Raw genomic sequence first — 44,627 nt, forward strand, 5'->3', positions numbered from 1 at the left:
GGGCGGGGGAGCGGTGCCCGGCGGGCGCGGCGGCCGACGCGGCGGTCGCGGTGCCGAGGAGGGCCAGCAGGAGGAGGCAGAGGAAGGAGTGCCGCCCCGTGCGTCGCAGGAGTGCTGCGGGGGTCGCCCGGCGACGCCCGTGCGCTCGTGGAGGGGGTGCCGGTGTTGGTGACATGCCCATGCCAATCATGCGGGGAGGGTAGCGTGCGGGCCGCGCCCCGGCTACGGCCCGGCAGGGGCCGGTAACGCCTCGGCTGTCGGGGCTTCGGTCGGCGGTCCGGGCTCGGGCATGGCCGCCCGGGCTACGCCATGGCCGCCCGGGCTACGCCATGGTCGCCCGGGCTACGCCATGGTCGCCCCGGCCACGCCGCGGCCGTCCCCGTCACGGCCCGGTCGCCGGGGTCAGCGGCCGTCCGCCCCAGAAGCGTTCGTGTCACCACACATCGCCCGCTCGAACAGGGTCTCCAACGCGGCGTCGATCGGGTGGGGCCGCGGCCGCCCCGAGGCGTCCAGCGCGTTCCACCGCTGCAGGTTCAACGCGACCGACACCTGCCGGCGGCCGTCGGACCGGGTCATGGACCGGGTCCCCGCCCCCCAGGCCGTGCCGTCCTGGCCCCAGTAGGTGCCGCAGCCGGGGACCTCGAGCCTGGTCAGCCCAAGGCCGTACTGGATCGTCGTCCCGTCGAGGGCGATCACCGGGCCCGTGCGCTGCATCTGCGCCAGCGAGGCCCGGCTGACGACGCGGCCGGCCAGCAGCCTGCCGTAGAAGCGGTCGAGGTCTTCGACGGTGGACACCAGGGCTGCCCCCGGGCCCACCCACGACATGTCGTAGACGCTGTACTCGTGCGGTTCGGCGACCACGCCGAACAGCGCCTCGTACATCCGCGAGTGCGGCCCCTCGATGCGCGGCCCGGTCGGGAACCCCGTGTGCCGCAGCCCGGCCCGCGCGATGACGTGGCGCGCGACGTACGTCTCGTAGGGCATCCCCGTCACCCGCTCCAACAGCTGGCCCAGGATCAGGTAGTTGGTGTTGGAGTAGACCCCCACCGGACCGCCGGGCTCGCCGGCCGGCGGCGCCGCCAGGCCGAGCTCGATCAGCTCGGCCGGGCGGAACCGCCGGAAGCGGTTCTCGTCCAGGCTGGTGATCGCCGTCGGGGAGGGGAGCTCCTGGAGGGACGGGAAGGCGTAGCGGATGTGGTCGGGGATGCCGCTGGTGTGGTTGAGCAGCATCCGGACCGTGACCCGCCGCCCGCGCTCGCCCGGCACCAGCTCCGGCAGGTAGTCACCGATCGGGGCGTCGAGCCGGATGCGGCCCTGTTCCACCTGCTGCATCACCGCGGCGGCGGTGAAGGTCTTGGTGATGCTGCCGACGCGGTGGCGCATGTCGGCCCGGACCGGACGCCCGGTCGCCAGGTCCGCGACGCCGGAGGCGCCGCGCCACGTCCGGCCGTCCGCGCGGACCTCGGCGAACACCCCCGGCATCCCGGCGCGGTGGACACCGTCCAGCGCGGCCTGCAGCCGGGCGGCACCGGGGCCTTCCGGTGCGGTCGTGCCGGTGGCGGTCGTGCCGGTGGTGGTCATGCCAGTGGTGGTCATGCCGGCTGCGCGTGCACCGGTGGCGGTCGCGCCGGCCGCGGTCGCGCCGGCGGAGACGGGCGCGCCGGCGGAGACGGGCGCGCGGGGTATCCGGGCGGGCCCGGCCCCGGCCCCGGCCCCGAGGGGCGGCGCCGCGGCCGCCCCCACCGTTCCCGCGCACACACCCAGCGCGGCCGCACCCGCGCACACCGCCAGTCGGATCTTCATGGGGTCCGTCCTCTCGCGTTCGACGATCGAGGTGTTCGGCGCGAGCCGCCCGGTCGACGGGACCGGCGCGGCTCGACGACGTCCATCCTCGTGACCGGCACCCCGCCGGGTCCGCCGCCATCCGTCGCGCATCCCGCCCCGATCCCCCGCCGAACGGCGCGGCCGCATGGGACGCGATCACCGCGGGCAGACCTTCCTCCCTGTACGAAGAGCGGACCGCCGCACGCCCACCGAGGAGCCGTCCATGAACAGCCCGCCGCCGTCCTTCGAGGTCCTGACGGGCGCCGCGTCGTCGCCGGTGATCCTGCACGTGCCGCACTCCTCGCGCGCCGTCCCGGACTCCGTGCGCGCCGGCATCCTGCTGGACGACGGCGCACTGGCGACCGAGCTCGACCACATCACCGACGCCCACACCGCCGAGATCGCCGAAGCGGCCGCCGACCGGGCCGCCGTCCGGCCCTGGCGGTTCGTCAACCGGCTGTCCCGCCTCGTCGTCGACCCCGAGCGGTTCCCCGACGAGCGCGAGGAGATGCTGGCCGTCGGCATGGGCGCGGTGTACACGCACACCACCCACCGCGAGCGGCTGCGCCCGGCCGGCTTCGACGCCCGGCCGCTGGTCGACCGGTACTTCCACCCGTACGCCGGGGCGATGACGCGGGCCGTGCGGGAAAGACTGGCTGCCGTCGGCCGTGCCGTGGTCGTCGACGTGCACTCGTACCCGACCGAGCGCCTGCCCTACGAGCTCCACGGTGCGGGCCCCCGGCCGCCGGTCTGCCTCGGCACGGACCCCTTCCACACGCCGCCGGACCTGCTCGCCGCGGCCGAGAAGGCGTTCGCGCGCTTCGGGGGCACCGGGCTCGACAGCCCCTTCGCCGGCACCTACGTCCCGCTGGAGCACTACGGGACCGACGACCGCGTCACGGCGCTGATGATCGAGATCCGCCGGGACGCCTACATGTCCGAGCCCGGCGGTCCGGCCGGCCCCGGCCTACACGCCCTGGCGGCCGCGCTGGCGGAGCTGGTGGACGCCCTCACCGGTCCGTAGGGCCCGGTCACGGGGCGACGGTGAGTCCGGTGAGTCCGGTGAGCTGATCCACGTGGCGCCGGCCGGGCGCGGCGAGCGCGGCGAGTGCGGGGAGCGCGGCGTGGAGCTGCTGGAAGACCCGGCGGGCCGGCGCCGCGTCCCAGGCGGCCGGCCGTACGGGGTGGCGGGGCTTGAGGGGGAGCATGGCGGGCTGCGGGGGGCGGTGCGGGGCGGCGGTTGCCCGTGTAAGGAGCGGGGGGCTGCTCAGGCTCATGCCCTTGTGGTCGGGGGAGATGGCTGTCTAGAGTCCGTTGTTACACGTGTAACAGCGTAGCCTCCGTACGGTGGCCCGCCCGTGCAAGGAAAATCGGACAGACGTCGCGAACCCTTGCCGGCCCCGGCACCGTCCCCGTGAAAGGGCCGCACCAGCGATGACGCACACTCCTCCGGCCGAGCACGACATGACCTGGCCGCCCCCTCCCTTCCTGCCGCCCGTGCCGCCGGTCCTGGGCGCGGACGGCGTACGCCGCTTCGACGGCGTCACCTACGCGACCCGGCCGGGCTACCGTCCGCGGCTGCTGGACGTCCAGGTGCCCGCCGCGGACGGGCCGCTCCCCGCCGTGGTCTGGATCCACGGCGGCGGCTGGCTGGAGGGCGACCGGCGCTACCCGCCGCCGACCGTCCCGGCCGAGCTGCTGCACGGGTCCGTCCTGGCGGCCGGCCTCGCCCTGGTCCCCATCGACTACCGGCACAGCCTCGAAGCCCCGTTCCCGGCGCAGCTGCACGACGTGAAGGCCGCGATCCGCTACGTCCGCAGGTACGCCGACGTGCTGGGCATCGACCCGCACCGGATCGCCGTCTGGGGCGAGTCCGCCGGCGGCCACCTGGCCGCGCTGGCCGGCCTGACCGGTCCCCACAGCCCCCGCGCCGAGGCCCTGGAGGGCACCGAGGGCGTGGGCGAGGGGGACACCTCGGTACGGGCCGTCGTCGACTGGTACGGGGTCTCCGACCTGCCCGCCATCCGGCTGCACCCGTTGCCGCCGATGCCGCCGGGCACCGAGTTCCCCGACCCGTACGACGCCCTGCTCGGCGGCACCGAGGAGGAGCGGCCGGCGCTGGCGCGGGCCGCGAGCCCGGTGACGTACGCCGCCGGGGGTGCCGTACCCCCGCCGTTCCTGCTGGTCCACGGCACCGGGGACGGGCTCGTGCCGTACGGCCAGAGCGAGGCGCTGCACGCGGCGCTGCGTGCGGCCGGCGGCGACTCCACCCTGCGTCCGGTGCACGACGCGGACCACATCTTCCTCGGCGCCGACGACATCCCCGGGATCGTCGCTGCGAGCGTCGCGTTCCTCGCCCGTCACCTGGCGTGCGTGTGAGGCGTGGGGGAGGGGGTCTCGGCCTTCGGCCCGCCATGGGTGGCCCGCTCGTCGTCGCGTCGTCGTCGGGTCGCGTCGTCGGCGGGTCGCGTCGCCGTCGCCGTCCCGTCGCCGGCGCCGTCGCCCGCCCGGGGGCCGGCTGCGCGCGGCGCGCGGCCTCAGGAGGACTGGCGGTGGACCAGGACCGGTTCGATGCCGCGCAGCGGTGAGGGAGTGCCCGTCGATATCAGGGCGTGCAGGGCGTCGGCGACCTCGGCCGCGGTGGGGCGGTCCAGGGCGACGCTGGTGAGCGGGGGCTGCTGGAAGGCCGACAGCACGAGGTCGTCACAGCCGACGACGGCCACGTCGTCCGGTACGGAGATGCCCTCGGCCAGCAGCGCGTGCATCAGGAGGGCCGCGTACTCGTCGTTGTAGGCGAACACCGCGTCCAGGCCGAGCTCCCGCCAGCGCCGCGCCAGCGCCGTGGCCGACTCCCGGGTGTACGCCAGCTCCACCGCGGTCACCGTGGCCGGATGCCGCGCGGCGACCTGCTCGGCGCCGGCCAACCGCAGCCGGGCCAGCGCGTCCAGGCCGCGCTCCCGGGGGATGATCACGCCGATCCTGCTCCGGCCCCGGGCGATCAGGTGCTCGGTGGCGGTCGCACCCACCGCGGCGTGGTCGAAGGGGATGGTCTGGACCCCGGGCATGGTGCGGGAGGCGAAGGCCAGCACCCCGCGTACGCCCGCGCGTGCGAGCACCTCGGCCGCCTGACCGGTGAGCCGGTCCCCGTCCAGGGCCAGGACCGCCGCCGGCCGCAGCTCGGCCCAGGCGCGGGCGGCTTCCAGCGGGTCGGCGAACCGTCCGGCGTGCATGACGGCGGTGTAGCCGTGCGGCTCCAACTCGCTGACCAGCTCGTCCACCCACCCGCTCACCAGGCGGCCGACGGCCGCGATCGACGAGGGCAGCAGGACGAGGTTGCTGCGCCCGGCGCGCAGGGAGCGGGCGGCAGCGTTCGGTACGTAGCCCAGCTGGTCCGCGGCGGCGAGCACCTTGGCCCGGGTGCCGTCGCTGACCCGGTGGTTCTGGGTGCCGTTGAGCACGAAGGACACCGTGGCACGTGACACCCCGGCGAGCCGCGCCACATCCGTGCTGGTGACCGATGAGGGGGCCGGTGTCTCGTTGGCCATGGCGTGCTTCGTCGCTCTCTGTAGCCCGGTGTGCTCTTGTGCGCTCTTTCGGTTTACGTTACACGAGTTAAGTCTTGGTGTGGCGGGGGCTGGGGGGCTTGGGGGCGGGGGCTGGAGGCTTGGGTGCCTAGGTGCCTAGGTGCCTAGGTGCCTGGGTGCTGCGGGGCTTGGGCGCTGCGGGGCTTGGGCGCTCGGGCTCCTGGGACGCCCTGGGTGCTGCGGGGGTGCCAGGTCTTCCGGTGTCGGGGTGGGCTCGCTTCGGGGGCCGCCCCGTGGTGTGTGGGTCCCCTCGGCGCTTGACAGGGGCGGCCTGCAGGCCTCCCCCAGCTACCGCTGGGAGGTACCCCCAGCGGCAGGCCCACCCCAGGCCTTGCGGCGGCGGAACAGCCGCAGCAGGGCGAACACGATCACCGCGAGGAGCACCACGCCCAGTACGCCGACGACGAGGGCGGCGATGCCGAGCTTCTTGAAGAAGCCGCCCTTCTTGTGCTTCTTCTTGCCCTTCTTCTTGCCCTTGCGGTCCTTCAGGGCCTTGAGGTTCTTCGTGACCTTGTTCGGCTTGCGCTTGTCGGCGAGCATCGTGCCGGCCGTCGCCTGGCCGGCGGCGGGAGGGGAGGTCGCGGCGGCCGTCCCGGCCACGGATATGGCCCCGGCCGCAGCGGCGGAGCCCGGGGCCACGGCTGCGGTCGCGGCGCGGGCGGTCGTGGGCGCCGCCTCGGCGAGCGCCGCCGGGCCCGCGAGCAGCCCCGCGAGTGCGAGGGCGGCCGCGGCCCGTACGGTCGTGCGTCTGTTCACTGCGTCTCCTCGATCGGGCGGTCCCCGGGCGTGCGCCGCCCGGTGGCTTCTGAGCCGGTCCCGGGGGTCGGCCGGGTCAGTACCAGCAGGGCGTCCACGAGGTCCTCCGCCGGGGCGCCGGTGGCCAGCCGCCGCAGCTGCTGGCCGAAGACCAGCGCGACCGCGGCCCCGGCCAGCCGCTCGGGGTCCGGTACGCCGAGGTGGGCCAGGATGCGCGCCGCCAGCAGGTCGTAAGCCGCGAAGCAGTCGGCCGCCGCGGCGCGCAGCCGCTCGTCGCGGCCGGCCTGGACGTACAGCTCGAACGGGGCGATGTGCCGGCTGTCGAAGCCGTCGACCCCCGCGACCTGGGCCACGACCTCGGCCGCCTGCCGGATGTCGAAGCGGTCGTCGGAGCACTCGTCGGCCAGGGCCGTGAAGTGGCGGGTCTCCTCGGCCACGAAGTGCAGCAGGCTCTCGCGCAGAAGTTCGTGCTGGGTGGCGAAGTGGTAGGTGACGGAGCCCAGCGAGACCCCGGCCTCCTTGGCGATGCGCCGGTTGGTCAAAGCGGCGATCCCGTCCTGCCCGATGATCCGCAGTACGGCGTCGATGATGTTCTGGCGGGTGTCGGCGGCAGGGGACATGGCGGCATTCTGCCCGATCACGCCCGGGACCTGTGCCGCCCGTACCCCGGCCACCTGCCGGCCCGCCGGCCGCGCGTCCCGACCTCCTTGCGGGACCTGGACAGGGCCCGCTCCCCTCCCTACTGTTCGTTCGAACGAACAGCGCATCGGCAGTCGGGAGTCGGGAATCGCCATGGACGTATCCGGATCGAACGTTCTGCTCACCGGGGCCACCGGGGGCATCGGTGCGGCCCTGGCCGCGGGCCTGGCCTCGAACGGGGCCCGCCTCACGGTCACCGGCCGTCGCGCGGACGCGCTGAAGGCCGCCGCCGACGCCCACGGCGCCCGGGCGGTGGTCGCCGACCTCGCCGTCCGCGCGGACGTCGCCCGCCTCGCCGAGACCTGCGCCGACACGGACGTCCTGGTCGCGAACGCCGCCCTGCCGGCCAGCGGCGACCTGCTCGACTACACCGAGGACCAGCTCGACCGCGCCCTCGACGTCAACCTGCGCGCCCCCGTCCTGCTGACCCGGCTGCTCCTCCCGCACATGGTGGCGCGCGGCCGGGGCCACGTCGTGCTGGTCGGCTCGATCTCCGGCAAGGCGGCGAGCCGGTCCACGTCCCTGTACAACGCGACCAAGTTCGGGCTGCGCGGCTTCGCCCTCGCTCTCCGCCAGGACCTCATGGGTACCGGGGTGGGGGTGTCCCTCGTCCAGCCGGGATTCGTCCGCGACGCCGGGATGTTCGCCGACACCGGCGCGGCGACCCCGAACGGCATCCGGACCGTCGCCCCCGGCCAGGTCGCCGCAGCCGTCGTGCGGGCCGTCCGGCGCGACCTGTGCGAGGTCAACGTGGCCCCGCTGGAACTCCGGCTGCTCAGTGCGGTGGCCGGCCAGTTCCCCCGGTTCGCGGAGCGGGTCCAGGCCCGGTCGGGCGGCGTCGACGGCCTCGTCCGCCAGATCGTCGACGCCCAGCGGTCCCGGCGTTAGGGGGAGCCGGCGGCGGCCCTCACCGGTGTTCCGTCGGCCCCGGGCGTCCGGATGCTAATTTTCGGCGGGTGGCCAGAAACCCGCCGGGGGCCCGCGCCCCGGCCGGTCGGTGGACGGTCAGCGGACGGTGCCCGCCGAGCCGGTCAGCAGGTGCAGCGCCCGGTGCTCCGCACCGGCCTGTGCCGCTCCGGCGCCGAGCAGCCCCCGGTCGGCCGCCTCGCGCAGGGTCGTGCTCAGCTCGTCGCAGCGGGCACAGCCCTCCACCCACCCCGGGACCAGGTCGAGGTGACGGTTGGCCAGGTGGCGCGCCAGCCGTGTGAGGGGGTGGGACAGCGCGCCCGGCCGGGGCGCGACCTCCGGGGTCGTTGCGGGCTGACGGGCGGTCTGGCGCAGTCGGTTGCATTCCGGACAGGCGGCCGGCACGGCTACGGGGTCGGCACTCATGCCTGCCACGGTAACCCGCCACGGCTCCGGTACCGGCCCCGGCTCGGCGGCGGCCCGCCGCATTGTCGCGCCATTGTCCCCCTACGACGGCTGCCCTACTGTTCGTTCGAACGACTTGGGGCGGATGTCACGTCGCCTGCCCGCCCCGCACCCGTACGCCTCCCATGACACGCCACGTGAACGGAGAGCCCGGCTGTGCTGAGCGACCACCCCCCGACCCCCCTGTCCGCCGACCTCGGCGGCCTGCGCGCCCGCTCCGGCGTCGACCGCCGCGCCCTGCTCCGCATGAGCGCGCTGCTGGCCGCGGGCGGCGCGGCCGCCCTGGTCCCCGCGCCGATCGCCCGTGCCGCGACCAGCGGCCAGGGCACCGGCACGGTGACCACCACCTACCAGGGCCGCTCGCCCTACGGGATCGACCAGTGGGCGTCCGTCCCCTTCGACGTCCCCCCGGGCGTCCAGCGGATCACGGTCGCCTCCTCGTTCGAGGCGGCCGCCGGGATCCTGGACACCGGCATCTTCGGGCCGTCGGGATTCCGCGGCTGGTCCGGCAGCGCCCGGTCCGAGTTCACCCTCTCCGGGGCGGACGCCACCCCGGGGTACGTGCCCGGGCCCGTCGAGCCGGGCGGCTGGTCCGTCGCGCTGGGGCCGATGGTCAGCGGCGCCGGCGGCATGGCCTGGACGGTCACCGTCACCCTCCACTTCGGCGAGCCGCTGACCCGTGCCCCGTACGACGTCCTGCCCACCGCGCTGCCCGGGCGCGGCCCGGGCTGGTACCGGGGCGACCTGCACCTGCACAGCGTGCACTCCGACGGGCAGCGCACGGTGGACGAGATCGTCGTGGCCGCCCGGCAGGAAGGCCTGCACTTCCTCGCCACCTCCGACCACAACACCAGCTCGACGGGCGTGTCGTGGAGCGGCAACGTCCCGGGCGACCTGCTGGTCATCAACGCCGAGGAGGTCACCACCCGGCACGGCCACTGGCTGGCCGTGGGGATCCCGCAGGGCGAGTGGGTGGACTGGCACTACGGCCCCCGCGACGCCGGGGCGTTCGACGGCCACGTCCGGCGCGTCCACGGTCTCGGCGGGCTGGCGATCGCCGCCCACCCGCTCACCCCGGCCGCGGGCTCGTTCTGGGAGTTCGGCCTCGACCGCGTCGACGCGCTGGAGGTGTGGAACGGGCCGTGGACGCTGGACGACGCGGCCAACATCGCCGCCTGGCACGCCATGCTCTGCGTCGGCAAGCGCGTCGCCGCCGTCGGCAACAGCGACGCGCACAGCCCCTCGGACGCCGTCGGCCGCCCGCACAACGTGGTGTACGCCAGCAGCCTGTCCACCCCCGCCGTCCTGGATGCCCTGCGCACGGGGCGCTCGTACGCCGTCGAGTCCTCGGCCGTCACCCTGGACTTCACCGCCCGGGGCGGCGGCGGGGTCGCCGGGCCGGGCCAGGAGCTCCCGCTCGGGTTCTTCGACGGCGTGGACATCGAGCTCGACGTCCGGGGCGCCCCGGACACCGTCGCCACCCTCTACACCGAGTGGGGCATCATGGCCGCCACGTGGATCGACGGCAGCGGCCGGGGCCGGCTGCGCTGGCGGGGCTGGGGCAGGGCCTCCCTGTTCGCCCGCGCCGAGGTGCGCCGGCTGAAGCCCGCTTCCACCACGCTGGACCAGCTGGTGGCGATCACCAACCCGATCTGGTTCTCCTCCCCGCAGCTGCCGCCGTACGACGTCGAGCGGCGCGCCCTGTTCCACACCGAGCGGCGGCCGGACGGGTCGTGGAGCAGCATGCGGCCGCTGCCGGGGGCCGCCGGCGCGGCCGCGTTCTCCGGGGTGCAGACGGCGGCTGCCGGCCAGGCCGACGGCTCGGTGGTGCTCCTCGGCATCGCGCCGGACAACAGCCTGTGGCTGACGGTCGTCCGGGGCGCGGGCGTACTTCAGCCCTGGCAGCGGGTCGCGGGGCCGGACGGCAAGGAGGCGTTGACGGTCCGCGAGGCGGACGTCGCGGCCTTCCCCGACGGCACCTGCCAGATCGTGGCCACGGCGATGGACGGCACGGCGTACCACCAGCTGCGCCGGGCCGACGGCGGGCTCACGGGCTTCCGGGCGGTGCCCGGCGCCACGGCGTCGAGCCGGTGGGGTGCCACGAAGGTGGCGATCGCGGCGATGCCCGACGGGTCCGCGCAGTTGCTCAGTTACGGCACGGACGGGCTCATGTACCACTGCGTGCGCGGCCGGGACGGCTCGTGGAGCGGGTGGGGGCGGATGGGCGGCGCGAACGGGGCCGCGACGTTCTCCGGTCCCGCGCTGGCGATCACCGGGCTGCCCGACGGTTCGTCCCAGGTCCTCGCGATCGGGCTCGACGGCATGGTGTACCACCAGGTGCGCCGCCCCGACGGCTCGTGGACCGGCTTCCGGGCGCCGCGCGGGGTCACCACGCCCACCATGGGCGCCAGTGCCGTCGGCATCGCCGGGATGCCCGACGGTTCCGCCCAGGTCGTGGCGGTGGGGCTCGACGGGCGGGTCTGGCACGACATCCGGCGGGCGGACGGCTCCTGGACGCCGTTCGCGCAGGTGCCCGGCCCGAGCGGCCGGGACGCGTTCCCCGCGGGCCAGGTCCGCATCACGGCCCTGCGGGACGGCACCGCGCACGTGTCCGCCATCAGCGCCGGCTAGCCGGCGGGGGGACACGTGCGCGGTGGGGGCGACCGGCGTGGTGCGGGCACCACGCCGGTCGCGCGGGCTCAGCGGGCCGTCGCGAAGTCCTGGGTCCAGTAGTGGCTGGCCCCGGAGACGCCGACGCCGATCTCCTTGAAGGAGCAGTTGAGGATGTTCGCCTTGTGGCCGGGGCTGTGCATCCAGGCGTTCATGACCTTGGCGGGGGTGCTGTAGCCGTAGGCGACGTTCTCGCCGTACGCGCGCCAGCGGTAGCCGACGCGGGTGATGCGCTGGCCGGGGTTGGAGCCGTCGGAGCCGGTGTGCGACATCCGGTGGTGGACGGCCTGGTCCTTGCTGTGGTTCTGGGCGGCCTTGGTCAGCTTCGCGTTGACCTTCAGCGCGCGGCAGCCGACCTTGGCGCGCTCCTTGTTGACCAGCGCCACGACCTTGGCCGTCGGGCTGGTCGAGGACGTCGCCGCGGTGACGTCCTGCGGGGTCTCCTGGGACGCCATGGCGGCCGTGGGTATGCCCACGAGGCCCAGGGTGGCGACGGCGATGGCCGCCTTGCGGTAGTGCGTCTTCCTGCGGTGCTTCTGCATGCGTGACCTCATTCGGTGTCGCGAAGCCGGCGGCGCCGGGGTCTCCGGCGCCGAGCGGGCCGCCATTCTTAGAAAGCTGGCGAGGGCATGGCAAGTCGCTCCGCTTGGGTGCGCGCCAACTCGACTGCACCGGGCTTGAAATGGGCGGGCGGTCGTGCAGGTGGACCCGCTCGTGCCGGGAGTGAGATGTCTGATGGACAATCAGAAATGCTCCTGAGCAGGGGGTTTGGTGGTCGGCCTCCCGGGTGTCGAGAGGGGCGTTCCGCCGGAGGGGGGTATGTCGATTCCCGTCACACATGTCCGGACATGTCGGCGCGGAGCGGTCGCCCGTGACCCTTCCGTTATCCCGTCACCGTCCGTGATCCATGTCACGGTCCGATCAGTAGCAAGATCACGCATGCCGGAAAGGGCGGTGACGGAACGTGAGGCGTGTGCGGGGGACCCGAGGTGCTCCGGCGGACTCCGACCCCTCGCGTGTTACTCGGCGGTACGTAATGATGGCGGCGACCATCCCACACGGCCGGGGGCTGAGGTAGCGGTGACGACTTTCGACGAACGGACCACGGTGCACGCCTTCCGTGACGACGCCCTGGGGGAGCACGACGCCGTCGGTCTCGCCGCGGCGATCCGGCGGGGCGAGGTCGGCGCCGCCGAGGCCGCCCGGGACGCCGCCGCCCGCGTACGGGAGGTCGAGTCGCGGCTCCGCGCGGTCCAGGTGTACGCCCGGGACCCGGAGCGGACCGGACTCCCCGCGCACGGGACGGGCGAGGTCGGCGCCTTCGCCGGGGTGCCGACGTTCGTGAAGGACAACACCGACTACCGCGGACTGCCCACGGGCCACGGCAGCGCGGCCTTCACCCCGCGGGCCGCCCGCCGGCACGCACCCTTCGTCCGGCAGTTCCTGAGCACCGGGGTCACCGTCCTCGGCAAGACCCGGCTGCCCGAGTTCGGGTTCAGCCCGAGCACCGAGTACGAGGGTGCCGAGCCGGTCCGCAACCCCTGGCACACCGGCTACTCGGCGGGCGGGTCCTCCGGCGGCAGCGCCGCGCTCGTCGCCGCCGGCGCCGTACCCCTCGCACACGCCAACGACGGCGGCGGCTCGATCCGGATACCGGCGGCCTGCTGCGGACTCGTCGGCCTCAAGCCCACCCGCGGCAGGGTCGTGCCCAACGCCCAGAGCCGCCAACTCCCGCTCGACATCGTCTCCGACGGCGTCGTCAGCCGCTCCGTCCGGGACTCGGCGGCCTTCCTCGCCGCCGCCGAGACGTACTGGCGCAACCCCAAGCTGCCGCCGGTCGGCCTGGCGGAGGGTCCCACCGGGCAGCGGCTGCGCATCGGGTTCCTGGTGGACTCGCCCAACGGCGTCCGCTCCGACACCGCCACCCGGGAGGCGGTCACCGGGACCGCGGCGACGCTGGAGCGGCTCGGCCACACGGTGGAGCCGGTGGAGCTGGCCGTCGACCCCAGTTTCACCGACGACTTCCTCACCTACTGGGGCCTGCTCTCCTTCCTCCTCGGCGTCACGGGCCGCACCCTCGGCGCGGACTTCGACCGGCGCCGCATGGACGCCCTCAGCCGGGGCCTGCGCCAGACGTACCTCGACGACTGGCGGCGGACCCCCGGGGTGCTGCGGAGGCTGAAGCGCACGCGGGAGGCGTACGCGGCGTCGTTCCGCGGACTCGACCTCGTGCTCTCGCCCGTGCTCGCCCACACCACGCCGCCGATCGGCCACCTCAGCCCGACCGTTCCCTACCGGGCCCTGATCGAGCGGATCCTCGCGTACGTGGCGTTCACGCCGGTCAACAACGTCGTCGGCACGCCGTCGATCTCGGTGCCCGCGGCGCACGCGACGACCGACGGCCTCCCCGTCGGCGTGATGTTCTCCGGCCGCCCGGGCGGGGAGCGGAAGCTGCTGGAGGTGGCGTTCCAGCTGGAGGCCGACCGCCCCTTCCGCCGCATCCAGGACGCCTGAACGGGACTCGGGGCTGCCGTCAGGCGGCCGGCTTGCCCGGCTGGTCGTGGGTGGAGCAGTGGATGCCTCCGCCACCGGAGGCGATGGTGTCGATCTGCACCTGGACGACGTCCCGCTTCGGGAAGTGCTCCTGGAGGATGGCCTTGGCCCGCGCGTCCGCCTTCCGGTCGCCGAACTCGGGCATGAAGACGGAGTCGTTGGCCACGTAGAAGTTCGCGTAGGTGGAGACGAAGTCGTCGCCCTCGCCGGTGATCCGGTCGAGGTCCGGCTGGGGCAGGTCGACGATCTCGAAGCGCCGGCCCCGCGCGTCGGTCGCCTTGCTCAGCACCGCGCGGGCCTGGTCGGCCGAGCGGGACCAGGAGTCCGGGGGAGTGCTCGGGTGCGCCTGGTCGAGGAGGACGACGCCGGGGGCGGTGAAGCGCACGAGGCTGTCCACGTGCGCGTCGGTGATGTCCTCGCCGCGGACGCCGGCCAGCCACACCACCTTCTCCACGCCGAGGGTCTCGACGAGCTCGTCCTCGATCCGGTCCCGGCTCTTCCCGGGGTTGCGGTTGGCGTTGACGATCGAGCTCTCGGTGATCAGCAGGGTGCCCTGTCCGTCGGACTCGAAGGAGCCGCCCTCGGCGACGAGCGGGGCCGCCTCGCGGGGGACGGCGTACCGGGCGAGCAGCTTGCGCCCCACCTGGGCGTCGTTCGTGTGCTCCTGCTTGTTGCCCCAGCCGTTGAAGCTGAAGTCGATGCCGGTGACCTTCCCGGCGTCCTCGACGAACACGGGGACGGTGTCGCGGGCCCACAGGTCGTCGACGGCCATGGGGACGACCTCGACCTGCGAGCCGCAGGCCCGCTGGGCCGCGGCGAGCTGGTCGGGGCGGGCCGCCATCACGACCGCCTCGTACTCGCCGACCGCGCGGGCGATCCGGGCGATGTCCTCCCGGACGTACGGCAGGTCCTCCCCCCACACCGAGGCGAGGGCCGGCCACGACATGAACGTGCGCGCGTGGCTCTCCCACTCGGCACCGAGCCGGCGCGCGGCCTCCTCGGACGGGGTGCGCCCGGGGGCGGTGCTGCGGCCGGCGCCGACGGACTCCTCGGGGCTGCAGGCCGCGGCGCCGAGCCCGAGCGCGCCGCCGATGGCGGCGAAGCCCCGCAGGGCGGTGCGGCGGGAGAGGGGGAGGTGGGACACGCTGTGCTCCGATCGTGGGCTGGCGAGACCATCCGGCCGCGGCGGGTGTATCCCGGGGGCGCGGGGGCGGATCGCCGGGCGCGCGGGGCGGCGGACGTCGCGGGCCGGGGGCCCACGCGGGGCAGGCCGTCGGGACGGCTGCGCAGCGTGCGTGGGGTGGCCCCGCACACCTACTCTGACACTGACTGAATTTTCAGTCAAACTCCTTTCCGGGCCGGTGACCGGGTCGGTGACCGGGTCGGTAGGGTTCGTGACATGGCGTCTCGCAGTACTCAGATCCTGGAAGCGGCCGCCCGGGTGATCGCCCGGCGCGGGGTCCGCGGCCTGCGTGTGGAGGAGCTGGCGGAGGAGGCCGGGGTGTCGACCGGCCTGATCTACTACCACTTCAAGGACCGCACCGGAGTCCTGCGCAGCACGCTGGAGTTCATCAACGACCGCGCCGAGCGGTACACCACGGCCCAGGACCCCGACGCGGAGCCGCTGAGCCCCCGCGAGGAGCTCGACCAGGTCCTGCTCCTGGAGCTCCAGGACGACCCCGAGGTGCGCGAGAACAGCACGGCCTGGGGCGAGTTGCGGGCCAGCGCCGTCTTCGACCCCGTCCTGCGCGAGGACCTCGCCCGGGCCACCCTCGTCTGGGTCCAGGAGGTGGCTGCCCTGCTGGGCCGGGTGCAGCCGCTCGCGCCGGCGGCCACGCTCGCCGCGGCGGCCGAACGCCTCACCGCCCTGCTCGAAGGCCTGAGCATGCGCTGGCTCAGCGGCGGCCTCTCCCACGAGCACGCGCGCACCCTCATGGCGGAGGCCGTCGAGGTGGAACTGGCCCGGCTGCGCCGCCAGTAGCCCGCGCAACGCCGGCCGCGGCGGCGACCGCCGTCCGGCGACGCACCGGCTTCGTCGGCCTGCCGGCGCCCTTCCTCCGGGGGCTTTCCTGAGTTCTCCTGTCTTGACTGAAAATTCAGTCAGTGCGGAGGAGGCCGTCGCCGGCTCCTCCGCCGGCTCGCCCCGAGGTGGAGCCGTGATGCCGTCCACGGGTCGGCCGGTCACGCCGTGCTTTCACCCGAACGCATTAAGATCGCGGCGATATCAGCATTTGTGTTCGAAGGGGAAACATCACATGGCTCAGGTCACGCTGAAGGGCAACCCGGTGCAGGTCAACGGCACCCTCCCGGCTCCCGGCACCCAGGCCCCCGCGTTCGCGCTGGTGGGCGCCGGTCTGGCGGACGCCGCGCTCGCGGACTTCGCTGGCAAGCGCAAGCTGCTCAACATCTTCCCGAGCGTCGACACCCCCACCTGCGCGGCCTCCGTCCGTGCGTTCAACGAGAGCGCCGCCAAGCTCGACAACACGGTCGTCCTGTGCATCTCCGCCGACCTGCCCTTCGCCCAGGCCCGCTTCTGCGGCGCCGAGGGCCTGGAGGACGTCAAGAACCTGTCGACGCTGCGCGGCCGTGAGTTCCACGAGACCTACGGCGTGGCCATCGCCGACGGTCCGCTGGCCGGCCTGACCGCCCGCGCCGTGGTCGTCCTCGACGAGAACGACCAGGTCCTGCACTCCGAGCTGGTCGGCGAGATCGCCGACGAGCCGAACTACGAGGCCGCCCTCGCGGTCCTGAAGTAGGCCCCGGGCCCGCGTCACCCGGGCCGCCCCGCCGCGCCGGCGTCGCCGTCGGCGCGGCGGGGCGGCCGGGGGTGCGGGCGGGCCGCGACCGTCGGCCTGTCGACGACGGCAATGCGCCGGTTCCGCCGATGGCACCCCTAGGCTTCCCGAACCGGTCCATTGCTCCTGAAAGGGGTACGACGTGGCATCTCGTCTCAACCCATACATCAGCTTCTCCGGCGACGCGCGGCCGGCCATGGAGTTCTACCAGAGCGTCCTGGGCGGGGACCTGCGCGTGAGCGGCTACGGCGAATTCGGCTCCGAGGCCCCGCCCGGGTACGAGGACAAGGTCATGCACGGCATGCTCGAGACCCCGGACGGCTTCACGCTGATGGGGGCCGACGTGCCGCCGGGCATGGAGCACACGCCCGGGAACAACTTCGCGGTCAGCCTCAGCGGCGACGACGCGGACCGGCTGCGCGGCTACTGGGAGGGGCTGTCGGCGGGCGGGACGGTCTCCGTCCCCCTGGAGAAGCAGATGTGGGGGGACGTGTTCGGCATGTGCACGGACAAGTTCGGCATCACGTGGATGGTCAACATCGGCACCCAGGGCTGATCCCCGCGCCACCGCGGGGGCGGGCGGCAGGGCGGGTCGCCCCGCCGCACCCCTCAGCGGTGGAGCCGGGTCGCCCAGTCGCTCGGGACCCGGCCTGCCGGGCCGGGGGCCGGCTGGTCGGCCGGGTGTCCGCTCGGCGGGGCCAGGGCCGGCCCGGACTCGAACAGGTCGTCGGTGCCGTAGTCCCAGAACCAGTCCTCGCCCGGCTCGAAGCTCTGCACCAGCGGATGCCCGGTGGCCTTCCAGTGGGCGGTGGCGTGCTGCGCCGGCGAGGAGTCGCAGCAGCCGACGTGGCCGCACTGGGCGCACCGTCGCAGGTGGAACCACCAGCCGCCCACCTCGTCGCAGTCGGCGCAGCCGGTGCCGCTGGGCGGGACGCCCGGGTCGATCCCGTCGATCTCGGTCATGCGGGTTCCTCCGCGCTCTCGGTCTCGGTGCCGGTGCCGGCGCCGCTGTGGGTGTCGGCGTCGGTCTCGGGGGCGGTCAGCGGCAGCAGCACCTGGAAGCGGGTGTCGCCCGGAACGGACTCGACCTGCAGGCTTCCGTGGTGCTTGTTGACGACGATCCGCCAGCAGATGTCGAGGCCCAGGCCGGTGCCCTCACCGACCGGCTTGGTGGTGAAGAAGGGGTCGAAGATCCGGCCGCGGATGTCCTCGGGGACGCCCGGGCCGGTGTCGCGGAACTCCACGAGCAGCCGGTCGCCCTCGCGGGCGGTGCGGACCGTCAGGGTGCCGTCCCCGTCGCCGCCGCCGGTGATGGCGGCCACCGCGTTGTCGATGAGGTTGGTCCACACCTGGTTCAGCTCGGCCGGGTAGGCGGGCACGTCGGGCAGCGAGCGGTCGTAGTCCTTCACCACCCGCACCCGGCTGCCGATCTTGCCGGACAGCATCAGGAGCGTGCTGTCGAGGAGTTCGTGGACGTCGACGTCGCGGTGCGGGGCCCGGTCGAGCTGCGCGTACTGCTTGGCCGCGTCCACCAGGTTCGAGATGCGGGTGGTGGAGTCGTCGATCTCGTCCATCAGGAGCTCGGTCTCGACGGTGTAGTTGAGCCAGCCGATCGCCCCCGGCAGGATGTCCTCCGCCACGGTCGCCGCGACCTGCTCCAGCCAGTCCGTGTCCAGTCCGGCCTGGACGAAGGCGGGCGCGACCCGCCACCCCTCCGGGATGCCGTGGTCCTCCAGCCAGTCCGCGAGCTCGTCCTCCCGGTCGGAGGCCTCCAGCGGGGTCAACACCGGTGCCTTGGCGACGCGCTCGGCGGTGCGCTCCTGGATCTCGATGAGGTCGGCGAGGGCCTCCCGGGAGTACGGGCCCCGGGCGATGTGCGCCAGCTTGTGCCGCATCTTCCCGACCCGCTCGCGCAGCGCCGCGGTGGCCCGCACGGCGGCCGCGGCCGGGTTGTTGAGCTCGTGGGTGAGCCCGGCGGACAGCGAGCCGAGCGCCAGCAGGCGCTCGCGCTGCCCGATGGCCCGCTGGGTGTTCTTGGAGCCGAAGAAGAGCCCCTCCAGCAGGTGCGCCGCCATCGGGAACCACTCCCGCATGACGTCCGCGAACGACTGGGCGGGCAGCACGAAGAACCGGGTCGGTTCGGTCACGTGCATCGAGTTCATGTACACCTGCGGCACCCGGTCGCCCAGGTACGCCTGCATGGCCCCCGCGTACACGCCGCGCTGCGAGGTGCGGCTGACCTCCACGTCGTCGCCGCCGACCCGGCGGTACATCACGACGGTGCCCTCGATCATCACGTAGAAGCAGGTGGCCGGGTCGCCCTCGACGTACACCGGCCCGGGACCGTACCGCTCCACCCGTCCCTCGGAGCACAGCTGTCCGAGCTGTTCCGGCGACAGCTTCTCGAACAGGAACAGCGAGGAGATCTCGTGCGGGTCGCACGGCATGACCTGCGCGCTCATGACGGACTCCTCACGACTGCTCCAAATAGCGGTGGACGAGCATCACGGCCATGGCTCCCTCTCCCACGGCGGACGCGACCCGTTTCGCGGACTGGGCGCGCGCGTCGCCCGCCACGAACACACCGGGGATGCTGGTCTCCAGGTGGTAGGGCGGCCGGTCGAGTTCCCATCCTGCCGGGGGCCGCCCGTCCGGCGTGAGGTCCGGTCCGGCCAGGATGAACCCGTGCTCGTCGCGCAGCACGGTCTCCGCCAGCCAGTCCGTCAGCGGTGCCGCGCCGATGAAGACGAACATCCACTGGGCGTCGACCTCCTCGGCGGCGCCGGACACGGCGTCCCGCAGGGTCAGCGCCTCCAGGTGCTCCGCGCCGTGCGCCGCCCCCACGACGGTGCGCGGCCGCACCGTGATGTTCGGCGACTCCTCGATCTGCTGGATCAGGTAGTACGACATCGACGCCGTCAGGGACTCCCCGCGCACCAGCAGCGTCACCGACTTCGCGCCCCGCGCCAGGTACACCGCCGCCTGCCCGGCCGAGTTCGCGCCCCCGACGACGTAGACGTCCTGGCCCTCGCAGGACGAGGCCTCGGTGAGCGAGGAACCGTAGTACACGCCGCGGCCGGTCAGGTCCTCGCAGCCCGGCGCCCCCAGCTGCCGGTACGACACCCCGGTGGCCAGGATGACGCTGTGCGCGGCGACCGCCGAGCCGTCGGAGAAGCGCACGACCCGCGCTGGACCGTTGACCTCCAGGCCCGTGACCTCGCGCGCGGTGAGGATCTCGGCACCGAAGCGGCCCGCCTGGCGGCGGGCGCGGTCGGTGAGCTGCGCCCCGGAGACGCCGTCCGGGAAGCCGAGGTAGTTCTCGATGCGGGAGCTCTGGCCGGCCTGGCCGCCGGTGGCCGAACGCTCGACCAGCACGGTCCGCAGCCCCTCGGAGGCGCCGTACACCGCGGCGCCGAGCCCGGCCGGGCCGCCGCCGATGACGACGAGGTCGTAGAACGCGGCGGCCGGGGTGGTCGCGAGCCCGACGTGCGCGGCCAGTTCGGGCGTCTCCGGCTCGATCAGCGCCGTGCCGTCCGGCGCGACCACCAGGGGCAGCCGGCGGCCGTCGGCGCCGGCCGCCGCCAGCAGCCGCTGCCCCTCGGGCTCGTCGGAGGAGTACCAGCGGTAGGGCACCTGGTTGCGGGCCAGGAACTCGCGCACCCGCGAGGAAGGCGCCGACCAGCGGTGGCCCACCACCTTCGTGGCGGGCACGGGCCGGTAGTCGCTGGCGCGCCAGGCCGTGAGGAGGTCGTCCAGGACCGGGTACAGCTTCTCCTCGGGCGGGTCCCAGGGCTTGAGCAGGTAGTGGTCGAGGTCGACGACGTTGATCGCGTCGATCGCGGCGTTGGTGTCGGCGTACGCGGTCAGCAGCACGCGGCGCGCCCCCGGGTACACGCCCAGGGCCTGCTCCAGGAACTCGATGCCGTTCATCTGCGGCATGCGGTAGTCGGCGAGGATGACCGCCACCAGGTCGCCCCGCAGCTTCAGCTCGCGCAGCGCCTCCAGCGCGGACTCGCCCGACTCGGCCCGTACGATCCGGTAGCCGCCGCCGTAGCGGCGCCGCAGGTCGCGGGCGATGGCGCGGGAGACCCCCGGGTCGTCGTCCACCGTCAGGATGACGGTCCGTGCCGCGTCGGTGGCCTGTGCCATGCTCCTCCGCCCTGGGTCCTGCGGACGGCCGGCCCGGCGGGTGGCCGCGCCGGCACCCGCCCATCGTATGTTCGATCCCGCGGGAGCGCCCCGGCACGCGGGGGCGGCCGAGGGGGCCACGCCCGGGTCGGTGGGGGTCAGGCCGGTGTGGGGGTCAGGCCGGTGCGCCCCAGGCCGTCGTCAGGCCGTCGAGCCAGGCGGGCGGCAGCTCGGCGGCGTCCCACTTCTCGCGCAGTGCCGTGGGCGCGACGGCGAGGCGTTCCAGCACGGCGACGCTGGTGGGGGAGTGGAGCAGGGAGTACCGGCCGTGGATCGCCGTGGCGCTGCCGGGCCCGTACCCCGCGTACAGCCGTTCCAGGTGGGCCCGGTGGTCGGAGGCGAACCGGGCCAGCTGGCCCGCGTACCCGGCCCGCTGCCGGGCGCCCAGCGTGCCGAGCACGGCGGTGAGCACCTGCTCGGAGACCTCGGGGTCGAGGTCGGATTCCGTGGTGAACGCCAGGTAGAGCGGCGTCACGGCCACCTTGGCCCGTTCCACCTCCATCCTGCTGACGTACCGGCGCTCGTCCGTACCGGCGCCCGCCGGCGCGCCGGCCACGACCCGGTGCAGCGTGCGCTCGGCGATCTCGGCGAGCCCGTCCGTGACGGCCCGGGCGCCGTCGAGCCAGCCGGCGGCGTAGAGCTCGCCCTTCCCCTCCGGGGCGGCCGTGTTGCCCGCGCCGAGCTCCCGGTGCGCGACGGCGACCGCGCCGGCCTCGACGAGCCCGATCAGCTCCTCCGCGTCGGCGGGGCGGACCCCGGCGCGCTCGAGTAGCTGGACGAGTGTCGTCTTCGCGTTGAGGACGCTCACCGCGTCCAGCTGCTGCGGGCCTTCGCCGGCCGCGTTCATGGGGTCCTCCTCGTTCGTAGGCGCGCCGAGGCGAGCCTACGCAGCCCGGGCGGCGCGTCCACGCCCGTGGGGTGTCCGTCCGGGACCGGTTCGGGGAATGTACCCCGCGGGGACGCCGCCACGGGAACCGACGACGCCCCGCCGACATCCCCGGGGGGAGCGCCCGGCGGGGTTACGGTCGGCGGATGGATGGTGATCGCCGGAGCTGGCCGCGGTGCCTGCTCGCGGGGGCGGTGTTCGTCGTGTGCATGGCCGGCACCACGCTCCCGACGCCGCTCTACCCGCTCTACGAGCAGAAGTTCGGCTTCTCCGAGCTGACCGTGACGGTGGTGTACGCGGTGTACGCCTTCGGGGTCATGGGCGTGCTGCTGCTGGCCGGCAACGTCTCGGACGCCGTCGGCCGCCGGCCGACCCTGCTCTGGGGCCTCGGCTTCGCGGCGGCGAGCGCCGTCTGCTTCCTGAGCGCCGACGCGTTGGGCTGGCTCTACGCGGGCCGGCTGCTGTCGGGGCTGTCGGCCGGCCTGTTCACCGGGGCCGCCACGGCGTACGTCATGGAGCTCGCCCCACCGGGCGGCGCGGCGCGGGCGACGTTCGTGGCGACGGCCGCCAACATGGGCGGCCTGGGCTGCGGCCCCCTGCTGGCGGGCCTGCTGGCGGAGTACGCGGCCGAACCGCTGCTGCTGCCCTTCGCGGTCCACCTCGCCCTGGTGGTCGCCTCGGCCCTCGTCCTGGTGCGCCTTCCGGAGACCGTGGCGGACCGGCGGCCCCTGGCCACCGTCCGTCCCCAGGGCCTCGCCCTCCCCCCGCAGGTCAGGGTGGTGTTCCCGCCGGCGGCGATCGCGTCCTTCGCCGGCTTCGCCCTGTTCGGCGTGTTCGCCTCGGTCAGCCCCGCCTTCCTGGCCCGCTACCTCGACGTGGACAACCACGCCGTGAGCGGCCTGGTGGTGGCCCTGGCCTTCTTCGCCTCGACGGCCGGCCAGCTGGCCGTCGACCGCGTCGGAGTGGCGCGCTCGCTGCCCGTGGGCTGCGTCGTCCTCTTCGCCGGCCTGCTCCTCCTGGCGGCGGCCCTGTACACGGACCTCCTCGCCCTGATCGTCCTGTCCGCCCTCGTCGGCGGGACCGGCCAGGGCCTCACCTTCCGCGCGGCGCTGGCCGCGGTGGCTGCGGCCGCGCCGGCGGACCGGCGGGCGGCGGTGATCTCGACCCTGTTCGTCGTCGCGTACACGGGCATCTCGGTCCCGGTGATCGGCGTGGGCCTGCTGGCCGACGTCCTCGACCTCGAGGGCGCGGGTCTGGTCTTCATCGGCTGCATGCTGCTGCTCGTCGCCGGGGCCGGCGCGTACCTGCTGCGGCGGCCGGTGGGGACGGGGCGGACCTCCGAGGAGCGCTCCTGACGCGGCGCGCCGGAAGGCGGGGCGGACGGCACGCTCCGTACGAACGGCTGCGGGGGCCGGCGCGGTGCGCCGGCCCCCGCGTCGTCAGGCGACCGGGATCGCCGTCACGGTGCCGTGGCCAGGTCGAAGTGGTTCTTGACCTGGGCGGCGGAGAGCGCCGTCGGGTAGACGGCGGTCTCGTCGATCTGGCCGGCGAACGCGTCGCTGAAGGGACGGCCGGGCCAGCCGGCGAGGTTGTCGCCGCCGACGTGCCAGTAGCCCGTGTAGTCCGCGTGGCCGGGGACGTTGAGCGTGCCCTTGCTCTGGCCGTCGACGTACAGCGCCATGCCGGCCGGACCCTGGGTCGCGACGACGTGGTGCCACCGGCTGTCGTTGTACGCCTCCCACCAGGGGCTGGCGAGGGTGTACGTGGAGCCGGAGTAGACGCCGAACACCAGACGACCGTCGTTGGTCATGTAGAGGTGGTCGTCGTACTGGTTGCTGAGCTGCGTGGTGTGGCTGCCGAACCCGATCAGCTTGCCGCCGGCCGTGGTGCCGGTCCGGAACCACGTCTCGATGGTGTACGAGCTGCCCGCCCGCTGGCGGTGGTCGCTGTAGACCTGCTGGGTCGTCCCGTTGAAGCCCATGGCCGTGCTGGGGCCCGTGACGGCCCCGGGCGCCTGCCGCAGGGACGGCGCGCCCACCTGGACGCCGCTGGTGTTGCCGCCGTTCGAGGAGTCGGCCACGTACGGGCTGACGGTGTCGTCGTAGCGCCAGTACAGCCGGGCGCCGTCCGCACGGACCTGGTTCGGGTAGGCCTGCGCGGAGGTCGGGACCGTCACGGACGCGGTGGCCGACCTGGCGCTCGTGTTGCCCGCGCCGTCGGTGGCCGTGACCCGGTAGGTGTACGTCTGGCCGGCCGTGACCGCGGTGTCGGTCCAGGAGGCCTGCCGCCGCTGGAACTCGAGGGAGTCGGCGGTCATCGTGTGGACCGGCGTGGCCGCACCGTTGCGGTAGATCCGGTAGGTCAGCCGGCTGTCGTCGGCGTCGAAGCTGGTGCGCCAGCGGACCTGGACCTCGCCGGGCCTGATGCTGCCGGCGCTGGCGACCGGGGTGGTCGGCGCGCCGACGTCGCCGGTGGACGCGAAGCGGGTCAGGCCCTGCTGGGGCTTGGTGTTGACGGTGGTGAACTCACCGCCGACCCAGAGGTACTTCGTGTCGCCCTTGGCCGCGACGGTCATGACGCGCGGGCCGACGCCCTCGCCGATGCCGCCGTTGACGGCGGGGAACCAGCCGAGCTTGCCCGGGCCCGGGACGAACCCGTCCACCGGAGCGGGCGCGGTGCCCTGGTGGTGGGTGGGCTGGGCCATCAGGTAGCGGCGCTTGCCGTCGTCCGGGAACTCGCCCTCGGTGGCGCAGTTGTGCGCGTGGGACGCGATGTAGAGCGCGCCGCCGTACGGCAGCACGTTCTGGGTCGCGCCCAGGCAGCGGTCGCGCCACCGCTCGCTGAAGTCGCTCAGGTTGAACGCCGTCCGGCCGTCGAACACACCGCCGGCGTTGCCCTGGTTGCCCGTGTAGAAGCTCGTCCCGTCGGTCGCGATGTCCATGACGATCGAGAGGCGGTGGAACGTGTTGTACGTCTTGCGCACCGCGCCGGACACCGCGTCCGCCACGGCGAGGGCGTGGCTGTTCGAGCCGTTGACGGTGAAGAAGTCGCCGCCGAGCAGGACGTTCTTGCCGTCGGGGGTGAGCTCGACGGCCCGGCCCGCCTCGTCGGCGTTCGCCGTGAAGGACCGCAGGGCCCCGGTGGTGGCGCTGACCGCGGCGAACTTGCGGCGGGTCTGGCCCTGGACGGTGCCGAAGTCACCGGCGGCGTACAGCGTCGTGTCGGAGACGGCGAGCGCGCGCACGGTGGCCGAGAAGCCGGGGTGGAAGGAGGCCTTCGGGGTGCAGGTGGCGATGTCGATCGCGGCGACGTTGGAGACCTTGACGTCGTTGACGGCGCCGAAGCGGCCACCGGCGTAGAGGGTCTTCTTGTCCTTCGACACGACGAGGGCGCGCACGGTCGCGGTGCTGCTGGTCGTCGTGAAGGAGAGCTGGCACGAGGTGGGCGCGCCCGTCGCGGCGTCGAGCGCGGCGAAGTTCACCACCGGCCGGGCGGTGCCGGCGGTGCCGGCCGGCGGGCGCAGCTCGGAGAACGTGCCGCCGGTGAACACGGTCCCGTTCACCTGGGTCATCGCCCAGACGATGCCGTTGGTCTGCCAGGTGGGCAGGTTGTCGGCGGTGAACGACACCGGCGGGGTGACGGCCGAGGCCTGCTGCGGGGCCAGTACGCCCAGTCCGGCGCCGGCCCCCGCCAGCGCGAGGACGAGGGCCGCGGTCAGCCCTCTGGATCTGCGCCGGGGACGCCCCGGGCCGTCGCCCGGCCGGCGTCGCTGCTCGCGCTCACTGTGTCTTTCGGTCATGAGTGCCTCAGGGATCCTGCGTGGAGGGTGCGGGTTGGCGAAAGCGTGCCAGAGGGGAGCGACGGAGAATTCGGGCAAACGGGCATTCATGTCGAGATGCCTTACCGTTACCTTCCGACTACATCTGATGGACCATCAAATACACGTGTACAGAACGGAGTTGAGGCGTCGGTGTGCGCGCGACCGCGGTCCGCCTTCCGGACCTGTTACTGAATCGAGACAAATTCTGCGGCGCCCAGCGGATATTGACGGGAATTCAGTCAGGCGCTCACGTTTTACGGAAAGAAATCCCCCCGCCACGGGCCGTGAGCTGCCGGTTCGCCGAGGTCGGGGCCCATCGGAACGGTGGCGCCGCGCCCCCGAAGAGCGTGTCCCGCCCACGCCTTCACTAAAGTGGCGCACGACCGGCGCACGACGCCGCGTCCCAGGCCGCTCCCTACCCGAAGGAGTCCCGTGTCCCAGCATTTCGACGTCGTCGTTCTCGGAGCCGGACCGGGCGGCTACGTCGCCGCCATCCGCGCCGCCCAGCTGGGCATGCAGGTCGCGGTCGTCGAGGAGAAGTACTGGGGCGGCGTCTGCCTGAACGTCGGCTGCATCCCGACCAAGGCGCTCCTGCGCAACGCCGAGCTCGCCCACATCTTCCAGCACGAGGCCAAGGCCTTCGGCATCACCGTCGACGGCACCGTGTCCTTCGACTACGGCGAGGCCTTCCGGCGCAGCCGCACGGTCGCGGACGGCCGCGTCAAGGGCGTCCACTACCTGATGAAGAAGAACGGCATCACCGAGTTCGACGGCCGCGGCACCTTTCTCGACGCCCACACCCTCCGGGTGGACGGGGCCGACGGCACGGAGCGGACCATCGGCTTCGACCACTGCATCATCGCCACCGGTGCCACCCCGCGCCTGCTGCCCGGCACCGCCCTGAGCGAGCGCGTCGTGACGTACGAGGAGCAGATCCTCGCGGAGGACGTGCCGGGCTCGATCGTGATCGCCGGGGCCGGCGCGATCGGCATCGAGTTCGCCTACGTGCTGAACAGCTACGGCGTGAAGGTCACCGTCGTCGAGTTCCTCGACCGTATCGCCCCGCTCGAGGACGAGGACGTCTCCAAGGAGCTGGCCAAGCAGTACCGCAAGCTCGGCATCGACGTGCTCACCTCCACCCGCGTCGAGTCGATCGACGACTCCGGGCCGCAGGTGCGGGTCACCGTCACCGGCAAGGACGGTGCGCAGCGGGTCCTCGAGGCGGACAAGGTCCTGCAGGCCATCGGTTTCGCGCCGAACGTCACCGGCTACGGCCTGGAGAACACCGGCGTCGCCCTCACCGAGCGCGGTGCGATCGACGTCGACGGCCGCTGCCGCACCTCCGTGCCGCACATCCACGCCATCGGCGACGTGACCGCGAAGCTGATGCTCGCGCACACGGCCGAGGCCATGGGGATCGTCGCCGCGGAGACCATCGCGGACGCGGAGACGATGGAGCTCGACTACCCGATGATCCCGCGGGCCACGTACTGCCGGCCGCAGATCGCGAGCTTCGGATGGACCGAGAAGCAGGCCCGAGAGAAGGGCTACGACGTCAAGGTGGCGAAGTTCCCGTTCACGGCGAACGGCAAGGCGCACGGCCTGGGCGACTCCGTCGGCTTCGTGAAGATCATCGCCGACGGTACGCACGGGGAGATCATCGGAGCCCACCTGATCGGACCGGACGTCACCGAGCTGCTGCCCGAGCTGACCCTGGCCCAGCAGTGGGACCTCACGGTCACCGAGGTGGCGCGCAACGTCCACGCGCATCCGACGCTGGGCGAGGCCGTGAAGGAGGCGGTCCACGGGCTCGCCGGCCACATGATCAACTTCTGAGGGGCGACGGCCCGCCCGGGCGGCTCAGACGGGCCGCCCGGAGTCGATGACGTGCTCCGCGAGCTCGCGGGAGGCGTCGGCGGCGCGGCGGTCCGGGCGGGTGGCGCCGGCGGCGAGCAGCCCGTCGACGAGGATGAGCAGCTGGTCGGCGGCGAACTCCGGCCGGGCGTGCCCGAGGGCGGTGAACTCGTCCGCGAACAGGCCGTGCAGGGTGCGCCGGTATGCCCGGGTGACCTCGTGTCCGGGGTGGTCCGGGTCCGTCAGGGCGAGGTCGGCGGCGAGGTAGCGGCAGCCGTGGAAGTCGGGGTCGGCGGCGATGCGGCCGAGCCGGTCGACCACCGCGAGCAGCCGGGCCCGCGGGTCGTCGCCGGCCTCCGCCATCGTCGCGCGGTAGCGGGCCTCGTCCTCGGCGGTGCTGCGGCGCAGCATTTCCGCGATGAGCCCGTCCTTGCCGCCGAAGTGCTCGTACAGCGAACGCCGGGCGACGCCGGCGGCCTTGAGCAGGGCGTCCACGCCGACGCCGACGCCCTGCGCGTAGGTCAGCTCCTGGGCGGCGAGCAGCAGTCGTTCCCGGGGGCCCGGCTTGGCGGAAGTCGTCATGGCCCGATTGTGCCCACCCTTGACGGAATAGATCAACCGGTCTATCTATGAGTTAGACCGAACGTTCTATCTCCATTCCCACCTCGCGAAGGGACGGCACGCGGATGCGCAGCTACCACCTGTCACACACAGGGGCCGGCCCGGCCGGCCTCACCGTCCGCGAGCACGCCACCCCGGTGCCCGGCCCGGGCCAGGCCCTGGTGGCCGTACGCGCGACGTCCCTGAGCTTCCGCGAACTCATGGTCCTCGAAGGGACCTACGTCCTGCCCGTCAAGCCCGACGTCGTCCCCGTCTCGGACGGGGCCGGCGACGTGGTCGCGGTCGGGCCGGGCGTCCGCACGACCCGCACCGGCGACCGCGTCGCCGCCACGCTCTTCCCGTCCTGGCAGGACGGACCGTTCGCCGCCGAGCACCTCCCGCAGCGGGGCGGCTCGCTGGACGGGATGCTCACCGAACTCGCTCTGGTCGACGCCGACTCGCTGGTCACCGTCCCCGCCCACCTGACGTACGAGGAGGCCGCGACCCTGCCCTGCGCGGCGGTGACCGCCTGGAACGCCCTCACCGGCGACGGGGCCGGCCTCCGCCCGGGCGACACCGTCGTCGTGCAGGGCTCGGGAGGCGTGTCCCTCTTCGCCCTCCAGCTCGCCAAGGCGCTCGGCGCCCGCGTGATCGCCACGACCAGCAGCCCCGTCAAGGCGGCACGCCTGCGCGAACTCGGCGCCGACCACGTCATCGACTACACGGCCGCACCCGACTGGGCCGCCGAGGTCCGCACCCTCACCGCGGGCCGCGGCGCCGACCGCATCGTCGACGTCGCCGGGCTCCTCCACGAGTCCGTCCGCGCCGTCGCCCTGGCGGGCACGATCGCCTGCGTCGGCTTCGTCGGCGCCTCGGCCACCCCGCTCGACCCCCGCGCGGTCTTCGCCTCCGGCGCGACCATCCGCAGCGTGGCCGTCGGCAGCCGTGCCCAGTTCACCGCCATGAACGCGGTCATCGAGGCCCACGGCATCCGCCCCCTCGTCGACCGCGTGTTCCCCTTCGAGGAGGCCGTAGACGCCTACCGCCACTACGCCACCGGCAGGGCCTTCGGGAAGGTGGTGATCAGCCACGCCCCGCAGGCGTGAACCCCGCGGTCGTCAGAGGGACCCCCGACGGGCCATCGCCTCCAACGTCCGCCCCAGGGTGCCTACCAGGGCCGCCTTCGTGCGGCGCGCCGGCGGGGTGTCCACGTGGACGGAGTTCAGGTGGATGCCCTCGTGGGTGCGGTGCAGCCACAGGAACATGCCGTTGGTACAGGGGATCGAGGTGTACGCGCCGGCCTGCCGCTCGGCGTGGTGCGCCGCGCCGGGGACGTCCCGGAGGTCCATGTACGAGACGAAGTTGACCGCGTGGGGCCAGGGCCGGGCGTAGAGCTCGGGAGCGAGCAGCCGCAGCACGACGACGAACGGGATCCGGCCGCCCCTGACCATCCGCGTGGACGCGTCCCGGGCGGCGCCCACCGTCTGCGCGAAGTCCGCACCCGCCGCCACCGGGAACTCGACCGGGAGCAGGTTCACGAACCATCCCGTGCTGTGCGCGTGGCGCCCGCGCCCGCGCGTGCCGACGGGCACCAGGGCGCGGTACACGTCGGGACCGCCCTCCTTCCTCAGGCTCACGCCGACGGCGGCGAGGGCCCCGGTCGCCACGCCCGCGCCGACCGACCGGCACCGCGCCTCCAGGGCCGCCGCACCGGAGCGGTCCAGCAGGGTGTCGGTCGCGTTCACCGCGCGGCAGCCGGCCCCCGGCTCGATGCCGAGGTCCAGCGGGAACCGCGGGAACGGGCCCCCGTTGCGGGCCATGAAGCCCTTCCAGTGGTCGAGCCTGCCGTCCTCGGGGCCCACCCCGGCCGTCCGGCGCCGCTCCTCGCGGGCGTGCTCGACGAAGCCGGCCACGGCCGGGAGGTCCGGTTCCCGGCCGCGTGAGAAGGCCTCGTAGGCGGTGGCGATGTCGTCCAGGACGACCGTCATCGAGGTCCCGTCGGTCACCAGGTGGTCGCAGGCGAAGTGGACCGTGGTGGACTCCTCGCGGATCATCGCGCCCATGACGAACCAGGGCCCGCGGCGGGTGTCCGTGGTGCTCAGGAACCGCTCCACCCGGGCGCGGGCCCCGGCGGGAGAGCTGACGGCTCCCCGGTCGACGGCTTCGAGTTTGACGTCCTCCGGCGCCGCGACGTCCACGACGACGCCACCGCCGGCCGCGGAGCGGAACGTGCAGCGCAGCGCCTCGTGCCGGCGTACGCAGTGGAGCAGGGCGGCCTCGAGCGCCGGGCGGTCGAGCCGGCCGCGGATCTCGAACGTGACGGCGAAGGAATCGGTACGGCCCCGCTCCCCGCTCCCGTCTCCGCCTCCTTCCCCGGCGTCGCCCGCCGGGGGCGCGGACGCGGCGAAGTGGTACTCCTGGTTGTAGGAGGGCAGCGGCCGGTCCGGTTCCTGGGAGGCGCCGGCGCGCGTCACGGCCCGTACCCGCCATTCGACGGCGTGCCCGGGGGCGATGACCAGCTCGGACGCGGGGAGTTGGCGCATCAGTACCGGCCGGTGCGGGCGACGTCGTCCAGGGTCCCCACGAGGGTGCCGACCAGGGCCGCCTTCGTGCGGTGGGCCTGCGGGGTGTCCACGAAGACGGAGTTCAGGTGGAGTCCGGCGTGGTTGCGGTGGAACCAGAAGAAGATGCCGTTGCTGTGCGAGGTGGACACGTACTTGCGCGCCCGGCGCGCCACGTGGCTGTGCGCTCCCGGGGTCCGCCGGAAGTCCAGGTAGGAGAAGAAGCTGACGGCGAACGGCCAGACCTGCGGCCCGTTCTGATCACGGGTCAGCAGGTCGAAGACGCGGACGAAGGGCGCGTCGGCGTACGGGCGCATCGCGTCCAGGGCACCCTGCGCGCCGGCCACGACGTCCGCGAAGCCCATGCCCTCGGCCACCGGGAACTCTACGGGGAGCGTGTTGACGAACCAGCCCATGCCGTGTTCCCCGGGGCCCCGGCCGCGCGTGTTGACCGGTACGAGGGCCCGGTACATGTCCGGCCCCCCTTCCCGGCGCAGGCTGACGCCGAGGGCGGCCAGGACGGCGGCGGAGGTCCGCCCGCCCGTCGCACGGCAGCGGGCCTCCAGCGCGTCCAGCCGGCCGGCGGGCAGCAGCGTGTCCGTCTGGTTGACGGCGCGGTACGCCACCCCAGGCTCGATCCCTAGGTCCAGGGGGAAACGCGGGAAGAGCTGCCCGCCGTTGCGCGCGACGAACCCCTTCCAGTGGTCCAGCAGCGCGTCCTCGGGGCCCATCGCCGCGCCGCGCCGCCGCTCGGCGGCGGCGTGGTCGAGGAAGCTCTGCGCCTCGGGCAGGACCGGCTCGCGGCCCTGGGCGTAGGCCTCGTAGGCCGCGGCGACGTCGTGGACGGCGACGGGCGTCGACACCCCGTCGGACAGCAGGTGGTCGCACGCGAAGTAGACGGTGGTCGACTCCTCCCGGACCATCGCGCCCATGACGATCCACGGACCGCGCAGCGTGTCGGTGCCCTGGAGGAACCGCTGCACGTAGGCGCGGGCCTCGGCCGGGGAGTCGAACCGCCCGGCGTCGACGCGCTCGAGCTTCACGTCCTGCGGCGGTACGACCTCCAGCACCGGCTCGTCGACGCCCTCCCCGAAGCCCTTGAACTCGCACCGCAACACCTCGTGGCGCCGGACGAGATGGAGCAGGGCGGCCTCCAGCGCCCCGCGGTCGACGCTCCCGCGGATCTCGAAGGAGCCGCCGATGTACGAGGCGTAGCCGATGTCCAGGGCGCGCAGGCTCCGCGCGACCGAGAGGTGGTCCTTCTGGTTGTAGGACGCCAGGGGCGCCGGACCGGAGTCCTCCGAGTCGCCGTGCCCGGCGGTTCCGGCAGCGGACACCGTCCATTCCACGGCGTGTCCGGGTGCCATCTCCATGTCCTCGACGGGCAGCTGCAGCACGGTGACCTTCCTGATCGGTCGTCGTCACGTCGCCCGTAAAACGAGCCGGACACCGCAGGGTGACGGCCCGGTACACGAAGTGGGCGTCGTCCGAACAGGACAACGCCCACTGCGCACACCGCACTTCACGATTCCGGACCGATCGCCTGCACGAATCGCGGCCGTGGAATCCGTACGGGGTTCAGGACTTCGGCACGGTGTTGACGTAGTCGGTGCCGGCGCCGTAGAAGCCGTCCACCGTTTTCCTGACGTCGGCCAGGGAAACGGCCTCATCGGCCTTGTAGTAGAACCAGTTGACCTTCATGTCCCAGGTGCGCGGGCCGCCGGTGAAAGGAAGGTCGATGAACCAGTTGCTGAAGTGGATGTCCATCTTCTCGCGCGGGACGTATTTGCCGGAGCTGGTGAACAGCTCCTTGCCGTCCAGCGAATAGGTGACCTTTCCGTCCACGGCCGTGATCATCAAGGTGTGCCAGCCCGCGAGGTCCCGCCTGAGCGCGTGGGTGACCCGGTCCGGGGGATCGGCCCGGTACCAGCTCGTGGTGTCGAGCTGGGGGCCCACCGAGCCCCAGCCGCCGTTCGGCATGTACTCGTAGTCGAGTTCGCTGTAGTCCGGCGAGGAGTCCGAGGCGGAGATCGGGTAGAAGGTCTGCACGACGTGGTCGCCGTTGCGACCGCTCGTCGGCTCGCCGCTGAGGTGGATCCGGGCGGCGAAGGTCCCGGTGAACAGCGGAGTGCCGGTGCTCTGCACCTCGACCTGCCTGGTGCCCCGGCCGGTGCCGTCGGTGGACGCCTGCAGCCGCAGGACCCGGCCGCCCTGGGCGCTCGTGTCGGCGGGGAAGTCGGCGCCGGCGGACCAGGTGTCCTTGATCCCCGGGCCGCCCCCGCCGGTGCGGACCTCCCAGCCGTGGGCGGCCAGCGCGGGGTCGTCGGGTCCGTCGTACCGGAAGGTGTCGAACAGGGTTCCCGGCGGTCCGGCCGGGGTGGGCGGGGCACTGGGGGCGGGCGCGGCGCCGTCGTCCACGGGGCCGCCGGAACAGGCGGCGAGTACGCACAGGAAGGCGGGCAGGGTGAGCGCGGTCCACGCGCGGCGTCGAGAGGTGCGGCGGGGACGGCTCACACGGGCTCCTTGATGAATGAAAGGCGGTACCTGAACACGCCCTTTTACACGAGGACCAATGGCTGATCACACGAGGGGGTCATCTTAAAGTCCCACGCCGGGGAACCGTATCCGCGTGCTTACTGATCGGTATTGCCAATTGTCATTTCGATCCGATTACGACAACTGAGCAGATCGCGTCAAATCCAGACATCGACCCCAAGTCGATGAAGGCCGGTGCACTAGCGTTCGCCCTGCGATTCCGCGGTCTACGTACCCTGCACTGAAAGGCCTCGCAAGGTGCGCCCAGTCATTCCTTCCTTCGAACGCGCACCGGCATATCAGGCGCAGCCTGAAATGTCCGGTCCGGGTCTTGCGGGGCCTGCTCCCGCGCCGGTCTTCGTCGACCAGTCGGGTCTGCGCGGCCGTCTGCTGCGGGGCTTCGGCTGGCCGGTCTCCGTGGTCGGCGCGATCCTGGCGGTCGCCATGGGCAGCAGCCTGATCGGTGTGCAGGCGGACGCCCCCGCGATGGGAGTGCCCCCGCAGCCCTCGACGTCGCCCGCCCCGTAGCCCCGTAGCCCCGTAGCCCCCTGGCGCCGCCGCCGGCGCCCACCCCGTCGTCAGTCAGCGCCGTCCTCGTCGTCCCGACCCTGGACGCCCCGTGGTGCGCGGTCGGCGACCCCCGCCCGCACCACCCGTCTCCAGGAGCGTCATTGTCCCGCCACCAGCGCCGCCGGCAGTCCCTGCTCAGGCCGCGCCGACTGGCCGCGCCACCGCTGCGCTTCTTCATGCCGCTGTCCCTGCTGGCCTGCCTGCTCGCGCTCCTCGTCCTGCGCGGCCTCGCCAACAACGAGGCGTTCCACGACTCCCGCATCGCCATCTCGGTCGACAAGACGACCGTGCCGCGCCACCTCCTCAAGGGCGGTCCGGTCATCGACGCGCGCGGCACCAGGAACGAGCAGCCCCTGAGCTACCGCATCCCCGACCGCACCGCGGTCCTGAGCTTCGACGACGGCCCCTCGCCGAAGTGGACCCCGAAGATCCTGGAACTGCTCAGGGCCCGCGGCATCCGCGCGGACTTCTTCGTGACCGGCGCCATGACCACGCGCAACCCGGAGCTGATCAAGCAGATCGTGGCGGACGGCCACGAACTCGGCGTCCACACCTTCACCCACCCCGACCTGGTCTACCAGTCCCACGCCCGGATCAGCTGGGAGCTGGCCCAGACGCAGCTGGCGCTCGCCGGCGTCGCGGGCGTCCACAGCGCGCTCTTCCGGCCGCCGTACTCCTCCGACGCCTCGGCGCTGGACGACTGGAACTACCCGGTGATCAAGTACGTCGGCGCGCGCGGCTACCTCACCGCGTTCATCGACCGCGACACCGACGACTGGAAGCGTCCCGGCGTCGAGAAGATCGTCAAGGCGGCGATGCCGCGCAAGCCGGGCGCGGGCGCGCTGATCCTGCTGCACGACGCGGGCGGCGACCGCACCCAGACCATCACCGCGCTCGGACAGGTCATCGACCGCCTGCACGCCCAGGGCTACCGCTTCACCACCATCTCCGAGGCGCTCGGCGCCTCCAGCGCCACCGTGCCGGTGCACGGGTACCAGCTGTGGGCGGGCAAGGGCTTCATCTGGGCCACCCAGTTCGCCGTGCGCACCCTGCCGGTCCTCGTCGGGCTGCTGGCCGTCGTCGGTTTCCTCAACTTCGGCCGGTTCGCGCTCATGCTCGTCCTCGCACCGGTCCACGCCCGTCGCGCCAAGCGGCGGGACGCCTGGGGAGCGCCCGTCACCCGGCCGGTCACCGTACTGGTCCCGGCCTACAACGAGCGCGAGTGCATAGCCAACACCCTCCACTCACTGGCCGCCAGCGACCACCCGATCGAGGTCATCGTCATCGACGACGGCTCCACGGACGGCACCGCGGACATCGTCGAGGAGATGGCCCTGCCGTTCGTCCGGCTGATCCGCAAGGTCAACGGCGGCAAGTCCAGCGCGCTCAACACCGGCATCGCGGCCGCCTCGCACGACATCATCGTGATGATGGACGGCGACACCGTCTTCGAGCCGTCCACCGTGCGCGAGCTGGTCCAGCCCTTCGGCGACCCGGCGATCGGCGCGGTCGCGGGCAACGCCAAGGTCGGCAACCGCGAGAGCCTGATCGGCGCCTGGCAGCACATCGAGTACGTCCTCGGCCACAACCTGGACCGCCGGATGTACGACATGCTGGGCGTCATCCCCACCATCCCCGGCGCGGTCGGTGCCTTCCGCAAGGAGGCCCTCCAGCAGGTCGGCGGCATGAGCGACGACACCCTCGCCGAGGACACCGACATCACCATCGCGGTGCTGTGCGACGGCTGGCGGATCGTGTACGCCGAGCACGCCCGTGCCTGGACCGAGGCCCCCGCCAGCCTCCAGCAGCTCTGGTCCCAGCGGTACCGCTGGAGCTACGGCAGCATGCAGGCGATGTGGAAGCACCGTGGCGCGGTCACCTCCAGCGGCCCGGCCGGGCGCTTCGGCCGCCTCGGGCTGCCCCTCGTGGTCCTGTTCGGCGTGGTCGCCCCGCTGCTGGCGCCGCTGGTCGACCTGTTCCTGCTGTACGGCGTGCTGTTCGGGGACGCCCCGCTCACCCTCACCAGCTGGGGCGGCTTCATCCTGCTCCAGGCCGCGCTGTCCTGGTACGCCTTCCGGCTCGACCGCGAGAAGCCCTGGCACCTGATCAGCCTGCCGATCCAGCAGCTGGTCTACCGACAGCTCATGTACGTCGTCCTGTTGCAGTCCGCGATCACGGCGGTGACCGGTGGCCGACTGCGCTGGCAGAAGCTCCGGCGCACCGGCGAGGTCGCTGTACCGGTGGAGGCCTGACCGTGACCTCGTCCACTGACTTCTGGCGCTCCCGCGACACCCTCCAGCTGAGGGTCCCCGCCGGGCTGCGGTACGAGCCGCAGGCACTGCCGGACCCCGATCCCGAACCCGTACCGGACACCGCGCCCGACGGGGAGTCCCCGGCGCGGCGCACGACCGGCCGGGACCGCTACCTGGACCTGCTGCGCGCACTGGCGCTGGTCCGCGTGGTGCTCTACCACAACTTCGGCTGGGCCTGGCTGCCGCTCGTCTTCCCGTCGATGGGCGTGATGTTCGCACTGGCCGGCTCGCTGATGGCCCGCTCGCTCAGCCGTCCCGCCCTCGACGTGATCCGCGGCCGGCTGCGCCGGCTGCTGCCCCCGATGTGGCTGTTCGGCGCCCTCATGATCGCCCTGCAGATCTACGACGGCTGGGGCCCCCGCTCCGAGGGCCACCCCACCTGGTGGTGGGCCAAGACGGCCTTCTGGATCCTGCCGCTGAGCACCCCGCCCTACGCGGACGAGCTGGCCGGCTTCCACCACCACGTGGAGCAGTCCTGGGCCGCGCAGATCATCGTGCCGCTCTGGTACCTGCGGGCCTACCTCTGGTACGTCCTGCTCTCCCCGCTCATGCTCCGGGCGCTGCGACGCTTCCCGGTGGTGACGCTGTTCACCCCGCTGGCGCTGTCGATCGTCATGAACACCTTCTTCGCCGAGCAGGAGTTCGTCTACAGCAGGGTCTGGGAGACCGCCAACGACTTCACCATGTTCGGCTCCTGCTGGATCCTCGGCATGGCCCACCAGGAGGGCCTGCTCAAGAAGATCCCGCAGTACGTCCTGCCCTCCGTCGCACCGCTGGTCATGGTGGCCGGCTTCTGGTACCTGCAGACCCGGCCGGTCGATCCGACCGAGCCGACCGACCTGGAGTCCTGGCCGATCGCCCAGGCCCTGTGGTCCCTCGGCTTCGTCGCCCTCCTGCTCCACGTCAGCCCGTCCTGGGAGCAGTGGCCCAGGCCGCTGGAGCGCTGGAACGGCCTGGTCAGCCTGCTCAACTCGCGCGCCGTCAGCGTCTACCTCTGGCACGAGACGGCACTGGTGGCCGCCATCCCGCTGATCGACCCCCTCTGGAGCGTCCGGTTCTTCTACGACCACCTCCAGTGGCTCCTGCTCAGCCCGTGGTTCACGCTCCTGGTGGCGATCCCGCTGCTCGGCGTGCTGGTGCTGGCGTTCGGCTGGGTCGAGGACGTGGCGGCCAAACGCCCGCCCCGGCTCCTGCCGTACCCGCGCCGCGGACGGGGCAGGCGCCGGGCCGCCGGCTGACGGGCCGCGCCCGGGCCACCGGGCCGCTCTTGGGCCACCGGGCCGCGCCCGGGCGCCGGGGGCGCTGCGGAGGCGCCGGATCCTCACCCCGTCACGGCTGCTGCCGCCGCAGGGCCGTCACCGCCTGCCGCTCGAGGTCCAGGGAGTGGTCCACGTGCGTCGCGCACGCCTCGAAGAGCGCGCGGCGTTCCCCGGCGTCGGCGTCCGCGTCGGCACCGAGGGCGAGCAGGGCGAGCCGCGACCAGTGCACGGCCGATTCCCGGAACAGCGCGGCGGCCTCCGGCCGGCCGACGAGGTCGAGGAAGTCGGCGTACAGCGGGCGGGTGGCGGCCGGGGCGGTCCACTCCTCCTCGAGGCAGGAGTACAGCCGCCCGGTGCCGGCCCGGAAGGCCTCAGGCGACCCGCCGAACCGGTGCTCCCAGCCCGCTCGGGTGTCGCGGTCGCGCAGCTCCGCGGCGAGCTTCTCCATACCGGTGAAGCCGAAGTTCACGTCGAACGCGTTGCCCAGCACCGGCCCGGTCAGGTGCGTGATCGTGGCGGCGATCGCCCCCGCGACGTCCGGCTCCCCCTCGGCCGGACCGGTGGGCACGACCAGCTGGTGACGGCCCTTGCGGTGCGCGGTCCAGGCGGCGCCGAACTCCTCGCGGTCGATGCGGTACGGGGTCGGGGCCCCGTCGTCGACCAGCAGGTCGTCGCCGTCGTACCCGGCGATCACCACGGTGTGGGCGTCCGTGCCGGTGAGCTCGGCGTCGGGGTCGGCCTCGTGCCAGGGCAGGGACGAGCGGTCGACGACGCAGAACGCGGGCTGCCCCTTGTCGAGCGCCGCGCGGACGCGGCCCCATCGCGGGTTCATCGCACGCGTGGCCTCGTACGGGATCCCCAGGCGGCCGAGCGCGACCTGCACCCACGGCTCCGGGTGGGCCTGGGCCACGATCGTGGCGAGGGGCAGCCGGCCCGCGTACTCGAACACGAAGTACATGAAGCCGACGCCCCCGGCCAGGCCGGCGACCAGTTCCTCGTCGTGGACGCTGCCCACGGCATGCCGGATCAGGGAGGCCTCGCGGTGGCGTCCGGTTTCGAAGTCTTCGTACACGAGCACAGTCATGTGCACACCCTAGGCGGGCGGGCGGAATCCGGACGAGGCGGCCGCGGGGGGACGCGGACCGGCCCGGCGCCGCGGGTGCGGGGCCGGGCCGGGGACGGTGCGCCGCCGTGGGCTCAGGTCACCGGACGAGCCGGTAGGCGTTGGCGATCGTCTCGCGTGCCGTATTGCCCTGCTTGTCCTTCAGGTCCACCCGGAAGGTCACGCCACCGGCGGTCGCCGGGTGCTTGACGGTCACCGAGCGGGCGCCCTCGGCGTCGGTGGCCACGGCCAGCGGGTGCCAGGTCCGGCCGCCGTCGTAGGAGACGCGGACGGTCAGCGCCGCGAGCTGCCCGGCCGCCGCGGCCGCGCCGGCGACGTGCAGCGGCACCTTCAGGGTGCTGCCGGCCTTCGCCGTCCCGGTCAGGCCGAGCTTCGGGGAGAGCCGTACGGTCGACAGCGGCAGCTTGACGCTCCGGTCGGTGGCCGGGCGGGCCGAGGTGAACGTCCAGACGCCGGTCACCTTGGTGCTGGTGGAGGTGTCCTCGGCGGACCGGGTGGCCTCCTTGGTCAGCCGGTACACCGCGGAGGCGGCCGGGGCGTCGGTGACGCTCACCCAGTCGTTGGGCGCCCCCTCGGCGAGGACCCGGCCGCCGGACTCCAGCCGGCTGAAGCCGCCGGTGGCGACGGAGCTGCCCTCGTGACCGGCACCGTCCACGAACAGCTGCAGGTTGGCGTCGATCGTGTTGCCGTACCGCTCGGCCCCCTGCCCGCCGGACCCGGCGCCCAGGTCGGGTCCGACCACGCCGGTGTTGAACTCCAGGGCGTAGCGCCCGGCCGGCCGGTAGGCCACCCGGTTCGCGTAGTGGACGATGCGGACCTCGCCGTGGACGTTGGCCTGCGAGGCGGACCAGCTCCAGCGCACGCCGCCGGTGCTCATGTACTGCGTGCCGGCGAGCGGGAGGGTCCGCTCCATCGTGGTGATCGGGCCGGCGCTGAAGCCTTCGGGGGTCGACGCGGTGATCTGTACGAGGCCCTTGGCGCCGGGGACCGAGGCGCCGAAGCCGAACTTCACCTCGGCGAGGTCGGCGCGGGCGACGGTGCGGGTCAGGCCGGTGAACCAGCTGCCGGTGCGCTGGAAGGCGAGGCGGTAGTCGGTGGTCGGGGCCGCGGGCGACCGCCAGACGCCGGACAGCTGCGCCTGCACGCCGGTCGCCGCCGGGCCGAGCGCGGCGGTGCGGAACTTCGTCGTGCCGTCCACGACCCAGCTGCCGGACACGCCCGCTGCCTCGTCGTAGTAGCCGACGGTGGCGCTCACCAGCTTGGCGCTGCGGTCCGGGGCGGTGATGGCGAAGGGCTTGGCCCTGCTGGAGTCGAGGGTGACGGTGGTCTTCGCGGCCACCTTCAGCACGGGCTGGACGAAGACGGCCATGCGGTTGTCGGTGCCGGGGCTGGTGACCAGGCTCTCCAGCTGGTAGTTGCCCTTGGGCAGCCGCTTGACGGCCGTGCCCGAGGGGCCGTAGGGCACGTCGAGGCGCTCCATCCCGTTCGTGCCGGCCTTGGTGAGGGTGGTGGCGTAGCCGGGTGCGGGCCGGCCGTTCTCGTCGAGGTGGCGCACGGTCACGTCGTACGACTCGATCTCACGCTGGACGGCGAGGCCGGTGTGCACCGACTGGCCGCCCCCGGCGGCGAGTACGGTGCCGCCGAAGGAGCCGTCGGCGGTGCCCTTGCGGGTGTCGACGGTGACGGTGGTCGTCGCGGTGCCGCCGGCCGGGACGGTGAGCTTCGCGTCCTTGACGGTGAACATCCCGGCCGGGGCCGGGCGGCCCGCCGCGTCGGTGCCGGCCGCGGACAGCGCGAGCGTGACGGCCTTGGTGCCGTGGTTGCGGTAGGTGAGGGCCTTGGCGCGCGGCCTGTCGTCCGCGTGCGGCCACAGCTGGGTGCCGAAGTCGAGCGAGCCGGGCTCGGAGACGACGAAGGCGGTGCGGGCCCGGGTGAGGTCCACCCGACCGGCGCCCTGCTGCAGGGCGTTCAGCCCCGGACGGGGCTTGGCCGAACCGGTCAGCAGCGCCTTGAGCCGCGCACCGCTCCATCCCGGGTGCTGCTGGAGCAGCAGGGCGGCGGCGCCAGCGACGTGCGGGGTGGCCATGGAGGTGCCCGACATCGTGGTGTAGCCGTTGCCGGCGGGCTCGCCGCCCTGGGTGGTCTTGGCGGCCACGATGTCGACGCCGGGGGCGGTGATGTCGGGCTTGGACAGTCCGGTGGCGGTCGGGCCGCGGCTGGAGAAGTCCGCGAGCCGGTCCTGCTTGTCGACCGCGCCGACCGTGAGCGCCGCGGGGGCGCTGCCGGGCGAGGTGATCGTGCCCGGCTTGTCGCCCTCGTTGCCGGCGCAGACGACGAACAGGGCCTTGCCGGAGAGCCGGGCGACCGCTTCCTCCATCGGGTCGACCTCGGGGCCGTCGTCCGCGACGATGCTCATGTTGACGATCCGGGCGCCCTGGTCGACGGCCCACTGCATGCCGGCGGCGATGCCCGACTGGCTGCCGAAGCCGTCGTCGCCGAGGACCTTGCCGTCGAGCAGCCGGGCGCCGGGGGCGACGCCCTTGTACCGGCCGCCCGACCTGGCGCCGGAGCCGGCGAGGGTGGAGGCCACGTGCGTGCCGTGGCCGTAACGGTCCTTGGCGTCGGGTGAGTCGGTGAAGTTCTTCTCGGCCACCTCCACGCCGCGGAGGTCGGGGTGGGTCTGGTCGACGCCGCTGTCCAGGACCGCGACCTTGACCCCCTTGCCGGTGTAGCCGGCCTTCCACATGGCCGGGGCGCCGATCTGCGGCACGCTCTTGTCGAGGGCGGCGCGGACCTTGCCGTCCAGCCACAGGTGGGTGATCGGCGCCGCTTGCCGCGCGGTCGCGCCCGCGGGCGTCCGACCGGCGAGCCGGGACCACAGGGCCGGGACACCGGACTTGGGCGCCTCGAAGGCCTCGCCGTCGACGGCGGGCAGCGCGCGACGGTCGCGGGCGACGTCGGCCAGTGCCTCGCCGAAGGCGCTGGGCATCCTGGCCCCGGAGGCGTCCCGCCGGTACGAGACGATCAGCGGCAGGGCGTCGCGGTGCGCGTCGTCGAAGCCGTCGGCGGCCAGTCGGGCGACGTCGAACAGCCTCCGGTCCACCACCCCTTCGCCCAGCAGGCGCAGGGCGTCCTGCGGGATGACGTACGTGTGCCCGGCCGTGCGCCGGATCGACATGGCCGTGCCCTCACGGCCCTTGGCGCGGTCGATCCGGACCACCGACCCGTCCGCTCCGACGGCGACGCGGTCGCCGGTGACCAGGGTGACGGTCACCGGTGGTCCCGCCGGTGCCTTCGGTCCCTGGTGTCCGGTGGGTCGTACGGTCGGCGCCGGCTGGCCCGTGGCCGCCGCCGTCCCGGCGACCAGCGCCGCCGCCACCGTGGCGGCCACTGCCGCCCCCCTCACTTTCGCCACAGGTATCACCTGTGATCCCCCGCTCTCATGCGCATGCCAAAAGGTCGCTCCGTAACACGCATGTGGGGGCCATTCAGTTCTCCTGTCCGACAGGTCGTACGGATCGGGCGCGGGATCCTCGCGCGCGCCGTGCTTCACGCGTGTTGCGCATTCCTGTGCCGTCCGTGTCGGCGCGTGTCGGGGCCCTTTCCATCCCGTGAAGAGCCGGGCGGCAAATCCGGCACGGGCGGGCGAACCGCCACGTCTGCCTCGTGACATGTCCGCGACGGACTGCAAGTCTCCCTGGCCATCACGGCATTCCTCCTCGCAGAGGCGGACGCCGATGCCAACTCCCCACGACACCCTGGAGAATCCGCATGTTCTCGCTTCCTCCCACCGGCGGCCCGGCGCGCCATCTCGCCCTCGTGTCCGGCACCGCCGTCCTCACCGGCACCCTGATCGCCGCGAGTGCCTCCGGGGCGTCAGCGGGTGCCGCCGACTCGCACCGGGACCGCACCTCCGCCGCGTCCACCGCCCGGTCGCTCGGCCTCGGCGCCCAGGAGCGGTTGGTCGTCAAGGACGTGGTCAAGGACGCCGACGGCACGGTGCACGTCCGCTACGACCGCACCTACGCAGGACTTCCGGTCCTCGGCGGCGACCTCGTCGTGCACCGTGCCGCCGACGGCAGCGTCAAGGGCGTCACCAAGGCGGTCCGGGCCGCCATCCAGGTGGCCTCGCTCACCCCGAAGCTGGCCCCGGCCGCCGCGGCCTCGGCCGCGACCGAGGCCGCCGCGGTCGCGAGGACCACGGGCGCCGCCACCGCCGAGGCGCCCCGGAAGGTGATCTGGGCCGTCGGAGGCACGCCCGTCCTCGCCTACGAGACCCTCGTCACCGGCACCCAGCGGGACGGCGTCACCCCGAGCCGGCTGCGCGTCGTCACCGACGCCACCACGGGCCGGAAGCTGTTCGAGGCCCAGCTCATCGACGGCATAGCCGACGCCGTCACCGGCCGGGGCGCCGTCGGCGCCGGCGAGCAGGCCGGCACCCCGGCCGCCGCCGCGGTCGGCACCGGCGTCTCCCAGTACAGCGGGACCGTCACCCTGAACACCACGACCTCGTCATCGGGTTACAGCCTCGTCGACGGCGTGCGGGGCGGATCCAGCACCGTCGACCTCAAGCACCGCACGGGCGGTAAGGGCACCGTCTTCACCGACGCGGACAACAAGTGGGGCACCGGCAGCCCCGCCAACAACCAGACCGCCGCCGTGGACGCCGCCTACGGCGCCGCCCAGACCTGGGGACTTCTACAAGAACGTCCTGCACCGCAACGGCATCAAGAACGACGGCCGGGCCCCGGTCTCCCGGGTCCACTACGGCAACGCGTACCAGAACGCCTTCTGGGACGACCAGTCCTTCACCATCACCTACGGCGACGGCGCGAACAACCAGCACCCGCTCACCCAGCTCGACGTGGCCGGCCACGAGTTCAGCCACGGCGTCACCTCCGCCACCGCCGGCCTGCAGTACTCCGGCGAGTCCGGCGGCCTGAACGAGGCCACCTCGGACATCTTCGGCACCGCGGTGGAGTGGAACGCGAACAACGCCCAGGACGCGGGCGACTACCTGCTCGGCGAGAAGATCGACATCTTCGGCAACGGCAAGCCGCTGCGCTACCAGGACAAGCCGAGCAAGGACGGCCGCGGCTCGGCCGACTACTGGAGCGCCGGCGTCGGCGGCCTCGACGTGCACTACTCCTCCGGCGTCGCCAACCACTTCTTCTACCTGCTGTCCGAGGGCAGTGGCGCGAAGGACCTCAACGGCGTGCACTACGACAGCCCGACCGTGGACGGCTCCACGGTCACCGGCATCGGCCGCGACAAGGCGGTGCAGATCTGGTACAAGGCGCTGACCGCGTACTTCACGTCCACCACCGACTACCACGGTGCCCGTGCCGGCACCCTGAAGGCCGCCACCGACCTCTACGGCGCGAACAGTGCGGAAGTCGAGGCGGTGGACGCCGCCTGGGCCGGTGTGAACGTCAAGGCCTGACCCTGAACCACGCAGTGCCGCACCGGTGGGGGACCGGTGCGGCACTGCGGCGATTCCGCCGGTTGCGGCGTGCCCCGGGGCTCTTCCGCCGGATCACGGCCTCCGGCCTTCCGGAAGGGGCGCGCTCCGGGCACGGCGCGCGTCACGACCCGGGCCAGTCCACGATCCGCACCGCCGCGCCGGCGGCCTCCTCGCCCCGGCACTGGGCGTGGTGCCTGCGGGCGATGCCGTCCAGGTCGAGGCGGGAGGCGAAGGCGGGATGCGCCCCCAGTCGTCGCGCGTACGACCACAGCTGCGGGTGGTCGGTGATGCGGTACACGGCAGCGGCGTCCAGGTGCCAGCGGTGCACCGTGTCCAGCTGCACGAGCGTCACCCACAACTGCACGTCGGCAGCGGTGAGTTCGCCGCCCAGGACGTACTCGGCGGAGGTGAGCCGCAGCTCCAGTGCGTCCAGTGTGCCCAGGAGTGCGGTGAGCGCGGCGTCGCGTGCCGACCCGTCGATGCCGGAGCGGCCGGCGCGCTGGGCCGCCGCGTTGATGCCCTGCTCGCAGAGCCGGGCGACGGCCTCGATCCGCTCGTCGGCGCCGTCCGGGTACAGGCGCGGGCCGGAGGCGCTGAAGTGCCGGGACAGGTCCTGGAGGATGTCGGGGGCGTGCGTGCTGACGATGCGTCCGGTCCACCCGTCGCTGAGCACCGGCGCCTCGGCCGGACCCGGGTACTGGTGGGAACTGGCCTCGTACAGCGCACGCAGCGCCAGGTGCCCGCCGTCAGGGGCGTCGGGCACGGCGGGCAGCAACGTGACCGGGAGGACGTCTTCCAGGCCGAGCAGGCCGTGGGTGACGGCGATCCGCAGACAGCGCGGACAGGACAGGGCGAGGTGGAGCCGGTAGCGGTGCGGCACGGCCGGGTAGCCGCTGCGCGCGTCGCGGCCGATCCTGCTCCGGAAGGACGGCACGGTGTGGTGGGAAATGGCGGACATGCGTCTCCCTGGGGGCACGGGGAAGGGCACGGTCACGGGCCGGGACGCGGCGCCGACGGACTCGGGCGGGAAGCCGCCGAGGGCGACGGAGGAGCCCGACCTCCCGGTTCGAGCGGCCGGCGGGCCGCCCGTACGGTCAGCTCCTGACCAGCAGGCCGCGGTTGCGCAGTACGTGGCGCTCGAGGGGGCTGAAGATCAGCAGGTCGATCGCGATGCCGACGACGAGGATCAGGAAGATCGCCAGG

35 protein-coding genes and 2 pseudogenes (1 of these 37 only partly in view) are annotated in these 44,627 nt (G+C 73.4%); 15 read left to right on the plus strand and 22 right to left on the minus strand.

All coding sequences use genetic code 11. The annotated features are described in order from the left end of the window. Both IF43_RS0116025 and IF43_RS0116030 read right to left on the minus strand, forming a co-directional pair. Nucleotides 1-190 carry the 5' end (the start) of a PI-PLC domain-containing protein gene (locus IF43_RS0116025; protein ID WP_234332195.1) on the minus strand. Its footprint begins 932 nt before the window's first position, so the window shows 190 of its 1,122 coding nt (coding positions 1-190); it begins with the start codon at nucleotides 188-190; the stop codon falls past the left edge of the window. Between the two features lie 212 nt (nucleotides 191-402). Next, complete coding sequence (locus IF43_RS0116030) at nucleotides 403-1,803, minus strand: serine hydrolase domain-containing protein (protein ID WP_324605113.1); 1,401 nt, start codon at nucleotides 1,801-1,803, stop codon at nucleotides 403-405. Between the two features lie 244 nt (nucleotides 1,804-2,047). On the opposite strand from IF43_RS0116030, the gene IF43_RS0116035 reads away from it, so the two are divergent. Beyond that, nucleotides 2,048-2,848 (plus strand): N-formylglutamate amidohydrolase, encoded by an 801-nt coding sequence (locus IF43_RS0116035; RefSeq protein WP_030200308.1) that lies wholly within the window; start codon nucleotides 2,048-2,050, stop codon nucleotides 2,846-2,848. 7 nt (nucleotides 2,849-2,855) lie between these two features. Here IF43_RS0116035 and IF43_RS41635 read toward each other — a convergent pair whose 3' ends face one another. Then, on the minus strand, nucleotides 2,856-3,101 hold the full coding sequence (locus IF43_RS41635; RefSeq protein WP_158939338.1) for a hypothetical protein: 246 nt from the start codon (nucleotides 3,099-3,101) through the stop codon (nucleotides 2,856-2,858). 157 nt (nucleotides 3,102-3,258) lie between these two features. Here IF43_RS41635 and IF43_RS0116045 point away from each other — a divergent pair, with 157 nt between their 5' ends. Continuing rightward, a complete protein-coding gene (locus IF43_RS0116045; protein WP_030200309.1) occupies nucleotides 3,259-4,203 on the plus strand; it encodes an alpha/beta hydrolase in 945 nt (314 codons plus the stop codon). Nucleotides 4,204-4,361: 158 nt separating this feature from the next. Here the strand turns inward: IF43_RS0116045 and IF43_RS0116050 are convergent, their stop codons facing one another. The 3 genes from IF43_RS0116050 to IF43_RS0116060 all read right to left on the minus strand — a co-directional run bounded on the left by IF43_RS0116050 (nucleotide 4,362) and on the right by IF43_RS0116060 (nucleotide 6,784). Beyond that, the gene (locus tag IF43_RS0116050) at nucleotides 4,362-5,369 is read right to left on the minus strand and encodes a LacI family DNA-binding transcriptional regulator (protein ID WP_030200310.1); all 1,008 of its coding nucleotides are present in this window, start codon (nucleotides 5,367-5,369) and stop codon (nucleotides 4,362-4,364) included. A 327-nt stretch (nucleotides 5,370-5,696) separates the two neighbouring features. Continuing rightward, nucleotides 5,697-6,164 carry a hypothetical protein gene (locus tag IF43_RS0116055; protein ID WP_051795396.1) on the minus strand — a complete coding sequence of 156 codons (468 nt, stop codon included), beginning with the start codon at nucleotides 6,162-6,164 and terminating at the stop codon, nucleotides 5,697-5,699. Beyond that, nucleotides 6,161-6,784 (minus strand): TetR/AcrR family transcriptional regulator, encoded by a 624-nt coding sequence (locus IF43_RS0116060; protein WP_051795420.1) that lies wholly within the window; start codon nucleotides 6,782-6,784, stop codon nucleotides 6,161-6,163. The genes IF43_RS0116055 and IF43_RS0116060 overlap by 4 nt, the downstream gene beginning before the upstream one ends. 172 nt (nucleotides 6,785-6,956) lie before the next feature. Here IF43_RS0116060 and IF43_RS0116065 point away from each other — a divergent pair, with 172 nt between their 5' ends. Further along, entirely contained in the window at nucleotides 6,957-7,751 is a 795-nt protein-coding gene (locus IF43_RS0116065) for an SDR family oxidoreductase (RefSeq protein ID WP_030200315.1), read from the plus strand. A 117-nt stretch (nucleotides 7,752-7,868) separates the two neighbouring features. Here the strand turns inward: IF43_RS0116065 and IF43_RS0116070 are convergent, their stop codons facing one another. Beyond that, nucleotides 7,869-8,195 carry a hypothetical protein gene (locus IF43_RS0116070; RefSeq protein ID WP_030200318.1) on the minus strand — a complete coding sequence of 109 codons (327 nt, stop codon included), beginning with the start codon at nucleotides 8,193-8,195 and terminating at the stop codon, nucleotides 7,869-7,871. Between the two features lie 195 nt (nucleotides 8,196-8,390). Between IF43_RS0116070 and IF43_RS38070 the strand changes: the two genes are divergently transcribed. Continuing rightward, a complete protein-coding gene (locus IF43_RS38070) occupies nucleotides 8,391-10,865 on the plus strand; it encodes a CehA/McbA family metallohydrolase (protein ID WP_051795398.1) in 2,475 nt (824 codons plus the stop codon). A gap of 68 nt (nucleotides 10,866-10,933) precedes the next feature. Here IF43_RS38070 and IF43_RS0116080 read toward each other — a convergent pair whose 3' ends face one another. Continuing rightward, a complete protein-coding gene (locus tag IF43_RS0116080; RefSeq protein WP_030200322.1) occupies nucleotides 10,934-11,446 on the minus strand; it encodes a CAP domain-containing protein in 513 nt (170 codons plus the stop codon). Between the two features lie 538 nt (nucleotides 11,447-11,984). Here IF43_RS0116080 and IF43_RS0116085 point away from each other — a divergent pair. Next, nucleotides 11,985-13,418: an amidase gene (locus IF43_RS0116085; RefSeq protein ID WP_030200327.1), complete on the plus strand. Its 1,434-nt coding sequence runs from the start codon at nucleotides 11,985-11,987 to the stop codon at nucleotides 13,416-13,418. A 19-nt stretch (nucleotides 13,419-13,437) separates the two neighbouring features. On the opposite strand, the gene IF43_RS0116090 is transcribed toward IF43_RS0116085, so the two are convergent. Next, the gene (locus IF43_RS0116090) at nucleotides 13,438-14,601 is read right to left on the minus strand and encodes an agmatine deiminase family protein (protein ID WP_030200331.1); all 1,164 of its coding nucleotides are present in this window, start codon (nucleotides 14,599-14,601) and stop codon (nucleotides 13,438-13,440) included. A gap of 255 nt (nucleotides 14,602-14,856) precedes the next feature. On the opposite strand from IF43_RS0116090, the gene IF43_RS0116095 reads away from it, so the two are divergent. From IF43_RS0116095 to IF43_RS0116105, 3 genes are all read left to right on the plus strand, one after another. Next, a complete protein-coding gene (locus IF43_RS0116095; protein WP_030200333.1) occupies nucleotides 14,857-15,438 on the plus strand; it encodes a TetR/AcrR family transcriptional regulator in 582 nt (193 codons plus the stop codon). Between the two features lie 274 nt (nucleotides 15,439-15,712). Further along, nucleotides 15,713-16,213, plus strand: coding sequence for a thiol peroxidase (gene tpx / locus IF43_RS0116100; RefSeq protein WP_030200336.1), 501 nt, complete (start codon nucleotides 15,713-15,715; stop codon nucleotides 16,211-16,213). Nucleotides 16,214-16,394: 181 nt separating this feature from the next. Continuing rightward, nucleotides 16,395-16,808: a VOC family protein gene (locus tag IF43_RS0116105; protein ID WP_030200338.1), complete on the plus strand. Its 414-nt coding sequence runs from the start codon at nucleotides 16,395-16,397 to the stop codon at nucleotides 16,806-16,808. A 53-nt stretch (nucleotides 16,809-16,861) separates the two neighbouring features. Here IF43_RS0116105 and IF43_RS0116110 read toward each other — a convergent pair whose 3' ends face one another. The 4 genes from IF43_RS0116110 to IF43_RS0116125 all read right to left on the minus strand — a co-directional run bounded on the left by IF43_RS0116110 (nucleotide 16,862) and on the right by IF43_RS0116125 (nucleotide 21,287). Beyond that, nucleotides 16,862-17,215 (minus strand): UBP-type zinc finger domain-containing protein, encoded by a 354-nt coding sequence (locus IF43_RS0116110; protein ID WP_030200340.1) that lies wholly within the window; start codon nucleotides 17,213-17,215, stop codon nucleotides 16,862-16,864. Further along, the gene (locus IF43_RS0116115) at nucleotides 17,212-18,714 is read right to left on the minus strand and encodes an ATP-binding protein (RefSeq protein WP_037888730.1); all 1,503 of its coding nucleotides are present in this window, start codon (nucleotides 18,712-18,714) and stop codon (nucleotides 17,212-17,214) included. The genes IF43_RS0116110 and IF43_RS0116115 overlap by 4 nt, the downstream gene beginning before the upstream one ends. Nucleotides 18,715-18,724: 10 nt before the next feature. Beyond that, a complete protein-coding gene (locus tag IF43_RS0116120; protein WP_030200346.1) occupies nucleotides 18,725-20,401 on the minus strand; it encodes an FAD-dependent oxidoreductase in 1,677 nt (558 codons plus the stop codon). A 154-nt stretch (nucleotides 20,402-20,555) separates the two neighbouring features. Beyond that, the gene (locus IF43_RS0116125) at nucleotides 20,556-21,287 is read right to left on the minus strand and encodes a hypothetical protein (RefSeq protein WP_030200348.1); all 732 of its coding nucleotides are present in this window, start codon (nucleotides 21,285-21,287) and stop codon (nucleotides 20,556-20,558) included. Nucleotides 21,288-21,472: 185 nt separating this feature from the next. Here IF43_RS0116125 and IF43_RS0116130 point away from each other — a divergent pair, with 185 nt between their 5' ends. After that, nucleotides 21,473-22,681: an MFS transporter gene (locus IF43_RS0116130; protein WP_030200349.1), complete on the plus strand. Its 1,209-nt coding sequence runs from the start codon at nucleotides 21,473-21,475 to the stop codon at nucleotides 22,679-22,681. Nucleotides 22,682-22,785: 104 nt separating this feature from the next. Here the strand turns inward: IF43_RS0116130 and IF43_RS0116135 are convergent, their stop codons facing one another. Next, nucleotides 22,786-25,125 (minus strand): LamG-like jellyroll fold domain-containing protein, encoded by a 2,340-nt coding sequence (locus IF43_RS0116135; protein WP_078910202.1) that lies wholly within the window; start codon nucleotides 25,123-25,125, stop codon nucleotides 22,786-22,788. 453 nt (nucleotides 25,126-25,578) lie between these two features. Between IF43_RS0116135 and lpdA the strand changes: the two genes are divergently transcribed. Continuing rightward, the gene (gene lpdA / locus IF43_RS0116140; protein ID WP_030200351.1) at nucleotides 25,579-26,982 is read left to right on the plus strand and encodes a dihydrolipoyl dehydrogenase; all 1,404 of its coding nucleotides are present in this window, start codon (nucleotides 25,579-25,581) and stop codon (nucleotides 26,980-26,982) included. A 24-nt stretch (nucleotides 26,983-27,006) separates the two neighbouring features. Here the strand turns inward: lpdA and IF43_RS0116145 are convergent, their stop codons facing one another. Further along, the gene (locus IF43_RS0116145) at nucleotides 27,007-27,582 is read right to left on the minus strand and encodes a TetR/AcrR family transcriptional regulator (protein ID WP_030200356.1); all 576 of its coding nucleotides are present in this window, start codon (nucleotides 27,580-27,582) and stop codon (nucleotides 27,007-27,009) included. A 104-nt stretch (nucleotides 27,583-27,686) separates the two neighbouring features. Between IF43_RS0116145 and IF43_RS0116150 the strand changes: the two genes are divergently transcribed. Next, on the plus strand, nucleotides 27,687-28,706 hold the full coding sequence (locus tag IF43_RS0116150; protein WP_030200360.1) for an NAD(P)-dependent alcohol dehydrogenase: 1,020 nt from the start codon (nucleotides 27,687-27,689) through the stop codon (nucleotides 28,704-28,706). Between the two features lie 12 nt (nucleotides 28,707-28,718). On the opposite strand, the gene IF43_RS0116155 is transcribed toward IF43_RS0116150, so the two are convergent. The 3 genes from IF43_RS0116155 to IF43_RS0116165 form a co-directional block, all read right to left on the minus strand. Continuing rightward, a complete protein-coding gene (locus IF43_RS0116155) occupies nucleotides 28,719-30,143 on the minus strand; it encodes a condensation domain-containing protein (RefSeq protein WP_030200363.1) in 1,425 nt (474 codons plus the stop codon). Then, nucleotides 30,143-31,558, minus strand: a complete 1,416-nt coding sequence (locus tag IF43_RS0116160) for a condensation domain-containing protein (protein WP_030200366.1) — start codon at nucleotides 31,556-31,558, stop codon at nucleotides 30,143-30,145. Before IF43_RS0116160 ends, IF43_RS0116155 begins: the two co-directional genes overlap by 1 nt. Nucleotides 31,559-31,739: 181 nt before the next feature. Further along, complete coding sequence (locus IF43_RS0116165) at nucleotides 31,740-32,675, minus strand: glycoside hydrolase family 16 protein (protein WP_051795400.1); 936 nt, start codon at nucleotides 32,673-32,675, stop codon at nucleotides 31,740-31,742. 336 nt (nucleotides 32,676-33,011) lie between these two features. Between IF43_RS0116165 and IF43_RS0116170 the strand changes: the two genes are divergently transcribed. From IF43_RS0116170 to IF43_RS0116180, 3 genes are all read left to right on the plus strand, one after another. After that, a complete protein-coding gene (locus IF43_RS0116170) occupies nucleotides 33,012-33,224 on the plus strand; it encodes a hypothetical protein (RefSeq protein ID WP_030200370.1) in 213 nt (70 codons plus the stop codon). 218 nt (nucleotides 33,225-33,442) lie between these two features. Next, nucleotides 33,443-35,518, plus strand: coding sequence for a bifunctional polysaccharide deacetylase/glycosyltransferase family 2 protein (locus tag IF43_RS0116175; RefSeq protein ID WP_199922736.1), 2,076 nt, complete (start codon nucleotides 33,443-33,445; stop codon nucleotides 35,516-35,518). A gap of 2 nt (nucleotides 35,519-35,520) precedes the next feature. Further along, nucleotides 35,521-36,816: an acyltransferase gene (locus IF43_RS0116180; protein WP_234332196.1), complete on the plus strand. Its 1,296-nt coding sequence runs from the start codon at nucleotides 35,521-35,523 to the stop codon at nucleotides 36,814-36,816. 91 nt (nucleotides 36,817-36,907) lie between these two features. Here the strand turns inward: IF43_RS0116180 and IF43_RS0116185 are convergent, their stop codons facing one another. Further along, the gene (locus tag IF43_RS0116185; RefSeq protein WP_078910203.1) at nucleotides 36,908-37,921 is read right to left on the minus strand and encodes a BtrH N-terminal domain-containing protein; all 1,014 of its coding nucleotides are present in this window, start codon (nucleotides 37,919-37,921) and stop codon (nucleotides 36,908-36,910) included. A gap of 118 nt (nucleotides 37,922-38,039) precedes the next feature. Continuing rightward, the gene (locus IF43_RS0116190; protein WP_037888732.1) at nucleotides 38,040-41,351 is read right to left on the minus strand and encodes a S8 family peptidase; all 3,312 of its coding nucleotides are present in this window, start codon (nucleotides 41,349-41,351) and stop codon (nucleotides 38,040-38,042) included. Between the two features lie 380 nt (nucleotides 41,352-41,731). Here IF43_RS0116190 and IF43_RS36490 point away from each other — a divergent pair. Then, nucleotides 41,732-43,403, plus strand: a pseudogene (locus IF43_RS36490) (M4 family metallopeptidase). A gap of 142 nt (nucleotides 43,404-43,545) precedes the next feature. On the opposite strand, the gene IF43_RS0116200 reads toward IF43_RS36490, so the two are convergent. Together IF43_RS0116200 and IF43_RS40740 are read right to left on the minus strand one after the other, a co-directional pair. Next, nucleotides 43,546-44,382 (minus strand): glutathione S-transferase C-terminal domain-containing protein, encoded by an 837-nt coding sequence (locus IF43_RS0116200; RefSeq protein ID WP_030200383.1) that lies wholly within the window; start codon nucleotides 44,380-44,382, stop codon nucleotides 43,546-43,548. A gap of 136 nt (nucleotides 44,383-44,518) precedes the next feature. Next, nucleotides 44,519-44,627 (minus strand): annotated as a pseudogene (locus IF43_RS40740) (ABC transporter permease); the annotation flags it as partial.

Source organism: Streptomyces sp. NRRL S-87 (assembly GCF_000719335.1).
In the GTDB taxonomy this organism is placed as follows: domain Bacteria; phylum Actinomycetota; class Actinomycetes; order Streptomycetales; family Streptomycetaceae; genus Streptomyces.

Excerpts from the sequence above, each read along its gene's own strand:
- IF43_RS0116045 (WP_030200309.1), top strand. The coding sequence starts at position 3,259 with ATGACGCACACTCCTCCGGCCGAGCACGACATGACCTGGCCGCCCCCT.
- IF43_RS0116050 (WP_030200310.1), bottom strand. The coding sequence starts at position 5,369 with ATGGCCAACGAGACACCGGCCCCCTCATCGGTCACCAGCACGGATGTG.
- IF43_RS0116130 (WP_030200349.1), top strand. The coding sequence starts at position 21,473 with ATGGATGGTGATCGCCGGAGCTGGCCGCGGTGCCTGCTCGCGGGGGCG.
- IF43_RS0116065 (WP_030200315.1), top strand. The coding sequence starts at position 6,957 with ATGGACGTATCCGGATCGAACGTTCTGCTCACCGGGGCCACCGGGGGC.
- IF43_RS41635 (WP_158939338.1), bottom strand. The coding sequence starts at position 3,101 with ATGAGCCTGAGCAGCCCCCCGCTCCTTACACGGGCAACCGCCGCCCCG.
- IF43_RS0116095 (WP_030200333.1), top strand. The coding sequence starts at position 14,857 with ATGGCGTCTCGCAGTACTCAGATCCTGGAAGCGGCCGCCCGGGTGATC.
- IF43_RS0116060 (WP_051795420.1), bottom strand. The coding sequence starts at position 6,784 with ATGTCCCCTGCCGCCGACACCCGCCAGAACATCATCGACGCCGTACTG.
- tpx (WP_030200336.1), top strand. The coding sequence starts at position 15,713 with ATGGCTCAGGTCACGCTGAAGGGCAACCCGGTGCAGGTCAACGGCACC.
- IF43_RS0116135 (WP_078910202.1), bottom strand. The coding sequence starts at position 25,125 with ATGACCGAAAGACACAGTGAGCGCGAGCAGCGACGCCGGCCGGGCGAC.
- IF43_RS0116185 (WP_078910203.1), bottom strand. The coding sequence starts at position 37,921 with ATGACTGTGCTCGTGTACGAAGACTTCGAAACCGGACGCCACCGCGAG.
- IF43_RS0116030 (WP_324605113.1), bottom strand. The coding sequence starts at position 1,803 with ATGAAGATCCGACTGGCGGTGTGCGCGGGTGCGGCCGCGCTGGGTGTG.
- IF43_RS0116120 (WP_030200346.1), bottom strand. The coding sequence starts at position 20,401 with ATGGCACAGGCCACCGACGCGGCACGGACCGTCATCCTGACGGTGGAC.
- IF43_RS0116110 (WP_030200340.1), bottom strand. The coding sequence starts at position 17,215 with ATGACCGAGATCGACGGGATCGACCCGGGCGTCCCGCCCAGCGGCACC.
- IF43_RS0116145 (WP_030200356.1), bottom strand. The coding sequence starts at position 27,582 with ATGACGACTTCCGCCAAGCCGGGCCCCCGGGAACGACTGCTGCTCGCC.
- IF43_RS0116155 (WP_030200363.1), bottom strand. The coding sequence starts at position 30,143 with ATGCGCCAACTCCCCGCGTCCGAGCTGGTCATCGCCCCCGGGCACGCC.
- IF43_RS0116170 (WP_030200370.1), top strand. The coding sequence starts at position 33,012 with ATGTCCGGTCCGGGTCTTGCGGGGCCTGCTCCCGCGCCGGTCTTCGTC.
- IF43_RS0116200 (WP_030200383.1), bottom strand. The coding sequence starts at position 44,382 with ATGTCCGCCATTTCCCACCACACCGTGCCGTCCTTCCGGAGCAGGATC.
- IF43_RS0116150 (WP_030200360.1), top strand. The coding sequence starts at position 27,687 with ATGCGCAGCTACCACCTGTCACACACAGGGGCCGGCCCGGCCGGCCTC.
- IF43_RS0116175 (WP_199922736.1), top strand. The coding sequence starts at position 33,443 with ATGCCGCTGTCCCTGCTGGCCTGCCTGCTCGCGCTCCTCGTCCTGCGC.
- IF43_RS0116070 (WP_030200318.1), bottom strand. The coding sequence starts at position 8,195 with ATGAGTGCCGACCCCGTAGCCGTGCCGGCCGCCTGTCCGGAATGCAAC.
- IF43_RS0116080 (WP_030200322.1), bottom strand. The coding sequence starts at position 11,446 with ATGCAGAAGCACCGCAGGAAGACGCACTACCGCAAGGCGGCCATCGCC.
- IF43_RS0116125 (WP_030200348.1), bottom strand. The coding sequence starts at position 21,287 with ATGAACGCGGCCGGCGAAGGCCCGCAGCAGCTGGACGCGGTGAGCGTC.
- IF43_RS0116115 (WP_037888730.1), bottom strand. The coding sequence starts at position 18,714 with ATGAGCGCGCAGGTCATGCCGTGCGACCCGCACGAGATCTCCTCGCTG.
- IF43_RS0116035 (WP_030200308.1), top strand. The coding sequence starts at position 2,048 with ATGAACAGCCCGCCGCCGTCCTTCGAGGTCCTGACGGGCGCCGCGTCG.